This window comes from Pseudanabaena sp. lw0831 (assembly GCF_016584665.1).
Taxonomy (GTDB): Bacteria; Cyanobacteriota; Cyanobacteriia; order Pseudanabaenales; family Pseudanabaenaceae; genus Pseudanabaena.
On record NZ_BBJB01000073.1, the window covers coordinates 1 to 57,671 of the forward strand.

General features: G+C 42.3%; 48 protein-coding genes (1 of these 48 running past the window's edge). 32 read left to right on the forward strand and 16 right to left on the reverse strand.

The window, feature by feature from the left end; all coding sequences use genetic code 11:
- Positions 1-41 precede the first annotated feature (41 nt).
- Positions 42-215 carry a hypothetical protein gene (locus APA_RS15220; protein WP_201323115.1) on the reverse strand — a complete coding sequence of 58 codons (174 nt, stop codon included), beginning with the start codon at positions 213-215 and terminating at the stop codon, positions 42-44.
- Between the two features lie 313 nt (positions 216-528).
- Between APA_RS15220 and APA_RS15225 the strand changes: the two genes are divergently transcribed.
- Positions 529-1,482 (forward strand): NmrA family NAD(P)-binding protein, encoded by a 954-nt coding sequence (locus tag APA_RS15225; RefSeq protein WP_201323116.1) that lies wholly within the window; start codon positions 529-531, stop codon positions 1,480-1,482.
- Positions 1,483-1,515: 33 nt separating this feature from the next.
- Here the strand turns inward: APA_RS15225 and APA_RS15230 are convergent, their stop codons facing one another.
- Positions 1,516-1,698: a hypothetical protein gene (locus APA_RS15230; protein WP_201323117.1), complete on the reverse strand. Its 183-nt coding sequence runs from the start codon at positions 1,696-1,698 to the stop codon at positions 1,516-1,518.
- A 69-nt stretch (positions 1,699-1,767) separates the two neighbouring features.
- Between APA_RS15230 and APA_RS15235 the strand changes: the two genes are divergently transcribed.
- Positions 1,768-2,067 (forward strand): DUF6825 family protein, encoded by a 300-nt coding sequence (locus APA_RS15235; protein ID WP_201323118.1) that lies wholly within the window; start codon positions 1,768-1,770, stop codon positions 2,065-2,067.
- A gap of 73 nt (positions 2,068-2,140) precedes the next feature.
- On the opposite strand, the gene APA_RS15240 is transcribed toward APA_RS15235, so the two are convergent.
- Positions 2,141-3,679 (reverse strand): NupC/NupG family nucleoside CNT transporter, encoded by a 1,539-nt coding sequence (locus APA_RS15240; RefSeq protein ID WP_201323119.1) that lies wholly within the window; start codon positions 3,677-3,679, stop codon positions 2,141-2,143.
- A 160-nt stretch (positions 3,680-3,839) separates the two neighbouring features.
- On the opposite strand from APA_RS15240, the gene rpsT reads away from it, so the two are divergent.
- From rpsT to APA_RS15260, 4 genes are all read left to right on the forward strand, one after another.
- A complete protein-coding gene (rpsT, locus tag APA_RS15245; protein ID WP_201323120.1) occupies positions 3,840-4,133 on the forward strand; it encodes a 30S ribosomal protein S20 in 294 nt (97 codons plus the stop codon).
- 282 nt (positions 4,134-4,415) lie between these two features.
- Complete coding sequence (locus APA_RS15250; protein WP_201323121.1) at positions 4,416-4,649, forward strand: hypothetical protein; 234 nt, start codon at positions 4,416-4,418, stop codon at positions 4,647-4,649.
- 342 nt (positions 4,650-4,991) lie between these two features.
- Positions 4,992-6,530: a DEAD/DEAH box helicase gene (locus tag APA_RS15255; RefSeq protein ID WP_201323122.1), complete on the forward strand. Its 1,539-nt coding sequence runs from the start codon at positions 4,992-4,994 to the stop codon at positions 6,528-6,530.
- A 273-nt stretch (positions 6,531-6,803) separates the two neighbouring features.
- Positions 6,804-8,066: an MFS transporter gene (locus APA_RS15260; RefSeq protein ID WP_201323123.1), complete on the forward strand. Its 1,263-nt coding sequence runs from the start codon at positions 6,804-6,806 to the stop codon at positions 8,064-8,066.
- Positions 8,067-8,175: 109 nt separating this feature from the next.
- Here APA_RS15260 and fbp read toward each other — a convergent pair whose 3' ends face one another.
- Positions 8,176-9,204, reverse strand: a complete 1,029-nt coding sequence (gene fbp, locus APA_RS15265) for a class 1 fructose-bisphosphatase (RefSeq protein ID WP_201323124.1) — start codon at positions 9,202-9,204, stop codon at positions 8,176-8,178.
- Positions 9,205-9,357: 153 nt separating this feature from the next.
- Here fbp and APA_RS15270 point away from each other — a divergent pair, with 153 nt between their 5' ends.
- Complete coding sequence (locus APA_RS15270) at positions 9,358-10,440, forward strand: protein phosphatase 2C domain-containing protein (protein WP_201323125.1); 1,083 nt, start codon at positions 9,358-9,360, stop codon at positions 10,438-10,440.
- A 561-nt stretch (positions 10,441-11,001) separates the two neighbouring features.
- On the forward strand, positions 11,002-11,913 hold the full coding sequence (locus APA_RS15275; RefSeq protein WP_201323126.1) for a branched-chain amino acid ABC transporter permease: 912 nt from the start codon (positions 11,002-11,004) through the stop codon (positions 11,911-11,913).
- A gap of 36 nt (positions 11,914-11,949) precedes the next feature.
- On the opposite strand, the gene APA_RS15280 is transcribed toward APA_RS15275, so the two are convergent.
- From APA_RS15280 to APA_RS15295, 4 genes are all read right to left on the reverse strand, one after another.
- On the reverse strand, positions 11,950-12,150 hold the full coding sequence (locus APA_RS15280) for a response regulator (protein ID WP_201323127.1): 201 nt from the start codon (positions 12,148-12,150) through the stop codon (positions 11,950-11,952).
- Positions 12,151-12,193: 43 nt separating this feature from the next.
- On the reverse strand, positions 12,194-12,442 hold the full coding sequence (locus APA_RS15285) for a chemotaxis protein CheW (protein ID WP_268961957.1): 249 nt from the start codon (positions 12,440-12,442) through the stop codon (positions 12,194-12,196).
- 189 nt (positions 12,443-12,631) lie between these two features.
- Positions 12,632-16,003 carry a response regulator gene (locus APA_RS15290; RefSeq protein WP_201323129.1) on the reverse strand — a complete coding sequence of 1,124 codons (3,372 nt, stop codon included), beginning with the start codon at positions 16,001-16,003 and terminating at the stop codon, positions 12,632-12,634.
- Positions 16,004-16,065: 62 nt separating this feature from the next.
- Positions 16,066-19,419 (reverse strand): methyl-accepting chemotaxis protein, encoded by a 3,354-nt coding sequence (locus tag APA_RS15295; protein ID WP_201323130.1) that lies wholly within the window; start codon positions 19,417-19,419, stop codon positions 16,066-16,068.
- A 632-nt stretch (positions 19,420-20,051) separates the two neighbouring features.
- Here APA_RS15295 and APA_RS15300 point away from each other — a divergent pair.
- Positions 20,052-21,110 (forward strand): deoxyhypusine synthase, encoded by a 1,059-nt coding sequence (locus APA_RS15300; RefSeq protein WP_201323131.1) that lies wholly within the window; start codon positions 20,052-20,054, stop codon positions 21,108-21,110.
- Between the two features lie 121 nt (positions 21,111-21,231).
- Entirely contained in the window at positions 21,232-22,518 is a 1,287-nt protein-coding gene (gene sbcD / locus APA_RS15305) for an exonuclease subunit SbcD (protein ID WP_201323132.1), read from the forward strand.
- Here the strand turns inward: sbcD and APA_RS15310 are convergent.
- From APA_RS15310 to APA_RS15325, 4 genes are all read right to left on the reverse strand, one after another.
- Complete coding sequence (locus APA_RS15310) at positions 22,480-23,142, reverse strand: TatD family hydrolase (RefSeq protein ID WP_201323133.1); 663 nt, start codon at positions 23,140-23,142, stop codon at positions 22,480-22,482. The two genes, sbcD and APA_RS15310, sit on opposite strands and share 39 nt — an antisense overlap.
- 48 nt (positions 23,143-23,190) lie before the next feature.
- On the reverse strand, positions 23,191-24,252 hold the full coding sequence (gene lpxD / locus APA_RS15315; protein WP_201323134.1) for a UDP-3-O-(3-hydroxymyristoyl)glucosamine N-acyltransferase: 1,062 nt from the start codon (positions 24,250-24,252) through the stop codon (positions 23,191-23,193).
- Positions 24,253-24,342: 90 nt separating this feature from the next.
- Positions 24,343-24,726, reverse strand: coding sequence for a Txe/YoeB family addiction module toxin (locus APA_RS15320; RefSeq protein ID WP_201323135.1), 384 nt, complete (start codon positions 24,724-24,726; stop codon positions 24,343-24,345).
- On the reverse strand, positions 24,710-24,868 hold the full coding sequence (locus APA_RS15325) for a hypothetical protein (RefSeq protein ID WP_201323136.1): 159 nt from the start codon (positions 24,866-24,868) through the stop codon (positions 24,710-24,712). Before APA_RS15325 ends, APA_RS15320 begins: the two co-directional genes overlap by 17 nt.
- Positions 24,869-25,477: 609 nt before the next feature.
- Between APA_RS15325 and APA_RS15330 the strand changes: the two genes are divergently transcribed.
- The 10 genes from APA_RS15330 to APA_RS15375 all read left to right on the forward strand — a co-directional run bounded on the left by APA_RS15330 (position 25,478) and on the right by APA_RS15375 (position 37,188).
- Positions 25,478-27,166 carry an iron uptake porin gene (locus APA_RS15330; RefSeq protein WP_201323137.1) on the forward strand — a complete coding sequence of 563 codons (1,689 nt, stop codon included), beginning with the start codon at positions 25,478-25,480 and terminating at the stop codon, positions 27,164-27,166.
- Positions 27,167-27,289: 123 nt separating this feature from the next.
- Positions 27,290-28,414 carry a putative 2-aminoethylphosphonate ABC transporter substrate-binding protein gene (locus tag APA_RS15335; protein WP_201323138.1) on the forward strand — a complete coding sequence of 375 codons (1,125 nt, stop codon included), beginning with the start codon at positions 27,290-27,292 and terminating at the stop codon, positions 28,412-28,414.
- Positions 28,415-28,602: 188 nt separating this feature from the next.
- Complete coding sequence (locus tag APA_RS15340; RefSeq protein WP_374101364.1) at positions 28,603-29,697, forward strand: putative 2-aminoethylphosphonate ABC transporter ATP-binding protein; 1,095 nt, start codon at positions 28,603-28,605, stop codon at positions 29,695-29,697.
- A 98-nt stretch (positions 29,698-29,795) separates the two neighbouring features.
- Positions 29,796-31,568: a putative 2-aminoethylphosphonate ABC transporter permease subunit gene (locus APA_RS15345; RefSeq protein WP_201323140.1), complete on the forward strand. Its 1,773-nt coding sequence runs from the start codon at positions 29,796-29,798 to the stop codon at positions 31,566-31,568.
- 74 nt (positions 31,569-31,642) lie between these two features.
- Positions 31,643-32,368: an HAD family hydrolase gene (locus APA_RS15350; protein ID WP_201323141.1), complete on the forward strand. Its 726-nt coding sequence runs from the start codon at positions 31,643-31,645 to the stop codon at positions 32,366-32,368.
- A 6-nt stretch (positions 32,369-32,374) separates the two neighbouring features.
- Positions 32,375-33,508 (forward strand): TIGR03364 family FAD-dependent oxidoreductase, encoded by a 1,134-nt coding sequence (locus APA_RS15355; RefSeq protein ID WP_201323142.1) that lies wholly within the window; start codon positions 32,375-32,377, stop codon positions 33,506-33,508.
- A gap of 96 nt (positions 33,509-33,604) precedes the next feature.
- Complete coding sequence (locus tag APA_RS15360; protein WP_201323143.1) at positions 33,605-34,252, forward strand: ureidoglycolate lyase; 648 nt, start codon at positions 33,605-33,607, stop codon at positions 34,250-34,252.
- Position 34,253: 1 nt separating this feature from the next.
- Complete coding sequence (locus APA_RS15365; protein ID WP_201323144.1) at positions 34,254-34,808, forward strand: phosphonate degradation HD-domain oxygenase; 555 nt, start codon at positions 34,254-34,256, stop codon at positions 34,806-34,808.
- A gap of 34 nt (positions 34,809-34,842) precedes the next feature.
- Positions 34,843-35,283 (forward strand): NUDIX domain-containing protein, encoded by a 441-nt coding sequence (locus tag APA_RS15370; protein ID WP_201323145.1) that lies wholly within the window; start codon positions 34,843-34,845, stop codon positions 35,281-35,283.
- 243 nt (positions 35,284-35,526) lie between these two features.
- Complete coding sequence (locus tag APA_RS15375) at positions 35,527-37,188, forward strand: GMC oxidoreductase (protein ID WP_201323146.1); 1,662 nt, start codon at positions 35,527-35,529, stop codon at positions 37,186-37,188.
- Positions 37,189-37,234: 46 nt separating this feature from the next.
- Here APA_RS15375 and APA_RS15380 read toward each other — a convergent pair whose 3' ends face one another.
- Positions 37,235-38,551 (reverse strand): hypothetical protein, encoded by a 1,317-nt coding sequence (locus APA_RS15380; RefSeq protein WP_201323147.1) that lies wholly within the window; start codon positions 38,549-38,551, stop codon positions 37,235-37,237.
- A 644-nt stretch (positions 38,552-39,195) separates the two neighbouring features.
- On the opposite strand from APA_RS15380, the gene APA_RS15385 reads away from it, so the two are divergent.
- Positions 39,196-39,510 carry a DUF3082 domain-containing protein gene (locus APA_RS15385; RefSeq protein WP_201323148.1) on the forward strand — a complete coding sequence of 105 codons (315 nt, stop codon included), beginning with the start codon at positions 39,196-39,198 and terminating at the stop codon, positions 39,508-39,510.
- 143 nt (positions 39,511-39,653) lie between these two features.
- Here APA_RS15385 and APA_RS15390 read toward each other — a convergent pair whose 3' ends face one another.
- Both APA_RS15390 and APA_RS15395 read right to left on the reverse strand, forming a co-directional pair.
- Positions 39,654-41,645 carry an FAD-dependent oxidoreductase gene (locus tag APA_RS15390; RefSeq protein ID WP_201323149.1) on the reverse strand — a complete coding sequence of 664 codons (1,992 nt, stop codon included), beginning with the start codon at positions 41,643-41,645 and terminating at the stop codon, positions 39,654-39,656.
- A gap of 167 nt (positions 41,646-41,812) precedes the next feature.
- Entirely contained in the window at positions 41,813-42,064 is a 252-nt protein-coding gene (locus APA_RS15395; protein ID WP_201323150.1) for a plasmid stabilization protein, read from the reverse strand.
- A 303-nt stretch (positions 42,065-42,367) separates the two neighbouring features.
- Between APA_RS15395 and APA_RS15400 the strand changes: the two genes are divergently transcribed.
- From APA_RS15400 to APA_RS15430, 7 genes are all read left to right on the forward strand, one after another.
- Positions 42,368-44,500 (forward strand): class I SAM-dependent DNA methyltransferase, encoded by a 2,133-nt coding sequence (locus APA_RS15400; RefSeq protein WP_201323151.1) that lies wholly within the window; start codon positions 42,368-42,370, stop codon positions 44,498-44,500.
- Positions 44,497-45,792, forward strand: a complete 1,296-nt coding sequence (locus APA_RS15405) for a restriction endonuclease subunit S (protein WP_201323152.1) — start codon at positions 44,497-44,499, stop codon at positions 45,790-45,792. The genes APA_RS15400 and APA_RS15405 overlap by 4 nt, the downstream gene beginning before the upstream one ends.
- Positions 45,789-47,153 carry an AAA family ATPase gene (locus tag APA_RS15410; RefSeq protein ID WP_201323153.1) on the forward strand — a complete coding sequence of 455 codons (1,365 nt, stop codon included), beginning with the start codon at positions 45,789-45,791 and terminating at the stop codon, positions 47,151-47,153. Before APA_RS15405 ends, APA_RS15410 begins: the two co-directional genes overlap by 4 nt.
- On the forward strand, positions 47,140-47,826 hold the full coding sequence (locus APA_RS15415; protein WP_201323154.1) for an HNH endonuclease: 687 nt from the start codon (positions 47,140-47,142) through the stop codon (positions 47,824-47,826). Before APA_RS15410 ends, APA_RS15415 begins: the two co-directional genes overlap by 14 nt.
- Positions 47,827-48,073: 247 nt before the next feature.
- The gene (locus APA_RS15420) at positions 48,074-48,385 is read left to right on the forward strand and encodes a type II toxin-antitoxin system HigB family toxin (protein WP_201323155.1); all 312 of its coding nucleotides are present in this window, start codon (positions 48,074-48,076) and stop codon (positions 48,383-48,385) included.
- 32 nt (positions 48,386-48,417) lie between these two features.
- Positions 48,418-48,819, forward strand: coding sequence for a type II toxin-antitoxin system HigA family antitoxin (locus tag APA_RS15425; protein ID WP_201323156.1), 402 nt, complete (start codon positions 48,418-48,420; stop codon positions 48,817-48,819).
- A 12-nt stretch (positions 48,820-48,831) separates the two neighbouring features.
- Entirely contained in the window at positions 48,832-51,888 is a 3,057-nt protein-coding gene (locus APA_RS15430; RefSeq protein WP_201323157.1) for a type I restriction endonuclease subunit R, read from the forward strand.
- Positions 51,889-51,932: 44 nt separating this feature from the next.
- Here the strand turns inward: APA_RS15430 and pheT are convergent, their stop codons facing one another.
- Positions 51,933-54,344 carry a phenylalanine--tRNA ligase subunit beta gene (gene pheT, locus APA_RS15435; protein WP_201323158.1) on the reverse strand — a complete coding sequence of 804 codons (2,412 nt, stop codon included), beginning with the start codon at positions 54,342-54,344 and terminating at the stop codon, positions 51,933-51,935.
- Between the two features lie 89 nt (positions 54,345-54,433).
- Between pheT and APA_RS15440 the strand changes: the two genes are divergently transcribed.
- The 4 genes from APA_RS15440 to purM form a co-directional block, all read left to right on the forward strand.
- Complete coding sequence (locus tag APA_RS15440; RefSeq protein ID WP_201323159.1) at positions 54,434-55,123, forward strand: YggS family pyridoxal phosphate-dependent enzyme; 690 nt, start codon at positions 54,434-54,436, stop codon at positions 55,121-55,123.
- 781 nt (positions 55,124-55,904) lie between these two features.
- Positions 55,905-56,489 (forward strand): cell division protein SepF, encoded by a 585-nt coding sequence (locus APA_RS15445; RefSeq protein ID WP_201323160.1) that lies wholly within the window; start codon positions 55,905-55,907, stop codon positions 56,487-56,489.
- 22 nt (positions 56,490-56,511) lie between these two features.
- The gene (proC, locus tag APA_RS15450; RefSeq protein ID WP_201323161.1) at positions 56,512-57,309 is read left to right on the forward strand and encodes a pyrroline-5-carboxylate reductase; all 798 of its coding nucleotides are present in this window, start codon (positions 56,512-56,514) and stop codon (positions 57,307-57,309) included.
- Between the two features lie 66 nt (positions 57,310-57,375).
- On the forward strand, positions 57,376-57,671 hold the 5' end (the start) of the coding sequence (purM, locus tag APA_RS15455) for a phosphoribosylformylglycinamidine cyclo-ligase (protein WP_201323162.1). It continues 736 nt past the right edge of the window; the window shows 296 of its 1,032 coding nt (coding positions 1-296); it begins with the start codon at positions 57,376-57,378; its stop codon lies off the right edge, out of view.

The following is a 57,671-nucleotide window of genomic DNA, read 5'->3' on the forward strand; positions in this document are numbered from 1 at the left end:
CCCGCCACACCATTTTTTGGCTTTATTTAATTAGCAATCTGTTAGTTAAAAAACAAGCGATCAACAATCAAAGCCACGACCGTAGCAAAAGCAGTCACCCCGATCGCTACAAAAATATTTTGACCTTGGCTGACACTAAAACAAGCAACTGCTCCTGCTCCCAAACCTGCTGTAACTGCGGCAACTACAGGATCTTTAGTTGATTTATTATACATTTTTTAAAATACCGATTATTTAGATAAAAATTTTTGATGCTTAATGATTGCTAGCCTACAGTAGCCACTCAAATCCGTTGATAGTTCTCAATAATTCTTCTTGCTAGCCAGCATTTTCGTAATATTCAGTTACATAACAAATGCCGCGATCTTTCGTAACACAAAGTCGGCGCTAAGCGCCGACTTTGTCTTTTCGGTTAGGTTACTGTCTACAGATAGATATCGCGATCGCTAGTATCGCTTACCAAAAGTTGTCACCAAATATCTGTTAGATTTATATATGTTTACAAAGTCAATTTAATAAAAAAATTTTATGAGCTTACTGATCGTCGGTGCGACAGGTACATTAGGTCGTCAAATCACCCGTCACGCACTGGATCGGGGGCTGAAAGTTAAATGTTTTGTTCGTTATCCTAAAAAAGCAAACTTCCTCAGAGAATGGGGTGCAGATATAGTCGCAGGCAACCTGAACAATGTCCAAAGTTTAGATGACGCGCTAGAAGGGGTCACTGAAGTTATTGACGCAGCCACAACTCGCGCTACGGGATCGATGCGCATTAAAGATGTCGATTGGCTTGGTAAAGTTTCATTGATCCAAGCTGCCGAACGCGCTAAAGTTGAACGTTTCGTCTTTTTCTCGATTCTCAATGCTGAAAAATATCCTAATGTCCCACTGATGGACATCAAGCATTGCACCGAAAAATTTCTAGCATCCACCGATCTTAACTACACCATTCTCAAGCCCTGTGGATTTTTCCAAAACTTGATTGGGGAATATGCGATCCCCATCCTAGAAAATCAAACAATCTGGATCGGCGGCGAATCTTCACCGATCGCTTACATGAACACTCAAGACATCGCTAAGTTTGCCGTTCGCGCCTTAACTGTCAAAGAAACTGAGCGTCAATCCTTTGCGATCGCAGGGTCTAAAGCATGGCAGCCTAGCGAAATCATCAAGCTCTGTGAAAGAATGTCGGGACGTACCAGAAAAACTGCCAACATGCCCATCGGATTGCTACGATTTGCCCGTAAAGTTGCTCTTGGTTTTGAATTTGGCTGGAGCTTTGCCGAGCGAATGACCTACGCTGAAGTCCTCGCCAGTGGTATTCCTCTTGATGCAGACATGAAGGAAACCTACAAAATATTCGGTTTGGAAGAAGAAGATATGACTACTCTTGAATCCTATATGCAGGATTACTTTAGCCGCATCCTTAAGAAGTTGAAAGAGTTAGATTACAAAGAGCCAAAAATCAAAGCTCCTTTTTAGAATCCAGAGCTGTGTGTGTACCAGCAATTCTCATTATAAAAATAGGTTTTGCTGCAAGTCAGCCAAAGGCTGACTTGCAGCAAAACCTATTTTGGAGTTTTCAGCGCCTACGGCGCTGGAAACTCCAAAATAGGTTTCATAATGAGAATAGCTATGTGTGTGCTTTGTAAATCCTCTACTTTGAGACTTTGTTGCTATATTTGAAGTAGCAGACATAAAAACAGCTTACAAGCAACATTCGATTGACGAGTGGTAACAAACCAAATAAACCCAATAATTTAAATCATGAGTAAATCACCATTAGACGCTTTCTTTATTGGTAGAGCCACTGCTGAGGCTGTAATTGATCGCATTGAAGAAACGGTAACTGATGCCCTAAGTGCCTTAGGTAAATTTGATGCCGAACAACGCGAACAGATCCGTACTTTCGTCGAAGCAATCTTAGAAAAAGCCGAAAACCAAAAGGGAACTGTGACAACAGAAGATGGCGATATTGCTCCAGATGAGTTGCAAGAAACCATTGATAATCTTCGTGCCGAAATTGCTCAACTAAAGTCTGAATTACAGCAATATCGAGACCAATAAAAAAAGAGCGCTTGGCACTCTTTTCTGTGGATTCTTTATAATTAAAGCCCCGCGATGCGGGGCTTTGATATTTTTAACGAGCTGTAGGTAGAGAAGGTGATGCTTTAGGTGATGCAGTGGGCAAAGGACTAATATTATTTGGCGAAGTAGTTGGCGACGCACTTGGCGATGGCTTAACTTGCTCTGGTACAGCTTTTTTCTTTTCCCCCAAAATGCTAGGGTTTCCATTATCAAATACACCTGCAATGCAGGCAATCATTAAGGTTGCCAATGTACCAGCGAATAGAGCTTTCCAACCCAACTCCGAAATATCCTTACGCCGAGACGGAATTAATGCGATCGTGCCACCAACAAATATTCCGACCGATGCAAGGTGAGCAAAACCCGATAGGGCATAACTCACAATAATTACGGTGCGACTACTAAGCTCTCCTGCTAATGCGGCTCGTCCTAGTTCATTGTAAGGAGGAATAGCTGTTTCTAGTAGTCTTCTACCAATAATTACCGAAGCCTGCCAAGAATCATCGGCAGAAATACCTGTAAGCAGAGTTAGTGGATAAAACAGAAACCCCTGAATATTGGGTAAAGTAACAACCTTAAAAACGTCACCAACAGGGGAAGGTAAAGCAGCTAGCCAGCCAAACATCTGATTTAGTAAATACACCAAACCAACAATTAGAATCAAAACAGCAGCAATTGAGGCACTCATTTTTACGCCATCTAATGCACCTAAAATAGCTGCATCCATGGGGCTAACGCGCTTCATAACCTCACCACCCGCTGACTTTAATTCATCATCAGCATTATTGTCTGCAACTTGCTGCGCTAACTTGGATATACCTCCCATCGTCTCAGGCACAGTTGTTTCAGGTACTAATATCTTTGACAATACAAAACATGCAGGTATAGCCATAATCGAAGCCGACACCAAATGCCCCAAAATATTTGGAAAAACAGCCTCTAATGCACGAACATAAATAGCCAATACTGAAGAAGCCGCTGTACCAAAGCAACAAGCCAATATTGCACATAATTCACTACGGGTCATTGTTGGTAAATACGGCTTTACAACAATAGCAGCCTCAATTCCGACAAAAATATTCGCTGACCCACTCAGAGCTTCTGCTCCACTTAGCTTCATGGTGCGCTCAAACACCCAACCAAAAAAATCGACAATTACGCGAATAACTCCCAAATTTTCTAATAGAGCCATCAAGCCAGAAAAGAAAATAACCGCAGGAAAAGTACTTAATGCAAACATAGTTGTGACTCGGACGGCACATAGACTGCTAGTAATATTTCCTAAACCTCTAGGAAGGGTTGGACAGATACCGCTTTTAGGGGCAGCAGCCACCATAAATGAATTTCTGCCGAATATAAACTGCGCTCCTTCTTCTGCGGCATCAAAGGCAACATTAAGCAAATTGCTAAAAGCTTCTAGAGCAGACTTAGTTGGCTCAAACTGAAATACTAGAAATCCCAGCACTAGCTGCAAGCCAATACCCCAGATAATGACGCGCCAAGGGATGATTCGGCGATCTTCGGAGAAGATCCAAGCCACAAAGCACAAGCCAAAAATGCCAAAGAAAGAAACAAAATTTAGGTAGGTCATGGGCGTTTGAGGGTGAGATTCGTCAACATAGAGAGCCAAAGCAAAAAAGCAATCAGAAGGCTAATTAAAAAGTAAATTGGTTTTACGGTTGCAAAATCTAATCAAAATGTTATGATAATGAACGCTTCAAACCATGTCATTTAGCTAAAAGGAATCAACTGTGGCAAACATCAAGTCCGCCAAGAAGCGCATTCAGATCACTGAGCGTAACCGTCTGCATAATAAATCATATAAGTCAGCCGTCAAGACTTTAATGAAAAGCTATTTAGAAGCAGTTGATGCTTACAAGGCTAATCCTACTCCTGAAGCCCTAGCAGCAGTTAATGCTAAACAGTCTTTGGCTTATAGCAAAATTGATCGTGCTGTCAAACGTGGAGTTCTCCATAGCAACACTGGCGCTCGTCGCAAGTCTAATCTTGCTGTAGCCCTCAAAAAAGTTGCCGCAACTAATTAGCACTATTTAACTAGTTACAGAGGAGCGTTTTCCGAACGGTATTAACTAAGAGTATTTAGGTATCTCATAGCACTGCTGGTTTTGCTTGTCTTTGCTATAATTCGGTTCGGACAACAATCAATATAGGATTCGTTACTTTGGGGTTGCGGTCTTACGGTATTTTGTCGGAAGTCCGAAACAGTCGGGCAGGTTGCAGGATAATCGCTTTTCCCTACAGTTCTACGTCTGCGATCTTTGAGCTTTTCTCAACCTGTCCAGCTTATAGCTGCGAGTTACATCTAGATGTCTAATCCTGATAAAGATAGATTCTTGAACCCTATATCTAATTTTAGAGGCGAATTTTCGCCACAAAATTTAGCGTTTAATGCTAACCTGCAAGAGTTTACTAATCGTATTTCGATCATCTGTGCCTTAGAAACTGGTGGTAAGATTTCTTCAAATGAAGCTTATCAACAGATCAAGGAACTCTGGAACAAGTTGGATACATCCAGACAAAATCTTTTGGGCGACGACTAATTTATCTTAAGATTTTATCTTGGAAGGCTATCTCAGAGTAGACTATCAACTTTTTTCCCCCATACCATAGTCATAAATCTACTAAAAGATTGTTTACAATCTTTAACAAAGGTTTATACTAGAAATAATTAACTTCATTTTGCTGATTTCTCCCATTGCATGACTATCCAAAGCAATCTAATCTTTGGAAGCTGAGGTTTTCATCGAAAAACTCTTTTTAAACCGCTTAAAATTTAGGGCAGAGATGTCCTTCGGCTTTGTTAGTGATTGTTTATCCCGTGCGATTGGCAGAATAGGCGAACTGTTCTTAGAACAAATTTGCTGCAAATCTTAGGATCATCCATGCCCTCATCTTTTCTTTCTCTCGGTATTTCTGAAGCACGAGTTGCTAAGCTCGAATCCATCGGCTTTACAGAGCCTACTGCTATTCAAGAGCAGGCTATTCCTCAACTGCTCGCAGGAGCAGATGTACTAGGTCAAGCGCAGACTGGTACTGGTAAAACAGCAGCTTTTGCCCTGCCAATTTTGGAGCGGTTGGATCTTAATAGTGATTCATTGCAAGCACTAATTTTGACTCCAACTCGCGAATTGGCTATTCAAGTTGGTCAGGCTATTCGTAGTTTTAACACCAAGCCAGGTGCAAAAATCCTGACTGTGTATGGTGGATCTGACATCAGTCGCCAAATGATTCAATTGGAGCGCGGTGTTCATGTGGTTGTCGGTACTCCTGGCCGAGTAATCGATTTAATGGAGCGCGGCAAACTCAAATTAGAAAACCTTTCTTGGTTTGTTCTTGATGAAGCTGATGAAATGCTCAATATGGGTTTCATTCAAGATGTAGAGAGGATTTTGGTTACGACTCCTTCTACTAAGCAGAGTACTTTCTTCTCAGCTACCATGCCACCTGCAGTCAAACGCTTGGTGAAGAACTTCTTGAAATCACCTGTTACTGTCAAGGTTGAGAGTCAAGACTCTACGCCTACTCGCATTGACCAACAGATTTATCTAGTTCCCTATCACCTCACTAAAGAAGAAGCTCTGTTGCCTATTCTGGAATATGAAGCGCCAACCTCAGCACTCATCTTTGTGCGTACTAAGGATTCAGCTAGCCGATTGACTGAAGTTCTACAGTCTTGTGGGCATAGTGTCGATGAGTATCATGGCAACCTTTCCCAGTCTCAGCGCGAAGCTCTGTTACGTCGCTTCCGCAATCAACAAGTTCGTTGGGTTGTTGCAACTGACATTGCTGCGCGTGGTCTAGATATTGATGGGTTGACTCACGTATTTAACCTCGATATTCCTGATGATCCTGAGCGTTATGTTCATCGTATTGGTCGGACTGGTCGCGCTGGTAAGAAAGGTATTGCGATCACCTTGATTTCTGGAAAAGAGCGTTACAAGTTGCGTCAATTAGAGCAGCAAGTTGGTATGCCTCTTCCTCCTCAGCCATTGCCTAATGTCGCTCAAATTCAAGAGCGCCGCATTGGTCGCTTCACGGAACAAATCTTAGAAGCATTGACAGGTGAGCGTTTGGCTTCTTTCTTACCTTTGGTATCGCAATTGGTTGAGGATTATGACCCTCAAGCGATCGCTGCTGCGGCTTTGCAACTGGCTTATACCCAACTGCAATCTGATAAATCTGAACAAGCTGCATTGCAAGTGTTGGCTAAGCAACCTCACAACCCTGAGGGTGGTCGTGGTCGCGATCGCGATGGCGGCGGCGGTGGTTCTTACAGTGGTAGACCCATCAAGCGCGGTCAAGGCGGAAATGGGGCTCGCTCTGGTCGTGATGGCGGTGGTCGTGATGGTGGCGGATATGACTCGCGCCGTTCTTCTGCTGGACGCGATCGCGCACCTATTCCTGCTCCTGTTAAGTACTAATTTATCAACTCCATTTAAAGTGTCGCTTTGCAGCACTTTAAATGAGATATCTATATAGAAAAAACTTTAATTCTTAACGTTTTTTCTATATAGATGAAAGGGATTCACCCGATCGCTTGATATCTATAATCTGTAACTTAAAAGACAATCTTAAATAAGTAATCGCAGCCCAAGCCATTTGTAGAAGGTTCTTTAACAAAGAATTCTCTCAGACGGCTTGGGTTGTATATTTTATTGCTCATTCATTGGTCATTTATTGGTCATATTGGAGTCATGCAGTCCTTAACTACCTTCTCAAACCTTGATACGCACCTTCGCAAAAATCTGACTGCGGTTTTTTGGGCTGGTCTATTTTTCTGGTCGAGCATGGCATCACAGTTGCCGACCTTACCGCTTTATATCCGCAGTTTGACACAGTCATTTGATCAAATCGGGATCATCATGGGTTCTTTTGCGATTGGGTTGCTCGTATGTCGTTCCTACCTTGGCAAGCTTTCTGATCGCAAAGGTAGACGCTACACAATGAGAATTGGGTTGATCGTGGCGGCAATAGTTCCCTTATGCTATGCCTTATTACCATCTATCCCTTTATTGATATTATTTCGCGCAATTCATGGAATTAGTATTGCGGCGTTTGCGGTGAGCTATAGTGCCTTAGTCTCAGACCTTGCGCCAATTGAGCAACGTGGCGAAATAATTGGCTATATGAGCTTAGTAAATCCTTTGGGTTTGGCTTTTGGCCCTGCGATCGGTGGCTTGATGCAAGAGACTTGGGGATATCAACCTCTATTTATTACTGCCTCTTTGCTTGCGTTTGCGGGATTGTTGTTGACAACTCTAATTGAAGACGAAGGTAGTGAACGCGATCGCAAAATCGCCACAGCATCTATAGTAAAGCCAAAATTTTGGCAGACTTTCCTTAATCCTAGAGTGAGAATTCCTTCTACAGTTTTGTTGCTGGTTGGCTTATCCTTTGGGACACTCAGTGCTTTTATGCCAATTTTGATGCAGCAGAAGCATATTGCCCTGAATGCAGGTTTATTCTATATGGCCGCAGCTTTGTCTGGATTTATCATTCGCTTCCCTGTTGGAAGGCTAAGTGATGAGTGGGGTCGTGGTATCTTCATTTCGATTGGCATCTTCTTTTACGGATTATCGATGGCGATCATCTATTTTGCTAGCCATGATTATGAATTTTTACTATCAGGAATTGCGGAAGGAATCGGTTCAGGAATTGTGATTCCTGCGATCGTGGCATTGCTTGCCGATCGCACGGTTCCACAAGAGCGCGGCTATGTATTTGGCATGACATGGATCGGCTTTGATGTGGGGATCGCTGTTGCTGGACCAATTATGGGCAAGATGATTAGCTTTGTAGGCATCACCAATATCTTCGCGATCGCTACTGGGCTTTGCATTGTAGGACTGGTTGTTTTTGCTACGCAGTCTAACAAAACCGTACATGAGTCGTTTAGATTTGCGATCGGTAAGTCAAGCGATCGCTATGCGATCAAGTCAGCAACAGTTTCCTCTTAAAGATGAGAGGCGGCGCTTCGCGCCGCCTCTCATCTTTTTGGTTTTAAGAACTTTTTTGAAAGCTCTTGGTTCGGGTTTGAGCGTAAAGCGCTGTAAGAAAGCAATGTCCTTATGCCTTTAGAAAAGATTCTACTACTTTTACATTTTCAGAACTGCCGATAATTAACGGGGTGCGACTGTGTAATTTTTTGGGAACGACATCGAGAATCTCTTGAGTTCCAGTAGTTGCGCGACCACCTGCTTGCTCAATTAGAAAGGCTAAAGGAGCGGACTCATAAAGTAAGCGCAATTTCCCATCAGCATGACCAACTGTACCAGGATAAAGAAACACACCACCTTGAAAGAGAATACGATGAATGTCAGCTACTAACGCTCCAGAATAACGTGCTGTATTACCTTCTTGGCGATGAATATATCTTACATATTCACGCATTGCTTCTTCCCATTGCCAGAAGTTTCCTTCATTCACACTATAGATAGAACCTTTAGCAGGAATACGGATATTCTCTTGGAAGAGAATGAATTCACCAATACTAGGATCGAGGGTAAAAGCATGAACTCCATTACCTAGAGAATAAACCAGCATTGTGCTTGTGCCATAGAGAATATAACCTGCACCGATTTGTTTGCGACCTGACTGCAATAAATCTAGAGCTTCTCCAGACTCATCATCTCCTTCTTGTTGACGGATCGAGAAGATCGAACCGATCGCTAAATTTACGTCAATATTACTGGAGCCATCGATAGGATCATAGAGCAGCGTATATCGACCAATTGGGCAGTTTTCGGGAATGTAGTAAGGCTTCTCCATTTCTTCGGAGGCAAGTCGACAAACTAAGCCACTCTGTTCAAAGGCTCGGAGAAAAACACGATTGGCATAGCGATCCATGTTTTTGACCGCTTCGCCTTGGACATTTACTTCGCCTGTGCCCCCCAGTACATTTTCTACTAAACCTGCGCGGCTAAGATGGCGAGCGATCGTTTTGCCAGCTAAACCAATCCGTCCCATTAATGCACTCAGATCGTATGCCTCAGCCGAAAATGTCCCAAACGTTGATAAAACATGCTGAGAAAGCGTCATAAAGTCTCGTCCAAGGACGATCTCTTCAGCGGGATTGAGTCTGGTAGAATCAGTCATGGGTGCGATTACCTTAAAGTCTTCTTCTCTATTATTAGCCTAAATTTATAGCATTGTGCCAACGCAATAATTATTATGAGCATCTGTCCTAGTTGTAAAGCTGCAAATCCTGATAGCCACCAATTTTGTCAATTTTGCGGCGCTAAAATTGCTATGGATACACTTCTAAATATTCTTGGAGAAGAGGCTCTACAACCTTCTTCAGTTCCAACAAGACCATTAAATTTAGAGTCTGTATTAGAAACAATCAAAATTCAGGTAAAAGATTTAGCATCTTCTCAATTAGTGAGCGACATTGAGACATCACGGGATGGATCAGAGTCGGAGCCCCTACCACCAGAATTCAATTTAGAAGACTTTGCGGATGTTGAATCAGAAACATCGATGGTTGTATCTTCCACAGTGCAGTTACAGGATATAACCTATGCTGGCAAGACCGATGTGGGAATGCAGCGAGATCGCAATGAGGATGATTTTGTTGCGGTTTTTCAAACTCGCAGCATTAATGGCAAAAGCCAAATTAGCGATCGCAGCCGTCGCGGTTTATTTGTGTTGTGTGATGGTATGGGTGGGCATGATGGTGGCGAAGTTGCGAGTGCGATCGCGGTTAATTCTATTACCGATCAATTTCGTCCATTTTGGATCGACACCTTACCAGGAGAGAAGATGCTTAATGAGATTATCTGCAAGGCAAATCAAGTAATTTTCACCAAGAATGAAAATGAAAAGCGGAAATCTCTGGGTAGAATGGGAACAACTTTGGTCGTTTTAGGAATTCATGATCTGGATGTTGTAATTGCTCATGTCGGGGACAGTCGTATATATAAAGTTACTAATAGCCCTAATCTCGAATCAATATTAGAACCAAAATTAGAACAAATCACTCGCGATCATGAAGTTCTCAATCAATTACTAGATCTTGGTGTTGAGCCTGAAGTAGCGCAGTCTAGACCTGATGCTCATCAGCTTACTCAAGCGCTTGGGCCTAATCCTAGCGATCGCCTTGAGCCTTCGATTGAGTTTTTTGCGCTGACAGAGACAACTTTATTTCTGTTGTGTTCTGATGGCATGTGTGACAATGACGCGATCGACGATAATTGGCGATCTCATTTATTACCAATTTTAAATAAGGAGGTCGATCTGCAAACTGGTTTAGACAGACTCATTGAGTTAGGAAATAACGTCAATGGTCATGACAATCTCACTGCGATTTTGGTTATGTGTGAGATGGCATAGCTAAATAGGGCTTACTAGGAAAACAAGAAAGATTTGAAATTTGGGGTATTCAAGGAATAAAAAACTGATAAAGTGCAGGCATTTGTTATGTTTTGCGCGCAACTCTTTGTTCTTCCTTCTCTGAAACCGCACTTTAGCTTTAATTCTCTTTCTTGGCAATTTCCTAGTAGACAGGCAAAGAGTTTTTCTCTTCGTCTTTGCCTCTTACTTTCCGCTTAGTCTCTTTTTCAGCAAGCCCTAATTATCCATCCGTCTTTTTTAAGAGCACGGCGCAGGGGGAAATGCAAATCATCTCGTTTAGACATTATTGTTTTCTGTTCGGTAAAAGTTTATTCACATAACCTTTTTGCTTTTCAAATTCATCTATTGCAGCGCTTTGCGCTCAACTCCGAACCAATAAATTTTTTAAAAGTGTTGCTTAGCAATAATTTTAAAAAATTTATTGTGGTTCGTTTGATCGGAAATTGATGTGATTTCGCATTTTTACCTGATATCCCACCAAATGTACCCTTCAAAAAAACGATACTATGAATAGCAATCAAGTTCTATCAAATTTTCTTAATGCTGGAAATCTTACAATCAATCCTGCAATCAACTGTTGATGGGATTGCTGTTGGAAGTATTATTGCGCTTGCCGCAGTCGGTTTAACGCTTACCTATGGCATCTTGCGCCTTGCTAACTTTGCGCATGGTGACATTCTCACCTTAGGCGCATACCTTGCATTTCTTGCCAATACTACCCTCAAGCTCAATATTGTCGTATCGATCGCCTTTGGCAGTATTATCTCCATCGGCTTAGTCTTAATTTGCGAAAAAATCCTCTGGCAACCGTTACGCGCTAAAAAAGCCACCTCAACTACGATGATGATTGTCTCGATTGGTCTGGCGTTGGTAATTCGTAATGCGATCGTTCTGGTTTGGGGCGCAAAACCACAGAAATATGATTTGCCAACTTTTCCAGCGATCAAGATTTTCGACTTAGCAATCACTCAAAACAAAATGGTGGTTATCGTGGCAGCGATAGCGATCATCGCTGGGCTTTACTATTTATTGCAAAATACTAAAATTGGCAAAGCTATGCGTGCAGTTGCCGATAATCCCGAACTAGCGAAAGTCGCAGGAATCAACGTCAATGCTGTGATCATCTCAACATGGGTAATTGCTGGCGGCATGACTGCTTTTGGGGGCAGTATGTATGGCTTGATTACCAACTTACGCCCAAATATGGGCTGGTTCTTGATTTTGCCCATGTTTGCGGCAGTGATTCTGGGGGGGATTGGGAATCCCTATGGGGCGATCGCTGGTGCGCTAATTGTTGGTATTTCCCAAGAAGTTGCTACCACTTGTCCTGCGGCACTAGGAGAATTACAGAAATACTGCATTGGCACAGAATATAAACTGGGCGTGGGTTTGGTAATTATGATTTTGGTATTGCTCTTTAAACCGCAAGGTTTATTTAAAGGCACAATATGAACTTTTTATTGGCGCGTCTTCGCCGCGCCAATAAAATTAGTGGACTAATTGACCCAGACATTCGATCAATTCTCCGACCACAATTGGTTTGCTGAGATATCCACTAGCGCCGAGGCTGATGGCTTTCTGCCGATGCCGATCGCCTGTGCGCGAAGTCAACATCACCACGGGGATCGTATACCAGAGATCGTGGGTACGAATAGCTTGTAGCAGATTAAATCCATTAACTCTCGGCATTTATACATCAGAAATCACCATCGTAACTTTTCCTTGAATGCGATTAAGTGTTGCCATCTATCTTTGCTAAACCTGACAATAAAGCTCTAGAACGTTTAGGTAGTTTATCTGGGACAGGAAACAACTTCTGTGTGTCAAGGGTAATAATTTCTTCAAGCGCCATTACTACACAGGCGAGGCGGCGTATTCCTGCATCTGGCATCACAGCCCGCAAGGCGATCGTAATAATTGGTTTTGCCAAAGGCATCGATTGAATGCCAAAAAACTTCTCCAAGTGCAAAACCCATAGCAAACTTCCCCGTTAATTAACATGTTGATAAACCGTTTCTAGTAGTTGTTTTGGAGCAAAAGGCTTCGTCAAATAAGCATTCCCTCCTTGTCGTAAAGCCCAAAACTTATCAAATCCAGCATCAGCTTAGTTAAACAATAAAAATAGGGCTTGCTCCGCCCGCTGCGCGGGCGGAGCATTATGCATAGCTACTTACCACGAAATAACTTGGTGCAATTTTTCAACGAGTTCTTGTTCTCGATATGGTTTACAGAAATATGCCTTCGCCCCCAGATCTAAAGCTAACTTCCGATCATTTTCATTATTCTTTGCAGTGAGTACAATGATCGGTAAATTTTGCAGATCATTATCAACAAGGACACTCGATAAGAGCTTGAATCCATCCATCTGAGGCATCTCTAAATCGGTGATTACCACATCAACTTTTAGCTTTCTCTCTAAGCAGTTTTTGAGAAACGCGATCGCCTCTTTTCCATCCTGAACTTGCTCAGTCAAAAAACCAGACTTGGTGAGAGTCATCGCTAGATAGCGCCGCACATTAGCCGAAGACTCCACAATTAATACTCTAGGCTGCGATCGCCTTGCCTGAGATTTTACTAGCTCACTGGTAAATAGTCCTGAGCTTTCTAGATTTTCAGGTTCAGGGGATCGAACCAAGTCACGGGCTGAGTTACTATCTGTTGGTGCAGATGAGATAGAAAGAGAAAGTGCCGAATCTCCTGCACTAAAAAAGTCAGATAGACTACTCAGATTATCTAAATTTGAGTGGCTCTCCTCAGAGATCAAAACATGATCATCTGAGTGTAGGCTTTGGCTAACTAATTCAGCAGGATTGAGCAAAGCCACAGCCTGATTACTTCCCAAAACAACTGTACCGAGAAAAAATTGTGGAAGGAGAATGTTACCTTCAATCTGATGAAATGTGGCTTCCTGATCGTGCCAGCAACCATCAGTTTGCAAAGCAAATAGATCGTTCTCGTAATGGATGACTAAAAGCGAAGGTACGGCATGGGAAGGCTTCTGGCTTTCAGGTAAATTTGTTGATTGTAGAGATTGGTTCGATTGAAGAACTGATTGGCTCAAGCTATGGCGACAATTGAGCTTTAGCATAGAATTGAGGCGAACTATAGGCAGTACGCGATCGCGCCATAGTAAGGTCTCTTGCGCATTAGCATCAATAACTTGGGAATCGCAGGGAATTACTTCCAATATTATCTTGCTGGGAATGGCTAGGCACATTTGATTAATATCAATTAGCAGTACGCGAATTAAGGAGAGTACATTCGGCAAAACTAGGGTAAATTGGGTGCCTTTCCCTTTTTGTGACTGCACCGAAATATTGCCACCAAACTTTCGCAGATTCTTTTTTACATCACTTAATTTAGCTCCAGCATCCGAATTACTATGTACGGGATTGAAGTTTGGCTCAAAAATTAAATTGATTAATTGCTCATCACTCATATCCATTGTTGAAAAACCTGACATACCTGCGATCGCTGCCGATTGTTCAACCTGATGACGGATCTTTTCTATATCAATGCCGCAACCATCATCACAAACCTTAATGATCGTACTTTCATCGGTTTGAGTTGCTATAAACTCAATTTTGCCTTGCGGTGCTTTCCCATGTTGCTGGCGATCATGGGGAGATTCAATTCCATGTTTAAAAGCATTTCGTAGTAATAGCTCAAGTGGCTCAGCGATTATTTCAGAAATTAATCTCTCAACTTCTACTCCAGCGCCTTGGACAACTAACTCTACTTGTTTGCCATACTGTAGTGACAGATCGCGCAAAATACGCGGGAACCTTCTCACGAGACTAGAGATTGGATGTTTGAGAACTTGGCGTAGATTTTTCCTTAAATGATTAACATCCTGACTCATCGCGTAGGTTTGCTGTTCACTGAGCGCAAGTACATTCACAATCTGCTCAACTGCATTTTGCAATCCCGCGATCACAGTTTGGTTATGGTCAGATGAGTTAGTCTCTAATAACTGCAAATGGCTTTGAGCTTGTCCCGACAACGTTTTGATTTCACCTAAATAAATATCTAAACTTCCCTTACGCACTAATAATTCTTCTGACAAATCCCCCAACATTTCTAAATGATTTAAAGGAATGCGAATAGTCGCATCATTATCATTTCCCCTTGTATCAGGTTGAATGTCTACTGGACTGTTACTAATAGCACCCATATCTAAATCCAAATCAGGTTTTGCCTCTAGGGATAAGGACGCGAAGTCTGCATAGGAAATTTCTGTATCTCCAAAATTTATTAGCGATAAGTCATGCCAAGAAGAACTGACATCGTCAACATTATTCTGATAAATTGGAGATTCTTCTATAGCTGTGTCAATATCTGAAGCAGGAAAATCTTCTTTAAGCATTTCCGCTAGCATTGTGCTGCTGTCTGGATCTGACTGACTCTGACTTGTAGATTTATTGGGCTGGGAATAATGCTCAGAATCTAGACTAGATGTACTGTGATCTAATGACTCAAAAAAATTGTCAGGAGTCATATCCTCAGAAATACAATTATTAGACTCACTATTAGACAGATCAAAATCGGATAAGTCAAAAGCAGGTATCAGTTCCTCGTCATTTGATTTTGTCCAAGACTCCATTGCTGTAAATTTAGTCCAAACATCTTCAATGCCACCCATATCTTCAATAGCTACTTCGCGATCGTTCCACTTCACACTTTGAATTTCAGTTTTGTCATCATTGTCTAGTAGTGGCTCAGCGGATGTTGCTGAAAATATTTCTGCAAACAACGCTGGCATTGGCAATCTTTCTTCATTACTAATTCGATCAGACTCCTGTAGATCCCCAGTCAATTCGTCTAAATCACCTGTAAATGAATCTGTTAATAAACCAGGAAATAAAGTAGTCAATTCATCATAAGAATTATCTGATACTTCTTGAAACAGTTTGTTGGAATCCAAATCCTCCTCCCGATCTATCTGAATCATTAGAAAACCTTCTGAATTGTCTAATTTCTCTATTTGCGATACATAGGAGTCTGCCAAGTTTGTTGTCTCAAAATCTATGTCAAACAAATGTAAACCTTCTGATGTATCCTCTAAGTTAAAAGGTTCATTTGCGATATCATAAAATTCCAATTTCTTTTGGGATGCAATTTCATTTGTTCCAAATTGTAAATGTACGTTTATTTGGGCAAATAAGCTGTGCTGTAATTCTATCCAGTCTTTAGCTAAATCCATTCCCAAACAATATTCATTAATTACTTGACTGGACATATTGATTACTTCAATCAACAATTCTTTGGTAATCCAATCAATCTCGGCTTGGCGATCGCGCAATAGATTAATTGAAGATTCAAGGTTGTAAATTATTTCTGCAAAAGGAGAGTTAGGAATATAAAAATTGGCGTTAGTTGCCGCATTCTGAACTAACTGGATCATAGAAATTATGCTATCAAGTTGTTGGTGAAAACTTGGCAGACTTACATCTAGCTCTAAAATTTTATTTTTCAACTCATGCATCAAAGCTTGAGCTTCCTTAGAAAAGATTTTTTTGGTTTGTGGCTCTATTTCAATCATGGGGAAATCCATTATATATATCAAGTAAACTTCTATCTTGAAATTAGCAATACTTGGCTATTTTAGCGAGTTTTGAAATGAGTCAAGGATTGTTGAAGTTCTCCAGAATATCCTCTGGTTGCTTGAATTAATTTGGAAGCTTCTGAAGAAGAAGCAAGTGTTCTTTTAGCCATATGCGAAATATCATTCATCAAGTTTGCAACCCCTTCAGATGTTTGGGCTTGTGAAGTTGTTGCTTCGGAGATTGTCACCATTAATCCATCAATTTGTTGTGAGATTTGAGCAATTTGTTGTAGGCTATCCTTAGCCGCGATCGCTAAGGTATTGCTTTCTGAGAGTTGATTGCTGCCAGACTCAACAGCTGTCATCACTGCGTTAGTCTCGCTCTGAATATTTCTGAGTAGGCATTCTACTTCCTTCGTCGCCGTAACTGAACGCGCAGCTAGTTCTCCAACCTCTTCTGCAATCAACACAAATCCACTACTGACATTGCTTGACCGAGATGCTTCAAGCGTGGCATTGATCGCCAGAAAGTTAGTCTTAATCGCAATTTCATTAATTGAAGAAATAGCCTTAGCAATTTTTTGAGAGACAACCCCCAAATGTTTGACTCTCTTAGCAGTTGTCGTAACCGTATTTTGCAATTCCCCGACCTTGGACATCACCGCATCAATAGAGCGATCGCTATCAGACAGTTTTTCTACTACTAGTTGCGATGATTGCAACACTTGCTGGCTGTTATTAACAATTCGCGTTGCTGAGAGCTTAGACATCTGCATTGTGTTTAGCGATCGTGTCACTGTGTCTACCTGCCTTTGCGAAACACTTGTAAGATTAGCGATCGCCTGTTCGTTTTGCCCAAGGGAGAAATTAACTTGGTTTGCCGAAGATTTAACTTGACCGACAATATTTTGTAATCCCCGAATGACATCATCAAAAAATATAGCGACATTCGGTAAACTGCCGTCAACCGATTGAGTGGAAACCGTAAGATCCCCATCAGCTAAGGCTTGGACATCTTTAAGCATTTGCATCAAATGCTCCTGAAGTTTTTCCTTTTGGAGGCGATAGCTTTCAACTTCCGCATAGCGCTGGACTATCTCTGATCGCACTTTCTTACCTAGACGTAATACATTCTCATCAGACAAATCTGCATCTTGAGCTTCGCGTTTTTCTTCTCTAGCAAGTTTTGCTAAGACGTTAAATAGCTTCACTACTTGCAACTGCAGGTTTTGTTTTTCCTGCTCTTGCTTTTGCATCATCGTCTGGAATTGTTCAGACATTTTATTAATACTTAAGGAAATATCTGATAGCTCATCATTTCCATCTATACTCAAAGCTCCAAGACTAAGATTACTAGTTCCTTGTCTAATATCTCGTAGAGCGGCGCGAATATCTTTCAGCCTTGAGCTAAGTTTGCGAGATAGCGCATAGGCGATTGTCGCTACTAGCAATGGTGTAGCAGCAATGCCAATCCCTATCACCAACAGTAGACTTTGATTACCAGCGATCGCTTTAGTTTTATCTATTGTCGTTAATATATCCCAAGTCAACATGTCATATGTCTGCATATTCGGGACGGGGGCATAAGCAAGCAATAGTCCATTGCGATCGCTCTTGACCATATCTCCTAGACGAGATGATTGTGAAGTCCGCAAATCAGGAATTAATGCGAAATTTGTTGACGCATCTTCACCAACCTTGACAATCTGCGAGCTAGTAATATATTTGTTAGAGCTGTCAATCACATAAAAATCGCTATTCCCATTGGCATCTTTACTGGCTTTGGTTAAATCATTTTCTAATTTTTTTACAGGAATTTCAACCTGCAAAATCATGTTGACTTTTTGTGAAACAGAACTCTTGATTGACCTAGCTGCGTAAAGATATACCCCATCTTTCTCAACTACAGGGTTACTAAGCAAGACATTATCCACAGCACTGACTTTACTGAGGATATTAGGGTTAAGAATTTGTAAGGTTTTCGATTTACTTGACTGAGCGAGTAGCTCGCCATTTGTGCTAAACAGCGCAATGCTATTGTACTCAGGATAAGCTTGACCATAGAGATTCAACCGATTAGTCAACTGTTGCTTATATTGACGTTGCTGAGCAATAGGCAATGCGTTGAGAGGATTAGTTGCTTTGTCCGTTGATGGAGAGGCTGGGAGCTTTTGCAAGTTATTCTGTCCTATTTCGGTTGAGCCTAGTAATTTTTGCAACACTTCCACATCATTAATCTGCTGCTTTAAAAAATTTCTGGTCACGTTTGCTAAAGCGATCGCCTCCGATTGCTGTGCTTGTTTAGCCTTATTTAATAGCAACCCATCTCCCACTTGGTATGCTGCGATACCCAATGCAATCGCAGGAATAGTCGCTACCAAAGCCCCCCATAAAGTAATCTTTTGACTGACACTAGAGAATTTAAACATGTCCTCTAATGCGATCGCGGAAGCATCATTTCTCGCAGGAACATTGCCCTGAAAAGCGTCACGATCTTCACTAAGGTCACTGTTTTGAGTGTTTTCAGTGTTTTGAGAATCTATTCCCCAACCCAAAAATACAGATTCTACAGGTGGAAATTCAATTTTTTGTTTGTTATTTTGACTTGCTTCTTGGATATTGGCGATCGTATCGCTAAAAATTGATACAGGAGCCTTATCTGTTATATCTTCTAGATCTCCAATCATTATATTTCCCACATCTTCAACCATCAGAGTCTCATCATCTGCAAATGATGGTTCTTGGGCAAATGATGGTTCTTGGGCAGTAGTTATATCTTCCTGCTCCTGTACCTCTTGCTGGTTCTTAAATTTTGCTGCGATCGCAGGTGGCGGTGGTACTATTCCATTCCCGTTAACCCGAGCACTTACAGCAACTTTTGGCTTAATAGCTACATTAACAGAAGCTGGGTTAGCTAATATGGCAAGGTCGCCCATTGTCGAGTCGTCATGGTCAAGAATATAGGAAATACTCCTATTGCTAGATACGCTATTTATCTTTGAGCCAACATTTTGCGTAACCTCTGGCTGCAAGGCTCTATAGTTAGCTTCTTGAGCTTTATCTGCATCGCTAGCTTCTTTAACCTTTGGACTATCGAGTGATTCTATATCTTTCTGAAGAACCTTTCGAGGATTATTTTTCTGAGAAATATTAGCTAGCTTATTTTGGATCTGAGCAAGCGAAGTACTGGCAAGATCAAGCAAATCTGGATCGTCTGTAAGGGTCAACACTTGTTGATACTGTACCTTAGCATACTCAATTTTACCTGCCTTACGAAAGGTTGCGCCTAACCAAATATGCAGCTTGGGATTGCGAGGATCTTCATGCAACAATTCTGAGAACTGCTGCATCGCCTCTTCATACCGACCCTCTGCATAGGACTGTAGAGCCGCCTGATACTGCGCTGTCATCATGATCGCCCCTGTATGAAAATACGTCTTTGTTTCAAAGAGAAAGCTTAAGTCTCTACAAGCTTCCTTAATACATAATTAAACGAATTTACATGCAAATTCTCTAGCGCCATTTTGCTTGTATTTACCAAAAAAAGTGCTATCATAGACAAGGATGTATTGCACTCAGCTAAATAAAAATTGAAAAAACTGGTTTTATTGCTTGGATGTGATTGGCTCCTCAACCTGAAGTTGGATGAAAGACGCGAGTCTGACCCCACTCTTTCTTGGGATGATGCCTGTGAAGGACCTAGTATGTTCCGATCGACCTTCTAACTATCAGGGTTGTAACCACTGTTAACAACCTCGGTCGATCGCTTCTCATAGTGGAGAAGACTAAATATTTCCCGAAACTTAATAAGCCGTAGAAAAGACGCTTGGGGCGATAAGTTTTTTTACGTACAGATTTTAAAACTGTCAGTATCTATCTATGATCATATGATTGATTGGTTAGATAGTGACGTTTATGATCGTGCGCCGTAAAGAAAAGTTATTGTCATTAAGATGTTTAGTTTCGCTTGTTTTGTTATGGAATTTTGCTCGAATTTTTTCTCGCATACATTTACAACACATAGCATCTAGGACAAAACAGAATCATGAAACGCGAACTACTTAAACAGACTGTTGAACACATCGACATCAAAGCTTTTGATGTGGTCGGATTGGTTGATGCAATGGCTAACACCGCTTTTCAAGGTAGAAACCTTGGTCGTGCGGCCCATATCTATGACGATATGATCAAGGACAAAGATTGCGCAATCATCTTGTGTTTGGCAGGTTCTTTATTTAGTGCGGGACTTAAGGGAGTTGTCTACGATTTGATCGCCAACAACATGGTAGACATGATTGTCTCTACAGGCGCAAACATCGTTGATCAAGACTTCTTTGAAGCTCTCGGATTTCGTCACTATGTCGGCGATACATTTGCTGATGACACAGTACTCCGCGAAAATGCGATCGATCGCATCTATGACACCTACATTGACGAAGATGAACTGCGTATTTGCGACATGACGATCGCTAAAATCGCTAATTCACTTCCTCCTCGTCCCTATTCTTCCCGTGAGTTCATTTATGAAATGGGCGCATATCTTGACAAGAATGCTAAAAATCGTCACTCGGTTGTCTTGGCAGCTTACGAGCATCAAGTTCCCATCTTTGTTCCTGCTTTCAGCGACTGTTCCGCAGGTTTTGGCTTAGTTCATCATCAGTGGTTCTCTCCTGAAGAGCATGTCAGCATCGACTCTGTCCGCGATTTCCGCGAATTGACTCAGTGCAAATTGGCAAGCCCTCACACTGGTCTATTTATGATCGGTGGTGGTGTTCCTAAGAACTTTGCTCAAGACACTGTGGTTGCGGCTGAGTTGCTTGGATTTGAGGCTGCAATGCACAAGTATGCAGTGCAGATCACTGTTGCTGACGAACGCGATGGCGCTCTATCTGGTTCGACTTTGAAGGAAGCACATTCTTGGGGCAAGGTTGATATTGTCCAAGAACAAATGGTTTACTCCGAAGCAACCGTGGCATTGCCTCTAATCGCTGGTTATGTCTACGGCAAGAAGAACTGGTGCGATCGCGCTCCTCGTCAATTGGCTCAAGTATTCAACAAGCCATCTATTGCGTTCAGTAGTATTCCTACACCTGTAGGCGTATAGATTAGTCCTGCTTTCATCAAAAAATAAATGGGTGCGCAAAGCGCACCCATTTATTTTTTGATGAAAGATATATAATCACAGACAATATTAGCTCTGGGCTGTCATTTATGAGAGGAATCTGATGACTATTAAAGTTTTACACCTCTCCGATATTCATCTTGGTAGTACTACTCATGGAAAGGTTAATCCGCAAACAGGATTGAATACTCGCCTAGAGGACTTTGTGGCGGCCTTGACGATCTGTATAGATCGCGCAATTAACGAGCCAGCCGATATCGTTCTATTTGGTGGTGATGCTTTTCCTGATGCTACGCCGCCGCCACTAGTGCAACAGGCTTTTGCCAAGCAATTTCGCCGCCTTGCGGATGCTGGGATTCCTACGGTGTTATTAGTGGGAAATCATGACCAACATTCACAGGGAGTTGGTGGCGCGAGTCTGGCTATTTATCGCAGTCTTGCTGTGCCGAACTTCACCGTGGGCGACACGATCGCCACGCATCGGATTTCCACAAAGGCAGGGGATATTCAGATTATTACCTTGCCTTGGATTACGCGATCGACTTTGCTGACTAAAGCTGAGACAGAAGGCTTCTCGATGGCTGAGGTAAGCCAGTTTCTGATAGATCGCTTGCAGGTAGTGATCGAAGGCGAAATCCGCCAACTCGATCCACAATTGCCGACGATTATGCTGGCTCATGTGATGGTCGATACAGCTACCTATGGAGCAGAGAGGTTTCTAGCGGCTGGCAAAGGTTTTACGATTCCTCTATCGATGCTAACCCGTGAAGCCTTTGACTATGTGGCGCTCGGTCATGTGCATCGCCATCAGATCTTGGCGACGCAACCACTTGTGGTTTATCCAGGTAGTATTGAGCGCGTTGATTTTGGTGAAGAGAATGAAGCGAAGGGATATTGCTGGTTAGAAGTTGAGAAGGGGAATGTAAAGTTTGATTTCTGCCCAATTCCTACCCGTGTTTTTCGGACAATGGAAGTGGATGTAACCCAATCTGATGATCCACAAGCGAAGTTACTTAAGGCGATCGCAAAAGGGAAAATCGATCAGGCGATCGCAAGATTAATTTACAAAGTTAAAGCCGAGCAGTTAGCATTAATTGATGATCGCCTATTACATGAAGCAATGGCGATCGCCCATAACTATGCATTGATCCCTGAAGTTGTCAGTCAAAATCCTCGTAGTAGGATGCCAGAACTCAGCACTGCTGAGGCACTCGATCCGATGACTGCTCTCAAGACCTATCTCAGCACTCGCGAAGACCTTAAAAATCTTGAACCTGAAATGCTGGTTGCGGCGCAAGAATTACTCAGTGAGATTGGGTTAGGAATGGATGAACTTGATGCTGTTGATGATTCAGCTCAGTCTAGTCAATTGGTGATAAGTTTCAATTAGTTGAGTTTGCAGAGTTTCTAGAGAAACATGACGCAATGCGGCGGCACGATCATAAATTTGCTTGATGCTAATATCAGTGCGATCGTCTGTTTCCAAGAGAAATCTGCCATTTGGTATTGTAGTGATCGCTTGCAGAATAGGAGAGCGATCGCTTAAAATTGCGCCGCCAAAGGAGAAATAAAAATCATGCTTGAGCAGCTGTTGAAAGACTTCTTCTTTCTTATTGAAGCCATGAATAATCCAAGGAACCGTAGATTTAGTATCTTTCTTAAGAGCAATTAATTCTGAAAAAGCTCTGACACAATGAATTACAAGCGGTTTCTGTAATGATTCCGCAAGTTCTATATGTCTTTGAAAAATAGAAATTTGCGTTTCTAAAGACAAATCAATATTTCGATCTAATCCACATTCACCGATCGCTACAATCTGTGATAATTTCGCTAAATTCACAAGATTTGACCATGCAGCTTCCCATGTTTCTAATTGGATAAACCAAGGATGCAAACCAAGACTACAGATGTTCGGTAGTTCTTCTGCTTGCAATTCTGGCGTAACATGGAGGGTTTGCAAATTGATTAGATCTGGGGATTTGAGATCGTGATGTGTATGAAAATCAATAAACATATTCAGACCCACAAATTAGAGAGAGGCGCTTTGCGCCCCTCTCTAATTCTATTCAACAAGTTTTGCTTCTAGTTCCTCAATCCGCCTCTCTAACTTACGAACTGTACGCAGTAGATCGGGAAGTTGACGCTCGGCGATGACGATCCGCTTCCAATCTTTTTCGGGAACGACAGGATAGCCCATCATCGTAACACCTGCGAGAACATCGCTAGGAATACCCGACTTTGCACCAATGATTGCGCCATCGCCGATGTGAATGTGATTAGCTGCACCGACCTGCCCTGCCATGACAACATGATGACCAAGAGTGACACCACCCGCTAAGCCCACCTGTGAAGCGAGAACCGAGTGTGCTCCAACTTCGACTCCATGTCCGATCTGGACAAAGTTATCCAGTTTTGCGCCTTTGCGAATGACAGTAACCCCAACAGCAGGACGGTCAACAGCACAGGAGCAGCCCAGTTCGACATTATCTTCGATGATTACATGACCAATTTGAGGGACTTTGTACCATGTACCATTGGGCGATATCTCGAAGCCAAAGCCGTCGCCGCCTAAAACCGTGCTGGGATGGAACAGACAATTTGCGCCGATTTGAGTGCGATCGCTAATTACACAATTGGCATGAATGGTCGTATTTGCGCCAATCTCGACATCGTTATAAATGGTGACATGGGGATAAATCGTGACATTATCGCCAATTTTGACGCGATCGCTAATGACAACATAGGGTGCGATCGCGACATTTGTCCCTAGCTGCACGCCTTCACCCAAAATTGCGGTGGGATGAATACCTTGTGGCGGCGTGGGCGGTTGATAAAACTTTTCGAGAACCTTAGCAAATAGGATGCGGGGATGGGCGGTGCGGATACAGGGCAAAGGTGACGGAGTTTTGAGATCGAGGATGACAGCACTAGCTTGAGTATCCTTGAGACGAGCGACAAATTTTGACGAGGACACAAAGGTAATTTCTCCAGATTGCGCCTTATCGATCGCAGCGACTCCTATGATGATGGGATCGTCCCCATTGGATTCAAATCGACAATCGGGTAGGGTCGCGACAAACTCGGCGGCGAGTTCGGAGAGTTTGAAAGAAATTGGTTGTGTCATGGATCTGATGTCATATCAAGAATGCGCGATTACCATAATACTTAATTGTGCCAATTCTGTTCGTAATAAGTAGCTACTCATTTCTTGTATCTATATGCCTATTTCTTTAGTGGGAAGGGAGTAGGCAAAAGAAAAATTAAAACCCAAACATGTAAAGCGTGCGCGTTGCGGGAGCTTTACATGTTTGGGTTTTAATTTTTTGTTACGCTGAGGTACGTATTCATAATGTGACCAAACAGAAACAACTCTAATCGTTTTAGTTTGCTCATTAACTGAATAGACGCAACGGTGCTTGATATTAATACGGCTGGAAAGATATCCCTTTAGATTACCTGAGAGTTTTTCATAGAGAGGCTCGTATGGATTCTGCTTAATGATTTCTAGCAATGATTTAAGGTTGCTTTCATGATTGGCAACTTTTAGTTTTTTGGCATCCTTAACAACACTTCGACTAAACTCAATCTTCCAGTCCATTCAAGGCTCTCAGAAATTTATCCTCAAAAACCCAATCATCTGTTCGTTCGGCTTCTCTAATTGATTTTACTAAATTGGGGATAGATTGCAGATAAAGAGTTTCTTGGATGCCTTCCAGATCAGCTTTAGATAACTGTACCACTTTTTGATCGTTGATTGTTAAAGCGATCGCCTCAAATCTCAATCACAAAGCGATCGCTTCTAACATAACCATCAACATCAAAACAGCGATAACACCCTAATCTCAATCAAATATAGATAGATCTTTATTTAATCTGCTATTTACTAGTTGTTTGCAGTTGCGATATGCAAAGTATTATCCACTCGTTACATTATTTAGTAGTAGAAAAGCATCGAACTATTTCGATTGCGACGCGGTAAGGTTGGTTACTACCTAGTCAATTTGCGTGACAAGAAATATCACTGCTGTGGCTCTAACTGGCAAGACGTTCAAGAGAATTTACTAAATCTTGGTATTGGTAAACGCGAGGTAAAAAGATAACCTATGGCACTTCCAAAAAAGAAAGGGCATTAAGTTTGTTCTTGAGAATGAGATCTTGCCTTCATTGACAAATGCTAAGATAGGATGCATCATTACAATGCTTCTTTACTCACGAGGCTTCTTTACTTACGTGGCTTTCGGTTGCTTTTTAGGGTTGGACTACCAAAATATAAATCAAGCTTAATCCAAAGTTAAATCATGGATGCAAACTGAAAAGTATGATGATTTTCAGTGTGAGAAAAAGGCATCATGTTTTATTTTCAAAAGTTTTCGGTTCAACCATTTTTAGTTGCTTCAGTTCTGTTATTACCATTCGCCGCTGGAACCGCCAGTGCAAATGAAGTAATATCGATTTCAACCTCTCAAAATAGCGCGAAGGTACATAACACTTTACAAAAAATCGAGAAGGATACTCTAACTGAGTCTTCTATTCAAGAGCCAGAAAAAGCCTCCCAAAATGTTACTTCAGTATCGCAGCTCTCTGATATAAAACCAACAGACTGGGCATTTACATCATTGCAGTCCCTAGTGGAAAGATATGGATGTATTGCTGGATTTCCTGATCGTACTTACCGAGGAAAGCAAGCCTTATCGCGTTATGAATTTGCGGCTGGTTTAAATGCTTGTTTGGATAAGATCAACGAAATTATTTCTGCTGGTTTAGCAGATAAAGTCAGCAAGGAAGACCTTGCCACGCTAAAGAAACTTCAAGAAGAGTTTGCCGCAGAACTTGCAACACTAAGAGGTCGAGTTGACGCGCTTGATGCCAAAGTCACTAAGCTAGAAGCCCAACAGTTTTCCACCACTACTAAACTAAGTGGCACATTGATTTTTGCTCTTGCCGATACCTTTGGCGGCGTAGGAACAGGAACAGCGATTCAAAACCCTCAAAAAACCACCGATTCTACGAATCTGAACTTTTCATATCGCACAAGAATTAACTTTGATACGAGCTTTACTGGCAAAGATTTTCTTCGTATTCGTTTGCAAGCAGGCAATACGCCCAATATTGGGAGTGCTACAGGCACTAATATGGCTCGTTTGGCTTTTACTCAAGACACAGCAAACACTTTTGAGATGGAGAAGCTATTTTACAGGTTCCCAATTGGGAGTAATTTCTCCGCCTATGTAGCAGCCAACAATCTTGATCCAGATGATGTCGCTGACACTTTAAATCCATATTTTGACAGTAGTGATAGAGGTGCGCTATCAAGATTTGGGCGTTACGATCCGCTAACATTCCGTGGGCCATCAGGTATTGGCATTGGGTTTAATTACAAAATCGATCCACAATTTTCTATAGCTGCTAGTTACTTTGGTAAGTCTGCTAGTAGTGCAGGTGGCGCTAATGTCCCGACAGGACAGAATGGTTTATTCAACGGTGCATACATCGCAAACTTGCAGTTTGTTTTTGCTCCTGCGAAAAACTTTAAAATCGGAGCGATGTATGCTCGTAGCTTTGAGCCAGCTAAAGATGTCAACCTATCTTCAAGCACGGGTAGTAACTTCGGAAATCAACCGTTTGGAGCCTCTGATACCTCAGCCGATCGCTATGGTGCTCAGTTTGAATGGTTGGTTACAAAAGGATTCAACTTTGGTGGTTGGGTTGGTTTTGCCAATGCCCGACAAGAGTCAGGAACAAATGTTGGCAGAACTGCTAACTTGTTTAACTGGAGCGTTAACCTAGCATTCCCCGATCTCTTTGCTGAAGGCAATAGAGGTGGAATCATTTTTGGAATGCCCCCAAAAGTCACTTCAAATAGTGACCCCACAAGAGTTGATCCAGACACTGCATATCTTCTTGAACTCCAATATTCTTTTCGCGTCAGCAAGAATATATCAGTTACTCCTGGTGTAATTGCTATCTTCAATCCCAACCACAATGCATTGAACCCTACAACTTGGGTGGCAACGATTAGAACACTATTCACTTTCTAGAAGGTAGTCCTAAATAGGTAAGGATGGTCGGCGCTTCGCGCCGACCATCCTTACCTAACTTCTAAAATTGATTGGGAGATTTTGAAGTGAATATTTTTACTGTTTTATAAGGAGTAATTAATTATGTTTATCAATAAAAAGTGGCTTCGCTTTTCCTTAAGTCTACTGTCAGCTTTTCTTCTAACCGTATTTGTAACAGCCTGCGTCCAGACACAGACTCCCGAAAACAAAGCTCAAACAAATACTAGCGCTAACACAGCTAAGTCAACCGAAGCGGCTAAACCTACTACTGGCGGTATTACGATTTATACTGCTCTCGAAGACGATCAATTATCAGAATATTTGCCTTTATTCCAGAAGCAATATCCTGACATCAAGGTTAACAAGGTTCGCGACTCTACTGGCGTAGTTACTGCCAAACTTCTTGCTGAGAAAGACAACCCTAATGCCGATGTAGTTTGGGGGCTTGCTGCCTCAAGTTTACTTGTTGCCGATAAGCAAGGGATGTTAGAACCTTATGCACCAAAAGGACTCGATGCAGTTCAGCCTCAATTTAGAGATAGTCAAAACCCACCCCATTGGGTTGGAATTGATGCATGGGAATCGGCTTTTTGTGTTAATACCGTAGAAGCTGGCAAAAAGAACTTGCCAATTCCTCAATCTTGGGCTGATCTAATTAAACCTGAGTACAAAGGTCAGATTGTAATGTCCAATCCTGCATCTTCGGGAACTGGTTTTCTCTCTGTATCCGCTATCTTGCAAATGATGGGAGATGCTGAGGGTTGGAAGTACTTAGATGCCCTACATGAGAACATCGCTCAATATGTCCATTCTGGTTCTAAACCTTGCAAACTTGCTGGCTCTGGAGAATATGCGATCGGTATTTCCTTTGGATATCGTGCTGTAAAGCAAAAAAATGCTGGTGAACCGATCCAGCCAGTTTTCCCTAAGGAAGGGTCTGGCTGGGATGTTGAGGCTAATGCGTTGGTTAAGAAAGCTAATATTAATCCTGCCGCTAAGACTTTCTTGGATTGGGCAATTTCTCCAGAAATTTCCAAAAAGTATGCCAAGAACTTCCCCTTAACTGCCGTTAAGACCGATGTTCCAATTCCTGCTGGCTTCCCTGAAGACCCTGTTAAGCAGCTATTTCCTAAGAATGATTTGAAATGGGCAGCTGCTAATCGCGACACTATTTTAGCGGAATGGACTAAGCGTTACGATTCCAAGTCTGAAGCTAAGAAGAAGTAAATAAAATTTCGAGAAAGATTGTAAAGCAATCTTTCTCGAAAACAATCATTTAAAAACTGCTAAAGCACCCGAAAATCATGACAAATCCTCCAGATGGGACAGACGAGATCGCAAATCCAGCTAGCTCACAGGTTGAATTTGTTGACGTTCAGCAAAACCAAGAGCAAAATGCTTCTTTTGCTTCCTCAATGCATCAAATAGATCTAGGGCAGCCATATCTCCAAATTGAGAAAATCCATAAGTCATTTGGACAATTTATTGCTCTTAATGATATTAATCTCAATGTTTATGCTGGAGAATTTGTCTGTTTATTGGGTCCTAGTGGTTGCGGAAAAACAACATTATTAAGAATCATCGCTGGTTTAGAACAGCAAACCACTGGACGTGTAATTCAGGGAGGTAAGGATGTTTCTCATTTACCACCTGCAAAACGAGACTTTGGAATAGTCTTTCAATCATATGCATTATTTCCTAATCTTACGGCTTCGCAAAATATCGCCTATGGATTGCAGAATACACCTATGCCTAAGGGGCAGATCGAGCAACGTGTAAAGGAATTACTTGAGACAGTTGGCTTAGAAGGTTTTGGGAAGAAATATCCCGCGCAAATGTCTGGAGGACAGCAACAGAGGATTGCCCTAGCGAGAGCTTTAGCACTATCTCCGAGCTTGTTACTTTTAGACGAACCATTATCAGCATTGGATGCAAAAGTCAGAGGTCGTCTGCGTGTTGAAATCACTCAATTGCAAAAGCGTTTGGGTGTAACGACTGTTATGGTAACTCACGATCAAGAGGAAGCCTTGACGATGGCAGATCGCGTTGTGGTTATGGATAAAGGTGTAATCGCTCAAGTTGGAACGCCTCGTGTAGTTTACCAAAATCCCAAGACTCCTTTTGTCGCAAACTTCATTGGTTCCACAAACCTTTTGACTGGCGAAGTTATTTCTTCTACTCAGGTTCGATGTGGCAATATTTTGCTGGATGCAAATATTGGAGAATTAGAAGTAAATAGCCAGATTGAGATTGCAATTCGTCCTGAATCAATTCAGTTATTAGATAGTGGCAATCAAAATGAGGATTTAGTTAACGTGGTAACTGCTGATATCGAAGGTATAGAATTTCTTGGCTCTGTGTACCACATTACATTGCGTCCAGATGGTAATTCTAAAGCAGCTATAACGATTGAGGTGTCGATTCATCAGGCAAGACAGATCGATTTAAGTTTAGGAACAACATTAAAAATCCAAATCCCTACCGAGCATTTGCAAATTTTCCCTAAATAATCAATGGGTTAGGATATGTGGCTCAAAGCGCCGCCTATCCTAACTGTAAAGTTTACCTGCCATCATTAGCACTTTCTCATTTTTAAGTAAGCCGTCCTATGACATTAGCACCAGCAAAAAAACGCATCTTTCCATTTCAGCCTCAAGCCCAAGTTCAGCAAACCCTTACTAAAGAAGATTGGATCTTGAGGGGTTTGATCATTTTAAGTACATTATGGCTGTTGGTTGGAGTTTTACTTCCGCTATATCCAATGTTAATCCGCAGCTTTCAGGATACGGATGGACAATGGATCGGGCTAGATAATTACATTCGCTATTTTCAAACTCCAGCGCTTTCGGTTTCGATATTTAACACCTTTTATATCGCGATCGCTAGTGCAACGATCTCAGTCGTTTTAGGTTTTATATATGCCTATGCTCTAACTCGAACTGCGATGTTTGGCAAGCCTTTCTTTCGCATTGTTGGTCTACTACCTTTGTTTATCCCACCTCTTGCTCATAGCATTGGATTAGTTTATCTGTTTGGGAATAAGGGCTTAATAACTACTGGCTTTTTTTCGCTAATTGCAGGATTTGATATTAACCTCTATGGTTCTAATGGCATCATTATTGGTGAGGTGCTGTATTGTTTTCCACAAGCTGTGATTTTGCTAATGACAGCTTTAAATATTACTGATGCCAGACTTTATGAAGCAGCATCAGCTCTGCGTACTCCCGCTCATCGAGTATTTTTTACGGTGACTTTACCGAGCGTGAAGTATGGATTAATGAGTGCAATTTTTGTTTGTTTTACGCTAGCTTTTACTGACTTTGGTGTACCTAAAGTAGTTGGCGGTGGATTTAACGTTCTTGCGACTGATATTTATAAGCAGGTAATTGGTCAGCAGAACTTCTCGATGGGTGCAACAATTGGCGTATTTTTACTGCTTCCAACTGCGATCGCTTATATTCTTGATCGCATTTTCCAAAGTCGCCAAACCGCTTTAGTAAGCAGTCGATCTGTTCCTTTTCAACCCAGCCCTAATCGAAAATTAGACTGGCTAATGTTTGCTTTTTGTAGCTTTATTGTTAGTTTTATTCTGTTAGTATTTGGCACAATTATTCTTGCCTCTCTGGTTAAAGTATGGCCCTATAATTTCACTCTCACCACTAAGCATTACGACTTTAATACAGTTGGTGGCGGCGGACTAGATGCCTATTGGAATAGTATTCAGGTTTCTCTTTATACTGCTTTTTTTGGAACGATCGCGGTATTTTTGGGAGCGTACCTAGTCGAGAAAGGTAAAGGATTTAAACTGATGAGATCGTTTAACTATTTCTTATCGACAATTCCCCTAGCCTTACCTGGTCTAGTACTAGGACTATCGTATGTCTTTTTCTTTAACAAGCCATTATGGAATATTCCATATACAAATCTGGCGTTAGTAAATCCTTTTAACGGACTTTATGGAACGATCGCTCTGTTAGTCATCTGTAATATCATCCACTTTTATACTGTTGGCTTCTTAACAGCAAGCACGGCACTCAAGCAAATCGATCCAGAATTTGAGTCAGTCTCTGCTTCTATGGGCGTGCCATTTTACAAAACTTTTTGGCAGGTGACGATTCCTTTAACTATTCCTGCAATCTTAGAATTAGGCAGTTACTTTTTTGTCAATTCGATGGTGACTATTTCCGCAATTATCTTCTTATATCCCCCAAATGCACCTCTAGCTGCCGTGGCGATCGTCAATATGGATGACGCGGGTGATGTTGCTCCCGCAGCGGCGATGTCTACGGCTCTAGTTTTGACAAGTATTGCGGTGAGGATTCTCTATTGGTTGTTAACAAAAGGTTTATCAAAAAGCACACAGACTTGGCTAAAACGATAAAAGAGTTTCGCGTAAAGCGCAAAACCATATCTTTCAATATCGCAAATAATAGAAATTAAGAAAAGTTGAAAATCATGACTGCAATAAAATTAGTCGTTTTTGATATGGCTGGTACGACCGTCAAAGACGATCGCGAAGTTGAAGAATGTTTCATGCAAGCAGCCGCAAAGACTGGGCTAGAAGCTCAGCCCGACAGAGTGATTGCGATGATGGGGATTTCTAAAAAGCTGGTTTTTCAAACTCTCTGGGCGGAACAGATAGACAAAGATGATCCCAGCTATACGTCAAAAGTAGAAGCTTCCTTTGTCGAGTTTAAACAAATTTTAGAAGCCCACTATCGTACTCAACCAGTTGAGCCGACTGAGGGATGTTTAGAGTTGTTTGGCTGGCTGCGATCGCATCAAATTAAAGTTGCCTTGACCACTGGCTTTTATCGCGAAGTAACAAATATTATTCTCAGTCGCCTCGGTTGGGATCAAGGACTGAATGCTAATTATGTCGGCTCTGATGACTCGTTGATTCAAGCCTCGATCACTCCATCTGAGATCTATAACCAAGAAGGTCGTCCAGCCCCATATATGATTCAAAAGGCAATGTATCATTTGGGAATCACCAGCCCGCAACAAGTGATTTGTATTGGCGATACTCCTTCCGATCTTTTGGCTGGCTGCAATGCAAATTGTCTTTATACTTTTGGAGTCACCAATGGGACTCATACTCATGAGCAATTAGCCATTTATCCCAACGATGGCTTAGTTGTATCCTTGACAGAATTCCAAAATAAATTATCCAGTTTATAAACAAAAATGAGTCAGATAAATCATACAGAAGTTGCGATCGTAGGTGCAGGCATTGTTGGACTTGCCCATGCTCTGGCTGCTGTCAAACGCGGTTACAAAGTAACAGTTTTTGAACGAAATCTTGCGGCTGTTGGGGCTTCTATCCGTAATTTTGGGATGGTTTGGCCAATAGGTCAACCAACTGGAAAATTACGCGATCGCGCAATCAGGTCTAGGGAGATCTGGATTGAAATCGCTGAGAAAGCAGAACTATATCACGATCCCAGTGGTTCATTATTACTTGCCTATCGCCAAGACGAACTTGACGTTCTTGAAGAATTTATGGCTTTTAATAAAAACAATAGTGAGATCGCCTTGTTGAATGCAGACGAAGTCGCAAAAAAAAGCAATGCTGCGGTGACGGAAAGTTTGCTAGGTGCGCTCTGGAGTAGAACAGAAATGACTGTAGACCCCAGAGAAGCAATTCAGAAACTACCAACTTTTTTGGCAAATAACTATCCGATTAAATTTCAATTTGGAAAGACAGTAAACGCGATTTCGTATCCAAATCTACAGGTAGGCAATGAATCTTGGACTGCCGATCGCATTTTTGTTTGTAGTGGTGCTGATATAGAGACGCTCTATCCTGATGTTTATGCAGAAAGCAACATAACTAAGGTCAAATTACAAATGATGAGAACTAAACCTCAGCCAGAAAAATGGCGGTTAGGTCCTTCTCTCTGTGCGGGGCTGACCTTAACTCACTATGGCTCCTTTAATAACTGTCAATCTCTTGATGCCTTGAAGCGAAGAGTCGAAATAGAAACTCCGCATTTCCTTGAGTGGGGAATACATGTTATGGCTTCTCAAAATGGCTTGGGAGAATTGATCCTCGGTGATTCCCACGAATATGGATTAAATCCTGAACCCTTTGATCGCGCAGAAATCAACGACTACGTTCTCGATTACTTACAAAAATTTGCTAAGTTTCCGTCGATAGCGATCGCGGAAACATGGCATGGAGTTTATGCAAAGCTCCCAGGCAAGACTGAGTTTATCGCAGAGCCAGAACCTAACGTCATCTTGGTTAACGCCCTCAGTGGTGCTGGTATGACCCTCTCTTTTGGCTTAGCTGAAGAGAATATATCAGCTTTTATATAAGAAGTGATGATGCGCTTAGCGGAGCATAGCGCATCATCACTTCTTTATGACTACCCAAGAGTTTAGTCCCCTATTTCGCAGTTTATAGCGATCGTCATGACCATAGATTATCTCAACCCTAATATTCCTTCGGGACTTAAGCGTGTTGTGATGCCCATTATCGAGGCATCAGATTTTGCTTTAAAAGGATATGGGTATTTGGTGAACGATCCTATTAAAGTTCAGATTGAAATTGTGCGTTGGCAATCTCAAGGCTGGAGATCTGTTGATCTTGATAGTGGAGATCAAGCTGGAACTACAGAAGGTGTATTTTTAAGTGAATGGAAAGGCGAAATCCTGTTTGGACATAATGAAGCCGTTGATGGTCATTATATTTTGGCTTATGCGGTTGAGCCATGTTTTGCGAATCGCGATCGCAATCACACACCACAAAGAATGTTCCTGTGGCACGCCAACTATCATCCTGATGGCGGTCAACTATTCTTTCCCTTAGAAAACAAGCCATTCTTCATTCCTTTAGCATTGCCTGGAGATGATGTTAAACCTGAAGATTTTATTTGCTTTCGGTTTGATGGAAATTGTGGAATTTATATTCACCCTAATGTATGGCACGAAGGCGTGTTTCCGATCGCTGGCAAACAACGTTTTTTTGACAAGCAAGGAGCAGTTCATGCTCGCGTTTCCGTCGATTTTGTACGGGAATTTGGTTGTTTGCTTGAGGCTCAATTTAATTTGGAGAAATAGAATGAAAGTAAGTCTTTCCGAGATCCTAGATATATTAGCAACTCGCGGACATGCACAATATGGCGGTGAGCCAATCAGTCAGTTGGAGCACAGTCTGCAATGCGCTACTCTTGCCCAAAAGCATTCCGCTAATGCGGAACTTATTACTGCTTGTTTGCTCCATGATTTAGGTCATTTAATTCATGAATTTGGCGAAGATCCTACGGAACAAGCGATCGACGATCGCCACGAGCATGAAGGGGCAAAACTGCTGCAAATGTTGTTTTCTGAGGCTGTCACCCAGCCGATCTCATTACATGTAGAGGCAAAGCAATACCTTTGTGTTGTAGATCCTGCCTATTACGAGAATTTATCTGCCAATTCTAAAAGCAGTTTGCTTTTGCAAGGAGGAGCTTACTCTAAGGAGGACGCCTCGATTTTTATAGCAAAACCTTACGCAAAAGATGCTGTAAAACTAAGAATCTGGGATGATCTCGCAAAGGTGGAAAGATTGAGAACTCCAGATTTAAATAGTTTTAGAACTATTGTTGAAAGCTGTCTTTTGGATATAGGATAGGCAAAGCAAAAATCTGACTACGTGGCTCGGCATGATGCAACAGACAAGATTGAGAGTAACGGTCAATGGATTTTTTGTGGATTCAGATGAAGTTTTATTAATCCACCAAATGACATTGCCAGAGATAGACTGTTGGGATTTACCTGGAGGTGGACTTGAACCATCTGAACCTATTCTAGAGGGGCTACGGCGAGAAATCCAAGAAGAGACAGGAATAATTAACTTTGAGATCGATCAATTATTAGCGGCAACGGATAGTTTTTTCCCTGATCCAATTATGGAAGATCGATTACTCCACAATGTTAATATTATTTATCAATGCTCTGTCAATAGAGCTTCTTGCGTTTTGAGTAGCTCCGATCCAGAAATAGGGGCAAAGGGCATCCAATGGATACCAATCAATACAATCACTCCTGAAATTTGTTCGGTACGCTGTTGGCAAGCTCTCAAAGTGTTTATTACTAAAACTAAATGATGTTAGGTGGAACGTATAGCTATAGCCACTTATGTTAGAACAATAACAAACCCCATTTATAGAGTTGCGGCGCGAAGCGCAGCAACTCTATAAATGGGGTTTATGTCTTAACTCACTTGGCTATATCAAGCAAACGGTAATCCGCGAAACCTTTGAAATTCTGGGGGCATTTTCAGGCAAGATATTAAATTGCTGTAGTTGCCAAGCAAATATCTAAAAGCTTAAGGTTTGTCAAGTAATAAGATGAGTACCCATCCCTCTTCAGAAATTTATGATGCGATCGTGGTTGGTTCTGGAGCCAATGGCGGCGTTGCGGCCAAAGAATTGAGCGAACGTGGGCTCAAAGTCCTTGTCTTAGAAGCAGGTCGCACTCCCGATGCCAAGGCAGATCTAGGGCATCAAGTCAGGGATATGGCAAAGCGCTTTTACAATCTTGCTATTTCTAAACGGCAATCATACCAATCAATGCACCCTGGGTACTGGAAAGCCAACCCAGACTTGTTTATTGATGAAAAAGATAATCCCTACACCACACCACCAGATCAACCCTTTTTCTGGATTCGCGGTCGTCAGGTGGGAGGCAAAAGCTTAACGTGGGGCGGAATCACACTGCGGCTATCGGATTATGAATTTAAAGCGGCAAGTCGTGATGGGCATGAACAAGACTGGCCGATCGCACATGCCGATCTCGCGCCTTACTACGGTAAATTGGAAAGATTTTTTCAGGTGCATGGCAGTCAAGAAGGTTTAGCCCAACTTCCCGACGGTGAATATCAAGCGACACTGCCCCTTACTCCTGCTGAAATGCATTTAAAGCAAGTTGTAGAAGCAAATTGGTCAGACCGTTGCCTAATCCCTTCACGGGGTTTCGGTCTGCACCGTCCCACTCCAGAGCAGCCATGGCCCTTGTATTCCAGCCTCGGATCGTCGCTCAAAGCCGCGATCGCAACTGGCAATGTCACTTTGCGATCGGATGCTGTGGTCAGTCATGTCATATTTGATCCAGATACGCGCAAAGCTCGTGGTGTGGCATATCGCGATCGCAATAGTAAAACCACCCATGAAGTTTTCGGTCGAACAGTTGTTCTCTGTGCTTCCACGATTGAGTCAGTGAGGATTCTCTTACATTCCACTGAGCAATACCAACCTGCTGGATTGACCAATCCATCAGGAATGCTCGGTCACTATTTGATGGATCATGTATCCACCTCAACCTTCTTTTTCTTACCCAATATTAAACAACCAAAAACTTTTGATCTTTCGGGATGTGATAGCTTTTTTATTCCTTGTTTTTGCAACTTAGCATCACAGCAAGAGAAGTTTTTGCGTGGTTATGGAATCTGGGGTGGAGTACAACGTTTTGATTTACCAAGTATTGTCCGCAAAGTGGGATCGGGTTCTATTGGTTTTCTAATTGCCCATGGCGAAGTTTTACCTCGCTATAGTAATCAAATTCAATTAAGCAATGAAGTAGTTGATGCATGGGGAATTCCTGTTCCACATATAGAATGTGCATGGTCAGAGAACGAGCATCTGATGCTAGATCATATGCACAGACAAATTGATGAAATCATCAAACTTGCAGGCGGCAAGAATATGAATTTAACCGATATGTTCCATGTGCCTATATTCTCGGAATTCGTCAGTCGGATGGAGGAAACAATGGCATTTTCTTCTCCCCCAGGCTATTATATCCATGAAGTTGGCGGCGCAAGAATGGGAACCTCGCCCACAAATTCAGTGGTGAATGCTCATAATCAGTTATGGGAAGCTCCTAATCTCTTTGTCACCGATGGAGCTTGTTGGGCTTCTTCTGGTTGGCAAAGTCCCACTTTGACGGAGATGGCGATCACTGCTCGGGCAAGTGAATTTATTGCCGAAGGAATATGTAAAGGTATTTTTTAAAAAGCGCGAGTCAGTGCAAAGTGCCGACTCACGCTTTTTGGATTTATTATCGAGCCTGCGAAAATATTCGATATTTTCTGGTGTCAAAAGTAGAAATGCGTGAATCTGATTGAACGTCATTTTCCTGTGGATTTGACAACTCATATGAATCATATGGATTCATTCTCACAATGTTGTAGCGAGTTTCGCCAGCATAAATGGCAAGGGCGATATTAAGCATATCGATAAACGCAATTACCGATTTACACTTGGATTCACTATATTGACTGTAGTACTTAATTATGGAAGCTACACTTAGTTCTAGATACGGGCGAATAGATTCATTAAGTAATAAAATCTTTAGAAGCAATACGACTAAATTAATCGGGTTTGTATGATGCAGTAAAATATTAAATAACTCTGTTGTTTGCCCGCGATCGCTGATCGTAATTTCGCCAATTAAATACTTAGTGGTTTTTAAAATCAGGGATATATTAACAGGAGAATCATCATGGTTTGATTTAAATTCCAATAAGCCATCTTGTAGTTTAGTTTGTACTGTTTCAGATATTTCGGCATCAGTAACTGAGAAATCAAGATATTTAAGCAAACTAACTTTGAATTCTTGATAAGATAAGTCCTTAACATTCTCAAGAAAATTAACAGCTAACTTTTGACAGTTCAGCACACTCTTTTTCGTGAGCATAAGTGTAACAAGGTTAATTACGTTATTGCTTAAGCTCGTAGGGTTTTTTTGATAATTTTGCAGAGCCGATTGTGTGCCAACACGCGCAGTATACATTGCCAGATCAAACTTAAACTTATCCTTCATCTTTTGAGCTAATAAATTCGCAGCTTGTCTTTGTTCTAGAGGACTTGTAGGATTAGTATACTGATAAGCTAACAAGTAAGAGGCAAAGCGATCTCCCCATTTTTGATCGTTGTTGCTATGACCTTCCAGATGCAGCGTAAATAGTTGTAAGGATTGAAAATCTTCACTCTGGATAAACGTCTGCAACCAAATTCTAATCGTTCTTAATTTAATAGATTTCGGTTTTTTGTGAATTGAAGGATGATTAAAAATATCAATCAATGATTGAATACTTACTCGATTATTACTAACCGTCCAATTGTTGATGAGAATATAACAGCAACGTCTTAGCGTATAAAAAAACTCTTTTTCATTATATGCAGTCAAGATTTGATCAAGCGCTTGAGTGATTTCGGGATTATGACTCTCGCTAAAATTTATGAATAAATTCTTAAAATCAGCTAATACTTCCTCTGGGGATTTACGGCGCACAATTTCTAAAAAGAATTCATAAATTCTTTGTTGCGCTTGTTCGATTCCTTGAGAGTAAATACGATCTGCTGTCCAGAACATAATAATTTCATTCTTTAAAGTATTAACTAAACAATACCTAAAGCTTATAAGTAACTCGGCATAATTAAAAACCCAGAGTCAGAATCTTTCCCGACTGCTGTGCGGGCGGCAACGATTCTGGGGTTTTATATTTAATTGTGCCTAGCTACTTAATTTCTTGCTGACAAAGCTTAGGAAAGTATTTGTTATAGATATTATTCACTTTTTTAATTATTTAAAAGCGATTCTTAGTATAGTTTTGTTATCAAAAAGATATATGGAAGTTATGTAAATGTTATATGCAACATTTGCTTAAGCTCAAGAGCCATAATGCTGTACCCAAAAAGAGAAAAGGCGGCGCTTCGCGCCACCTTTTCTCTTTTTGATGTTGTCATATAAATTTCGTTGTCTCACCGCACAAACATTTGTGCAATGATAAAAGTACACAGAAAAAAGCCCACTGTTTCCAGTGGGACTAGCATTTTTGTGTTGAGTGCGGATATCTTAAATCATTTTGTGGTCAAAGATATTAAGTTTTTTGCCTGCTTAAGTGATTTTTTTGCGATCGCAAGTCGCAATATACATTAAGGAGAGGTAACGGCAATTATTGCCGTTACCTCTCCTCATCTAGTTACAAAATCTAGTTACAAATTTGCAAACCAGATATGACTGAAGAAGCCCCATCTAAATCTGTACAAGAAACTGCTCCCTCTCCTTTTAAGAATCTTACAGGAGTAGCCATTTCCGCGACTCTCGCCACTGGACTTTACTCATTTACCAATATGATGGCGCACAAGCTAGCTTTAGCACCTTTACAGACGACAAATACTCTTGCTAATCGGCTTGCCACGCTAGTTCGTACGTTATTGTTAGCGATTGGTACTGGCGCAACTATGATTTTTGCCGTGATTGCTATTGGTTTGGTATTGCTAACGGTTAAGCAAGTGTTTACGACTATTTCCAGCAAATCGCAAACATAAGTAGCTACGCAAAATTAAATATAAAAACCAAAAATCTGTACCGTCCGCTTCGCGGACGGTACAGATTTTTGGTTTTTTTAGCAGTTTTCAAATGAGTAAGATACAAATAGCTTTTAATTAAAGCGCAAAGCGCTATAGTTATGCTAATTTACCCATTCCACTAACATGCCTTGCGCTTTCAGAAGCGCTTGAAGATCACCAATCCTACCGCGATCAAGAATTGCCTGCGGAGTTAGAGATGGATCGTCTTGTAAGACAATCCAAGCAGCGGCAGCTCCTGCAGCAGCTCCTGCCGACCATTCTCCCACATGAATGCGAGTTGCCCCATTGACAATGTGACTAACTGCGATCGCCTTACCTCCCATCAGCAAATTATCAATGCGCTGAGGAATTAAACTCTCAAATGGCAGAATAATTGGGCGGACTTTATCTTCATTGGCAGGAGCAGAGCTTGGCGCTTTCGATGGTTCCCAATTGCGATAGCGACAACCATGCATATCGATCGCATAGTGAGTCAACCCAATCGAAGTAGCATTAAAGCTGCGTCCACCTTCCATATCATTACGAATATCTTGCTCGCGCATGAGAAATTCCGATTGACCATAAGCCGATCTCCCCAAAATGCGCCGACCTTCACGAATATATGGATACATACTTAACCCAGACTCGGTGGGCATCGGGCTATCAGATCCTGACATTAGCCGTAAGGGAAACTCTGTGGATACGTACTTTTCCATTATCCATTCGGCAAATAACAATGCGTGATTTTCCCCATCCTTAAGAGCGGTGGTATTCAACCCCCCTAGCCAGTTTTGTTGCTGTCCAGAATCTCGAATTTGTTTATCAGTCAAGATTAAAGGTGGATTCATCAGCCCCCAATCATTACCTCGATTCCAGTTAATGACGGTCATATCGCCTTTAGCAGGAATTGCCTTAAATGGGTCATCACGCTTCATGCTGACAATACGGCGATAGTTGAATACGCTGTTGCCTTCAAACATGGGGAATCTACCCAAGTCATAATCTTTACGATGCTCTTCGCGGGAATATCCTGGCTGCACTTTACGAAGTTCTTTAAGCGATCGCCCTTCATCATCGGCAATTTTCAGAACAAAGGGAAACGTGAATGCTTGCGTGCATTCTGGATTGTCTGCCACAGCATGAACTTCACCTGTTGTGGCAAAACCTTCAGCACCTAAACGGTGGGGAAGATTTGCCCAAGCGATCAGTTCGGCAGTATCAGTGGAGTCAATCACGATCATTTGCTTACCTGCGGGAGCTTGTAAACGAATAGGCTTCTTGTTAAAAGTTTCGTCAGAGTTCCAATTAAACCAGCTTTTGATTTCGCGAGATAGGCGACCTTGCGGTAAATAATTGGGATCGCGAGGTATACGATTTACGGCATGAATGGCGGTAATGCGATCGCCTTTTTCATTAAAACTCGCTCCCTTAAAAGCAATCTGTGTGCCCCATCGACTTTTCGGCGCTGAGCGCTGGGACTCACGCAAAAACTCTTCAGCCGCGAGTTCTCCCGAATAGGGCGTAAAGCAAAGATTGCCCACCCAGCAACTATTGGTATCCGCAACCACGGCTCCTGGCTTTAAGTAAGAGTATTTATCTGGTAAGGCTGGCTGGCTGGCAATAATATTTTTAAAATGCGTCCAACTGAGGGGAAATTGTTGACGATAGCGCATCAATAATGATTCGTCGATCGCACTAACGCCCTGTGAACTCACCTGTCCACCGAGCATCGGCGTAAGCTCGATTAAGCAAGTTGTTGCCCCAGTTTTCATCGAGTGATACGCTGCGGCTACTCCTCCCAATGAACCACCAACAACGGTCACATCACATTCCCACACTTCGGAATCCGCAGGTGGCTGCGGATTCAAGATCGGATACCCATTATTATCAAATAGTTTGATTGGCGAGTTGGGATCTTGGGCGATCGGCTCGATTGATTTTGGTTTACTACTAATTTGCCAAGTTCTTGCGGCTGCACCACTAACTACGATACCTAAGAACAGCATCACTAAGATATGCCGCAATTTAGGGCGAAAAGATGGCTTTTGTTTTAGATTTTCAGTCTCTTCAACGCGATCGTTAAAATCTTTTGGCTTTTTTTCTTGCTTGCTCATGACTCACTGACACTAATAAAAATTTGCTTGTCGTAAAACAAGCAGCTACTCTCACATCACACAGTCTTAAGATTAGCTTAAAGAGTTAATAATTTGTCATACTTTAGTGTAAGTAAATTTGCTGATCAAGATAGTTCGCGCTTTACAGAGCTTTCATCAATTTTCCTCTAGAGAAACCATAGTATTAAGTCGCGATCGCGAATCGGTTCTTTCTCAATTGGGGACAAATCAAATCCACCTATATCTGCAAAGCGCTGATGGATAGAATATCCAAGATTTTTTGGAGCATCTTCTTGGGCAAGAACATTTTTGAGAATCACCTGCACTTCTTCTTCCATGGAACGCCCTAACCGCGCCGCCCTAATCCGCAGTTTTGCCTTGAGCGCATCATCTAAATTCTGAATCGTAATGCTAGCCATCTTTGCAATCAATTAATGATGTCAATGATAACATTTCGCGATCGCTCTAAAAATATGTCATGAGGGCGATTCGCTTTAACTATGACTGCAAAATTTTTCGCAAGCTGTCAGCGATCGCCTAAACATTTGAGTGCTAAATAGGTAAGAATGGGCGGCGCTTCGCGCCGCCCATTCTTACCTATTTAAATCCTTACCTTTTTAGCACTACCGCCTAACCAATGTATTGATCAAAGAGAGGCACAGAATGTGGCAATGAGTTAAAGTAGAGCCTTGATCGCCTAAAGATATTAGCCCCCAGCCCGTATGAGTTCAGCCAGTTTTCAGTCACTATCAAACTTTATCTGGTCTGTTGCTGACCTGTTGCGAGGTCCTTATCGTCCACCACAATATGAGCGGGTGATGTTGCCGATGACGGTGTTGCGGCGCTTTGATTCGGTGCTGGAGGCGAGTAAACCCCAAGTGCTGAAGAAATATGCTCAACTTCAGGCTAGTGGCAAAATTACCAATGTGGACTCAACCCTGAACTTTATTGCTAAGGATAAAAATGGCGAATCCTTGGGTTTTCATAACCATAGTCCCCTTGATTTCCAGATTTTGAAAGGAGATCCTGATAATGTGGGGCGGCATTTGCAGGATTACATTAATGGCTTTTCGGAGAATATTCGCAAGATATTCGATCGCTTTGAGTTTGACAAAGAGATCGAGAAAATGGAGGAGTCAAATCGGCTCTATTTAGTGGTGGCTAAGTTTGCGGAGATGGATTTGCATCCCGATCGCGTGGACAATATCACGATGGGGCTGGTGTTTGAGGATTTGATTCGGCGGTTTAATGAGGCGGCAAATGAGACGGCGGGGGATCACTTTACGCCCCGTGAGGTGATTCAGCTTATGGTGAATCTGTTGATGGAGCCTGATGGCGATATTTTGACGGGTGGTAGCCCGATTGTGACGGTGTGCGATCCTGCCTGTGGCACGGGTGGGATGTTGGCGGAGGCGCAAAATTGGATCTTGGCGCATAACCAAAAGGCGATCTTGAAGGTGTTCGGGCAGGATTACAATCCGCGATCGTTTGCGGTGGCGGCTTCGGATTTGTTGATTAAGGGGCATAAGGATAGTCGAATTGAGTTTGGTAATACGCTGACTGCGCCGCCGTTTGCGGAAATTGAGGGTTTCGATTATTTGTTGGCTAATCCGCCGTTTGGGGTGGACTGGAAAGCGGAACAGAAGGAGATTAGTCGTTGGAAGGATTTCAATGGTTACGGTGGGAAGTTACCACGGGTAAATGATGGGGCGTTGTTGTTTTTGATTTATATGCTGTCGAAGCGGCAGGAGTATTTGCCCTCGGAGGATCTGCAACAAAATAAGCGGGGTTCGCGAATTGCGATCGTGTTTAATGGTTCGCCGTTGTTTACGGGTGGTGCGGGTTCGGGAGAGAGTGATATTCGCCGTTGGATTATCGAAAATGATTGGCTTGAGGCGATCGTGGCTTTGCCTGAGCAGATGTTTTATAACACTGGTATCGGTACGTTCATTTGGGTGGTGACGAACCGCAAGACTGAACAACGCCAAGGCAAAATCCAATTGATCGATAGTCGGGACAGATGGCAACCGATGAAGCGCAGTTTGGGGGATAAGCGCCGTTATTTGGATAGTGCGACTATTGAGACGCTAACCCGCGAGCATGGGGAGTTTGGGGAGAGCGAGACTTCTAAGATTTTCGATAATGCGGATTTTGGCTATCGCAGGATTACGGTGGAGCGTCCGTTGCGGTTGCGTTTTCAAATTACGGATGAGGCGAAGGAGGTTTTCTTGAATGCTTTTCCTGAGCTTTACGATCCGATTATTGAGATGGAACAGGAATTGGGAGATGAGCTTTATTTGGATTGGAATGAGGTTTGGATAAAGGTGCAGCGTGTTTTTAAGGATTGTGAGGTGGGTTGGACTGCTGGGGCTAAGGGTGCTAAGCAAAAGCAGTTTTTCCGTAGTTGTTTTACGGTTGTCGATCCTGATGCTGCGCCAGTGATTGCGACGACGGGCGCGAAGGGGCTTGTCACTGTGGCGGATTTCCCTAATTATGCTCAGTCAGAGTTAGATCACGTGTTTGGTGTGTTTGCAAATCCAACAGAAAAGAAAGCTAAGCCTGTCACTTATGAACCCAATCCGAGTTTGCGGGATAATGAGAATGTGCCATTAAAGGAAGATATTGTGCCGTTCTTTTTGCGAGAGGTGCGCCCCTATGTGAGTGATGCTTGGCTTAATACTGATCGCAAGTTGTGGGATGAGCTTGACGGTGCGATCGGGAAGGTTGGCTATGAGATTAATTTTAATCGAGAGTTTTTTAAGTATCAGGCTCCAAGGGATTTGAAGGTTATTGATGCTGAGTTGGCAGAAGTTGAAAACCGAATTATGCAGATGCTAAAAGAGGTGACAGAATGAGTTTCTCTCTTAAAACAAGACAGTTGAGATATCTTGGATGGACAAGTGATATTCCACAGCATTGGAATTTACTGAAACTAAAATTTATTTCTTCTTTGAATATGGGGCAATCTGCTGATTCCTCTGATTATAACTACACTGGTATAGGAATACCTTTCCTGCAAGGGAAAGCAGAATTTGGGGCTAGTCATCCCCAACCATGTTTATATTCTGAGAGTGCAAAGAAGTTTGCATTGAAAGATGATATTCTTCTTTCGGTTAGAGCGCCTGTTGGAGAGTTAAACTTTGCTGATCAAAAATATGGTATTGGTCGCGGTCTTTGCTCAATTACTCCAATAGAAGAAAAATGTAATAAAGATTTCATTCGGTACTTTTTAGAATTAGCTAAAATCGAGCTGCTTTCGGTTTCAACTGGGAGTACATATGATGCTGTAACTATTTCTCAGGTCGCAAATGTATTGTGTATTGTGCCGCCAATTCATGAACAGATAATAATTGCAGACTTTTTAGATCGCGAAACCATACAAATAGACAACCTCATCGCCGCCAAAGAGCAAATGCTCACCCTGCTAGAAGAAAAACGCGAAGCCCTAATTAGCCACGCCGTTACTCGCGGACTTGATCCTAATGTTGCTTTTAAGCGATCGGGACTAGACTGGCTAGGAGATATTCCACAACATTGGAATATTGAAAGAGCAAAAAACCTATTTTCAGTTCGAGATGAAAGATCGGACAGTGGTGATGAAGAATTACTTTCTGTTTCTCATATCACGGGTGTTACATCCCGTGCCGATAAACAAGTGAATATGTTCAAAGCTGAAGACATGACAGGCTATAAACGCTGTACAAAAGGAGATTTTGTTACAAATACGCTATGGGGATGGATGGGTGCAATGGGAGTAAGCCCCCTTGATGGTATCGTCAGTCCTGATTATCATGTTTACATTTTTAAAGGCGATCTGTTACCTGAATTTATGGAGTTACTTTGTCGCTCTAAACCTTTCATTGCTGAAGTTGTACGCTGGTCTAAAGGCGTTTGGTCGTCACGTTTACGCATCTACCCAGAGAATTTCTTTGAAATCCGATTTCCAGTCCCGCCCAAGTCAGAACAGCTAGAGCTTATTGATAAAGTTGCTAAAGAAGACGAGAAGAACAAAGAGTTAAAAAATGCTCTTACTGATTCGATCGCTCTTCTCAAAGAACGCCGCTCAGCCTTAATCACCGCCGCCGTCACAGGACAAATCAACATACAAGAAATGAGCAAACACTCACAAAACGAGGTATCTCAATGAAAATTAATCGGATAGAGATCAAAAACTTCAAAAAATTTGCCGACTATGCCCTTGATTTGCACCCACAATTTACCCTGCTAGTGGGTGATAACGGTACAGGCAAAACCTCAATTCTCGATGCCTTAGCGATCGCCGCAGGAGTTTGGCTCGTAAGATCCCCCGATACTACCCTCAACAATAGCCGCCGTAACATCCTGCGCTCAGAAATCCGCCTAGAAGCGATCGTCACCGATACAATCACCCAATTTGTAGAACGCAGACCAACACAAATTAATACGATCGGCACAATTAATAATCAGCCTGTCCAATGGCTCAGACAAATTAAACCTAACGGCTCCCGCACATCCAACTTTGAAGCTGAAAAAGCTCTAAAAATTATTTCCACCTTATTTCAACAGGTTGAAGCAGGAGAGAAAATCTGGTTGCCGATTATCGCCTACTACGGCGCAGGTCGAGTTTGGATAGCCTCCAACCAACGTGATCCAAAAGCTACAACTGTCAGTAGTCCCACCCGTCGTTGGGATGCCTTCTATGGCTGTTTTGAAGAACGCATCAGAATCGCTGATCTACATACTTGGTTTCAAAAAGAAGCGATCGCCTCTGTCAAGCGACAGGGAAAAATGCGATCGGGATACAAGGTCGTAAAGTTCGCGATCTTGCGCTGTATTCCTAATGCTAATGATCTTTGGTTTGATAGCGATCGCGGTGAAATTGTGATCGCTATCGATGGTCAGCCCCAACCCTTTAGCAACCTTAGTGCTGGACAAAAAATGATGGTGGGTCTAATTGCTGACATTGCCATCAAAATCGTTACTCAAAATGCTGCTTTCCTAACTGAAGAAATAGATACAGACAATCAAGCATTACCGCAACTCTTGCAGCAAACATCTGGGCTAGTCTTGATTGATGAAATTGATGTGCATCTACATCCCAAATGGCAACGTCAAGTCGTCAATGATCTCAAAACCACTTTTCCCGCGATCCAGTTTGTTTGCTCTACCCATTCACCATTTATTATCCAATCAATCGAGCAAGGTGAGCTAAGAATTCTCGATCTTGGACTTGAGGACACTCGTTTTTTGGAATATGCCAATCAATCTATTGAGGACATTGCCGAAGATATTCAATCAGTCGAAGTACCTCAACAAAGCTTAAAAGCCCATGAACTTGCCAAAGCCACAGAAGAATATATTGATCTGCTTCAAAACCCAGAAACTGTAGAATCTGAGGAACTTTTAGAAGCAGAAATAGATTACCGCCTTGCCGCTGCACCTTTTTCCAACAATCCTGGGTTAAGCGCTTTTCTCAAACTAGAAGCAATGGCAAAGAAACAGGAGAGGCGCAACCATGAGACCCGTTGAACGTGGCACAGCACCTCGAACTTACTCTGAATATAAGTATGCTATTGGAGATCTAGAGGAAAGATTAGGAACCTATTGCAGCTACTGTGAACGCAGACTACCTGCAAGCCTAGCAGTTGAGCATGTCGTACCGAAAGATTTGCACCCAGAGTTAAAAACAGAATGGACTAATTTTTTATTGGGTTGCGCTAACTGCAATTCTGTCAAAGGAGACCAATCCGTAGAAGTCGATAACTTTCTCTGGAGCGATCGCGATAATACTTTTCTGGCTTTTGCTTATTCCAAAGGTGGATTTGTTCAATTAGCAGACAATCTGAATGAAGTACAGAAAAATAAAGCACAAGCATTATTAGATTTAGTTGGATTGCAACGTCATAAAGCATCAGGCGGGAATAGACCAGCACCAAGGGATAAGCGTTGGCAAGATCGTGAATTGGCATGGGCTTCAGCAGAGAGTTGTAGAAATAATTTTGAAATCTTAGAGCAAACAAATGAAGTTAGAGAACTTGTCTTAGAAGTTGCCAAATACTGTGGATTTTTTTCGGTATGGATGAATGTATTCAAAGATTACCCAGATGTAAAAAGAGAATTAATCAAAATATTTACAGGTACTGCAACATCATGTTTTGACGCAGATGGAAAACCGATAAACCGTCCAAATTCAATCATTTAAAAAAATATTCTAAAAATATTCTTATGGCAACTAAATCTACATCTGAACAAGCCTTTGAAAATGCGATCGCCGATATTTTATTAGCATCTGGATATCAGCGTCACCAATCAAAAAACTAAAATACCAATGGTGCTTATTTTAGTTTTTAGCGAAAAACTAAAATAAGGTCTTTCCTTATTCTAGATTTTGCTAAATTTTGACATCATCACCCTTGTAATCAGCTTCGCAATTTGCTAAGATTTCATATATGCACATCATCACGCGATCGCGCCTTATTGAATTTTGGGAAAAGCATCCAGACTCAAAAACGAGTTTACTCCTTTGGCATAAAATCGCTATTAATGCCAAATGGCAAAACTTTATCGAAGTGCGTGAAGTTTTTGCCTCAGCCGATCAAGTAAAAAATCTGACAGTCTTTAATATCGGAGGCAATAAATACCGTTTAATCGCATTCATCGCATTCATTGATTATAAGTACCAAAAGATTTTTATTCGTAATATTCTCACCCATGCCGAATACGATAGAAACGATTGGAAAAAAGATGACTGGTACGAATGAAACAATTAGCTATCAACAAAAACCTAAAAATCATGATTACAGCCGAACCTAATAATTACATCCAACTCTTACAAAGATTTCCACCACGACCAATCAAATCAGAAAAAGACTTACTTGCAGTCCAAGAGATGATCGATCGCATAGTCGATGCTGACGAAATAACACTAGAACAACAAGACTACATAAATATTCTGGGAATGCTGATTTATGAATATGAAGAAAAGTATGTATCTATCCCCGATTTAAGCGGTGTTGACTTACTCAAGGCACTAATCCATGAGTTTGACCTTCAACAAAAAGACCTAGTTCCTATTTTCAAAACAGAATCCATTGTGTCAGCAATTCTCAATAAAAAGCGTAAGTTCACAGTAGAACACATCGAAAAACTAGCTAACTTTTTTCACCTCTCCCCTTCAGTATTTTTCAAGGGATAATCATAGATTGCCATGAATAGAACATCTGAACAAGACTTTGAAAATGCGATCGCCGATGTTTTATTAGCATCTGGATATCAGCGTCATCAATCAAAAGAATTCGATCGTGAAAATGCGATTTTTCGAGATGTTGCGCTCAAATTTATCCAAACAACGCAAACAAAAGAATGGGATAAATTAGCCGCCTTGCATGGTGACAAAACAGGCGATCGCGTTATCACCGCCCTTTGTAAATGGATGGATACCAACGGCTCACTCAGTACCCTAAGACATGGCTTCAAATGTTATGGCAAAACTCTCCGAATCGCCTTTTTCAAACCAGCACACGGACTCAACCCAGAACTAGAAGCCCGTTACGCCGCCAACATTTTAGGATTCACCCGACAACTTTACTTCAGTCCCAAAAATCAACAATCTCTCGATGTTACTCTCAGTATTAACGGCGTACCATTAATCACCGTAGAACTCAAAAATCCTCTCAGTAATCAAACCGTAGCCGATGCGATCGCTCAATATCGTAGCGATCGCGATCCACGCGAAAAAATATTTGATTTCAAAAAGCGCACCTTAGTTCATTTTGCTGTCGATACCGAAGAAGTCCACATGACTACTCGACTAGCAGGAACTTCTAGCTATTTTTTGCCATTTAACCAAGGCAGAGACGGCGGCACAGGCAACCCAGCCGATCCACAAGGTCGCAACTACCGCACCGCCTACCTGTGGGAAGAAGTCCTCCAACCCGATAGCTTGCTAGATCTGCTCTCCCGTTTTCTCCACCTCCAAGAAGAAGAAAAACTCACCGATGAAGGCAAAAAGGTCAAAAAAGAAACCATGATCTTTCCCCGCTATCATCAACTAAAAGCCGTGCGCGATCTCGTTAACGCCGCCGCTACCGAAGGCACAGGACACAACTATCTCATCGAACATTCCGCAGGTAGTGGTAAAAGTAACACCATTGGTTGGTTAGCCCATCGCCTCTCATCGCTCCATGATGCCCACGATAAGCGCGTCTTCGATAGCGTCATTGTCGTCACTGATAGATTAGTTCTCGATCAACAATTACAAAACACAATCTATCAATTCGATCACCGCCAAGGTGTAGTCCAGAAAATCGAAGAAGATTCGCGCCAACTAGCTGAGGCACTAGAAAATGCCGTTCCCATTATCATCACCACTCTTCAGAAATTCCCATTTGTCGCACAACAACTAGCCAAACTATCTGAAGCGCGAGGTGAATCAACTAAAAGCCGATTACCAACGCGCAAATGTGCCGTCATTATTGATGAAGCGCACAGTTCCCAATCTGGTGAAACCGCGACCAAACTGAAAGAGGTACTCGGCGGTGAAGAGCTGCACCAGAAAGCCCAAGAACTTGCCGCAGAAGAAGGAGAATCAAACTTAGAAGCCTTGTATCGCAGCATGGTCAAGCGCGGCAATCAGCCCAATATTAGCTTTTTTGCCTTCACCGCCACTCCCAAACATAAAACCATGAAAATCTTTGGGCGTGATGGCGAACCCTTTAGTAAATACTCCATGCGTCAGGCGATCGAAGAGGGCTTTATTCTTGATGTCCTCCAGAACTACATCACCTACAAGACCTACTATCGACTACTAAAAGCCTGTGAAGATGACCCAAATGTTGAGAGCAAAAAAGCCGCCAAAGCCCTAAGTCGTTACATGCGTCTTCATCCCCATAATATTTCTCAAAAAACGGAAATTATGGTGGAGCATTTTCAAAATTACAGCCGCCATAAAATTGGTGGTCGGGCTAAAGCTATGGTAGTTACAGGCTCACGTTTAGAAGCAGTTCGCTATAAACAAGCCTTCGATAAATTAATCAAAGAAAAAGGCTATAACATCAAAAGCTTAGTTGCCTTTTCTGGAACCGTAGTTGATGACAAAATCCCTGAAAAGACCTATACCGAGCCAGAAATGAATGGCGGTATTCGAGAGAAAGATTTACCCGAAGAATTTGCCACTAGAGACTATCAAGTGTTGCTGGTTGCTGATAAATATCAAACTGGCTTCGATCAACCTTTGCTACACACAATGTATGTGGATAAGAAACTTGGAGGCATACAGGCAGTCCAAACCCTATCTAGACTCAATCGTACCCATCCTCTCAAAAAAGAAACTTTTATTCTCGATTTTGTCAACGATCCTGAAGAAATTCAAAAAGCCTTCAAAGTTTATTTTGACGGGGCAACTATGGGCGAAGAAGTCGATCCCGATCGCTTATATCAAATTCAAAATGAGCTAAATGAGGCGGCAATTTATTTAGACCCAGAGGTTGACCAGTTTTGTGAAATATTTTTTGCTCCCAAACAACGTCAAAGCCAAGCCGATCACAAAATCATGAATGCCTCGATCGACAAAGCTGTTAGTCGGTTTCAGGATTGGCTCAAAAATCAAGAGGACGAAGCTGAATTGTGGCGCGGTAAAGTACAGGCTTTCTGCAACCTTTACGCATTCCTGAGTCAAGTAATTCCCTATCAAGACAGTGACTTAGAAAAGCTATACACCTATCTCAAGCATTTAGCCCTAAAACTACCAAAAAGAACATCAAGTTCAGGCTATCAGTTTGACGATGAAGTTCAACTCGCCTACTATCGCCTCCAAAAGATTAGCGAAGGCTCCATCAGCCTCCATGAAGGCTATGCATCAAAACTTGATGGGCCAAAAGAAGTTGGCAGTGGCAAGGTTAGAGAAAGTGATGTTCCTCTCTCCCGTCTTATCGATCTAATTAATGAAAGATTTGGAGAAGATCTAAATGAAGCCGATCAGTTATTTTTTGACCAGATTACTGAAGTTGCCGCCCAAGTCGAGGCGATCGCCCAAGCCGCCCAAGCTAATCCCATCGATAAATTTCAACTTGTTTTTAGCCAAGTACTAGAGTCACTCTTTATCGAGCGTATGGAATTAAATGAAGATCTTTTTGCTCGTTACATGAATGACCCTGAGTTTAAAGAATTAGTATCTCAATGGTTAGGACAACAAGTTTATTCGCGAATCCCTAAAACTATGTCTTATCGACCACAGACAAAATCAAAGAGCAAGGGCAATTCATAAATTGCCCTTGCTCTTTAATTTAAGCCAATCGTTTTAACAAAAAACTAACTTCTCAATGTTGCTTGAAACTTCTCTTCGAGTAAATCGCGGACTTTCTGATGAACGGGATTAATTTCAGCATCAGTTAAGGTGCGATCGCTAGCTCGATAAATTAGTCTAAATGCTAGACTGCGAAAACCTTCAGGAACGCCTTTACCGATGTATTGATCGAAGAGAGTTACAGAATCTAGCAACTCGCCGCCCACATGGGTAATCGATCGCTGAATATCGGCAACCGTGAACCTCAATGGTGCAAAGAAGGCAATATCGCGATCGCTGCTGGGATAAGTGGAGAAAGGATGGAAAGTAGGAATTGACTTTTGCATCATGGCATCAAGCAATGTGTAGAAATCTAGCTCGAAGGCATAAATTTCATCGTGCAGTTCTTTTTCAGCGCGTAGCTGAGGATGTAACTGACCGAATGTGCCGAGGCGTTCACCTGAAATCCATAGCGATGCAGTGCGCCCAGGGTGCAATCTTGTATCCTTTTGATCGGGTTGATACTCGACCGTGACGCAAAGATTATGGAAGACAGAATCTAGCAAGCCTTTGGCTTCATAGAAGTTCATGGGCTTGGACTCATGTTGCCAAGTGCCAACGGTCAGGTCGCCACCGAAAACACCTGCAATGCGATCGGTTTCATCACTGCCAGCTTCATCGAGCCAGAACACGCGACCGATTTCAAATCCATTGAGGATTCCATTACCTTGGTTGATATTAAAAGCACATGACTCAATCAAATTAGTGAGTAAATCACCACGCAAAGCTCCATATTCGATCGCTACAGGATTATTGATTTTCACCTGATGTGATTCAGCAGGGCTGCATAGGGACATATGCATTACTTCATTCAAGCCCACAGCACGGAATGCTGCCCGAATCATCCGCCCTCCTTCTTGATCGGCGGAAAGGAAACCAAACTCAGTTCGTGCAGGTAATGTTTCCACAAATTTATCGTAGCCATAGATCCGCGCAATTTCTTCCACTAAGTCGATTTCGCGCTCAATGTCGGCATAACGATAGGGAGGCACGGTCACTTTCCATGTGGCATAGCTACCCTCTTCGATCGGTTGCTTTACTAGCTCAAAGGACAGCACTTTGAGAGTTTGTTCGACTTCAGCTTCAGAGAGTAAAGCTAATGTGTCATCATCTTCGCGATCGACTTCTCCAAGGACTTGCCACACCTTAGTCAAGCGCAAATCAATCACACGAACTTCCTTGGAACGAGCATCGACGATGCTCTGCTCAACGACTTCACCCCCAGCCATCTCCATAATCATCTGCACCGCTTTTGCCGAGGCAGATTCGATCGCAGCTTGATTAACTCCTCGTTCATAGCGAGCCGATGCCTCGGTGCGTAGTCCTTGAGCGCGAGCCGATCGCCTTGTGGTGACTTGCGTGAATAGAGCTGCTTCTAAAACAATATTTATAGTTTTTTCAGAAACTTCAGTTTCTGCACCACCCATCACGCCTGCGATCGCGATCAGTTTGTCACCTGATGTAATCAACAAATTTTGACTAGTAAGACTGCGATCGGCATAGTCAAGAGTTTTGATCTTTTCACCAGACTTTGCAAAGCGCACACCAATCTTGATACCGTCAGCCAAAGTATCCGCATCAAAGGCATGGAGAGGCTGTCCCCATTCCAGCAAAATGTAGTTGGTAATATCGACGATATTGTTAATAGAGCGCATTCCCGCCGCTTCAACGCGGCGTTTTAACCATTCGGGCGAAGGTGCAACTTTTACGCCTTTAATCAATGTCCCAATGTAGGCAGGGCAAGATTTAGAATCTTCTACCGTTACCCAATTTGCGGCTTTTGGCTGAAAATCTGTAGTTGCTATGGGTAATCGCACTTCTTTGCCAAGTAGCGCTGCTACTTCACGGGCGATCCCCACCATACTCAGGGCATCGGCACGGTTAGCTGTTGAAGTCACATCAAGGATCGCGTCATCAAGTCCGAGCAATGGACGCACATCTGACCCAACGGTCACGCCTTCAGGAAATTCATGGATGCCACTTGATTCTTTAGCTAGCCCAATTTCTGCAAGTGAACAAATCATCCCCTCAGATCGCTCGCCACGCAACTTAGTCGGGCGCAATTTCAGATCAACTGTTGGCAAATAAGTGCCAATCGTAGCTACTGGTACAAACAAACCCTGTCTAGCATTCGCCGCGCCACAGACGATTTGTAAAGGCTCAGGTGCACCTATGTCTACTTTACATACCTGCAATTTATCGGCATTAGGGTGACGCTCAGCCGTAAGGATATGTCCAACCACAACTCCCTCAGCCCATGTCCTGCGATCCTCTATTGACTCGACTTCAAAGCCTGCCATAGTCAGTTTTTCATCTAGCTCTTGCGGCGAGAGATCGCAGTCTACAAGTTCACGGAGCCAATTCAGAGAGATACGCATTGGGAAATTCTGGAGAAAAGAGTATTAAGAAATATTCAGGCTATAGTAGTTTAGCAAAATCCGCACTCCAAACTTGACAACTGCATTTCATGTCTGAAGTCAATCCTGATTCGCTAAGTCAAATAATCTCCGATCGCCTAAATCAAATTCGCGCCAAAATTCCGCCGCAGGTAAAACTCGTTGCTGTCAGCAAATATACGACTACTGAGGCGATACGTGCTGCCTATGCCGCAGATGTGCGCGACTTTGCGGAATCGCGGGTACAGGATGCAAAAATTAAGCAAGAAGAATTAGCGGATTTAACCGATATCACTTGGCACATGATTGGTTCTTTGCAAAGTAATAAGGCTAGAGCCGCGATCGCCCAATTTGACTGGATACATTCTATTGATCGTTTTAGTCTCGCGGAGCAATGCGATCGCCTAATCATCGAACTTGGTAAATCGCCTAAGCTTTTATTACAGGTTAAGCTTGCCGAAGACCCTCACAAATCGGGTTGGTCAGAATCAGAACTCTTAGCTGATTTACCAAGGCTAGAAAAATTACAAAATCTCAATATCGTGGGACTAATGACAATCTTGCCACTTGGCTTAGACGAGTCTCAAGCCTATGAAGTATTTCATCGAGCGGCAAACTTAGCCGAGAAGCTGCGATCGCTCGGTTGGAATAATATTCAGGAGCTATCAATGGGGATGTCGGCGGACTATGCGATCGCGGTCAAAGCAGGTGCTTCGATCATTCGTGTTGGCAGCCAGATTTTTGCACCAAATAATCGGTGAGACTTGCTGTGCCAGTCTCACCGATTATTTGTTTTTTATTGCTTGCCAGATATGCACAAACCTGCTATAAGTTTAGCGTTCTAAGCCAAACAGTTTTTCCTCATTTACGTTGAGGGTTTTACCAATCCTGACAATGAACATTTGAGTTTTCTGATGGCTGAACAATAAATCGCCGCAGTTTTTGTATCCTAGAATACTTTAATTGCAGGTAAAAATAATGGTATTCCAAAGTCAGAAATCATCCAAGAGATTGCCAATCATTTTGATGTTATGGCTCTTAATCTTTTGCGATGACTAATACAAAAAGTTTTAGGAATGACTATATCTAACTAAGTTTTTATAGTGATATCACATTGTCCAATTATCATCATTTAGACTCACATAGACGCTCTTAGCAAGAACAAATTGATTTTGCTAAGTCCTTACTAGAATGCAAGTTTATCTGATTATTAAGAACATGTTAAATATCAATAAAGACTTCTTCACAGATAACTAGTTTGCTTAAGTGGTTAAGTCCTAAGTGCTACTGGACTTTATAAACTAAAAGTCGTATTTAGTCATATTAAAAAAACTTAACAGGCATATCTAGCTTTTTTTCCTGTTATCGGTTACAGTCTGCGGATAAACATATTGTCAATACTGTTTTAGACAGTTGTGATAATTCTATCAGTCTAGACAAAGTATTTTTTTCTTGATGAGATTGCATACCTCATCCTGTCTAGAAATACATGTTTCGGTTTCCAAGCCAAAACTGAGGAGCAAACACTAGGAGTTAATTACGATGGGAATTTTTACTAAGCTCAAGGATTTTGTTGGTCTGTCTGAAGCTCAAGAGTACGAATATGAGTACGATGAAGCTTCTGGGCGTGAATACCAAGACATTTATCAAGAAGACAATGGCGCGATCGCACCAGAACCTGAAGAGCCTCAAGCTCGCCGCACCCGTGAACGTCCCACCGCTTTAAGAGCAACTTCTGAAAACATGAGCAATGTAATTGGTATGCCTGGCGCTGCAAATGGCTTGTCCCAAGTAATGGTGATGGAGCCTCGTAGCTTTGAAGAAATGCCTCAAGCAATCCAAGCATTGCGCGAACGCAAATCGGTTGTACTGAACTTGACAATGATGGACCCCGATCAAGCTCAACGTGCAGTTGACTTTGTTGCTGGTGGTACTTACGCCCTTGATGGTCATCAAGAACGCATTGGCGACAGCATCTTCCTGTTTGCACCTTCCTGTGTTCAAGTTTCATCACAATCTTCAGTATTGAACGAAGCGCCAATGACTCAGCCTCGCGTAGTACGTCCTACCGCAGCACCTGCTCCAGCATGGGCATCTGAAGCTCCCGTTAGCCGTTTCGCTCAATAATATCTAGGTTATTGGTGAATCATTGAAAGCTCAACTCAGTATTATCGGTGGCGGTGTAATGGGTGAGGCAATTTTGTCTCGCCTTGTCGCTAGTAATATTTACCTGCCATCCGATGTCTGCGTCAGTGACCCGATGCCAGAGCGTCGTGCGCTCTTAGAAAAAAAGTATGGCGTGCAAGTTACGCCAAATAATTTAGTGGCTGCCGATGCAGAGATTATGCTGCTAGCGGTTAAGCCGCAATCGCTAAATGCGGCGGCAATAGGACTCGCAAATGCTCCTGCACCTTGTATTGTGTCAATTTTAGCTGGTGTAACTTTGGCTCAGTTAGAGGGAATGTTTCCTTCTAAGTCAATTATCCGAGCCATGCCAAATACACCAGCGCAGGTAGGTGCGGGGGTAACCGCGATCTCAGCTAATGCATTAGTAACTACAGCGCAGCTAGATGCTGTGCGAAAAATTTTTGGAGCGGTCGGTACGGTTGTTGAAGTTGCCGAGTCGCTAATGAATGCCGTGACAGGTTTGTCTGGTTCTGGTCCCGCTTACGTTGCGCTCATGATCGAATCAATGGCAGATGGTGGTGTGGCGGCGGGATTGCCGAGGGCGATCGCGATGCAGCTTGCCACCCAAACAGTTTTAGGGACAGCACAATTATTAAGTGAAACTAAGCTACATCCTGCTCAGCTAAAGGATCAAGTCACTAGTCCCGCAGGTACAACCATTGCTGCGATCGCTCAGTTAGAAAAAGCAGGCTTGCGTTCCGCTATGATAGAAGCCGTGCTTGCTGCAACCCGTCGCGCTGAGGAATTGGGCAAGCAATAAGTTTTTTTAGCTTTGGGCTTTGCCCGAAGCTAAACTTGTAATTGAGCAGATTGGGAGTTAGAGGTTTTGGATTATCGTCAAGCGGGTGTAGACATCGAAGCAGGTCGTACCTTCGTTGAAAAAATTCGCGATTCTGTGGCAAGAACCCATCGTCTAGGCGTACTAGGCGATCTTGGTGGTTTTGGGGGCTGTTTTGAATTGCCCACAGGTTATCGGCAACCCGTTCTCGTCTCAGGTACAGACGGTGTTGGCACAAAGCTAAAAATTGCTCAGGCAGCCAATAAACACGACACGATCGGCATCGATCTCGTGGCGATGTGCGTGAATGATGTGCTGACCTCTGGCGCAGAGCCTTTATTTTT

Bases quoted from the DNA above. Each gene is read 5' to 3' on its own strand.
- APA_RS15220 (WP_201323115.1), bottom strand. From the start codon at position 215: ATGTATAATAAATCAACTAAAGATCCTGTAGTTGCCGCAGTTACAGCA.
- APA_RS15225 (WP_201323116.1), top strand. From the start codon at position 529: ATGAGCTTACTGATCGTCGGTGCGACAGGTACATTAGGTCGTCAAATC.
- APA_RS15230 (WP_201323117.1), bottom strand. From the start codon at position 1,698: ATGTCTGCTACTTCAAATATAGCAACAAAGTCTCAAAGTAGAGGATTT.
- APA_RS15235 (WP_201323118.1), top strand. From the start codon at position 1,768: ATGAGTAAATCACCATTAGACGCTTTCTTTATTGGTAGAGCCACTGCT.
- APA_RS15240 (WP_201323119.1), bottom strand. From the start codon at position 3,679: ATGACCTACCTAAATTTTGTTTCTTTCTTTGGCATTTTTGGCTTGTGC.
- APA_RS15250 (WP_201323121.1), top strand. From the start codon at position 4,416: ATGTCTAATCCTGATAAAGATAGATTCTTGAACCCTATATCTAATTTT.
- APA_RS15255 (WP_201323122.1), top strand. From the start codon at position 4,992: ATGCCCTCATCTTTTCTTTCTCTCGGTATTTCTGAAGCACGAGTTGCT.
- APA_RS15260 (WP_201323123.1), top strand. From the start codon at position 6,804: ATGCAGTCCTTAACTACCTTCTCAAACCTTGATACGCACCTTCGCAAA.
- fbp (WP_201323124.1), bottom strand. From the start codon at position 9,204: ATGACTGATTCTACCAGACTCAATCCCGCTGAAGAGATCGTCCTTGGA.
- APA_RS15270 (WP_201323125.1), top strand. From the start codon at position 9,358: ATGGATACACTTCTAAATATTCTTGGAGAAGAGGCTCTACAACCTTCT.
- APA_RS15275 (WP_201323126.1), top strand. From the start codon at position 11,002: ATGCTGGAAATCTTACAATCAATCCTGCAATCAACTGTTGATGGGATT.
- APA_RS15280 (WP_201323127.1), bottom strand. From the start codon at position 12,150: ATGCCGAGAGTTAATGGATTTAATCTGCTACAAGCTATTCGTACCCAC.
- APA_RS15290 (WP_201323129.1), bottom strand. From the start codon at position 16,003: ATGATTGAAATAGAGCCACAAACCAAAAAAATCTTTTCTAAGGAAGCT.
- APA_RS15295 (WP_201323130.1), bottom strand. From the start codon at position 19,419: ATGATGACAGCGCAGTATCAGGCGGCTCTACAGTCCTATGCAGAGGGT.
- APA_RS15300 (WP_201323131.1), top strand. From the start codon at position 20,052: ATGAAACGCGAACTACTTAAACAGACTGTTGAACACATCGACATCAAA.
- sbcD (WP_201323132.1), top strand. From the start codon at position 21,232: ATGACTATTAAAGTTTTACACCTCTCCGATATTCATCTTGGTAGTACT.
- APA_RS15310 (WP_201323133.1), bottom strand. From the start codon at position 23,142: ATGTTTATTGATTTTCATACACATCACGATCTCAAATCCCCAGATCTA.
- lpxD (WP_201323134.1), bottom strand. From the start codon at position 24,252: ATGACACAACCAATTTCTTTCAAACTCTCCGAACTCGCCGCCGAGTTT.
- APA_RS15320 (WP_201323135.1), bottom strand. From the start codon at position 24,726: ATGGACTGGAAGATTGAGTTTAGTCGAAGTGTTGTTAAGGATGCCAAA.
- APA_RS15330 (WP_201323137.1), top strand. From the start codon at position 25,478: ATGTTTTATTTTCAAAAGTTTTCGGTTCAACCATTTTTAGTTGCTTCA.
- APA_RS15335 (WP_201323138.1), top strand. From the start codon at position 27,290: ATGTTTATCAATAAAAAGTGGCTTCGCTTTTCCTTAAGTCTACTGTCA.
- APA_RS15340 (WP_374101364.1), top strand. From the start codon at position 28,603: ATGCATCAAATAGATCTAGGGCAGCCATATCTCCAAATTGAGAAAATC.
- APA_RS15345 (WP_201323140.1), top strand. From the start codon at position 29,796: ATGACATTAGCACCAGCAAAAAAACGCATCTTTCCATTTCAGCCTCAA.
- APA_RS15350 (WP_201323141.1), top strand. From the start codon at position 31,643: ATGACTGCAATAAAATTAGTCGTTTTTGATATGGCTGGTACGACCGTC.
- APA_RS15355 (WP_201323142.1), top strand. From the start codon at position 32,375: ATGAGTCAGATAAATCATACAGAAGTTGCGATCGTAGGTGCAGGCATT.
- APA_RS15360 (WP_201323143.1), top strand. From the start codon at position 33,605: ATGACCATAGATTATCTCAACCCTAATATTCCTTCGGGACTTAAGCGT.
- APA_RS15365 (WP_201323144.1), top strand. From the start codon at position 34,254: ATGAAAGTAAGTCTTTCCGAGATCCTAGATATATTAGCAACTCGCGGA.
- APA_RS15370 (WP_201323145.1), top strand. From the start codon at position 34,843: ATGCAACAGACAAGATTGAGAGTAACGGTCAATGGATTTTTTGTGGAT.
- APA_RS15375 (WP_201323146.1), top strand. From the start codon at position 35,527: ATGAGTACCCATCCCTCTTCAGAAATTTATGATGCGATCGTGGTTGGT.
- APA_RS15380 (WP_201323147.1), bottom strand. From the start codon at position 38,551: ATGTTCTGGACAGCAGATCGTATTTACTCTCAAGGAATCGAACAAGCG.
- APA_RS15385 (WP_201323148.1), top strand. From the start codon at position 39,196: ATGACTGAAGAAGCCCCATCTAAATCTGTACAAGAAACTGCTCCCTCT.
- APA_RS15390 (WP_201323149.1), bottom strand. From the start codon at position 41,645: ATGAGCAAGCAAGAAAAAAAGCCAAAAGATTTTAACGATCGCGTTGAA.
- APA_RS15395 (WP_201323150.1), bottom strand. From the start codon at position 42,064: ATGGCTAGCATTACGATTCAGAATTTAGATGATGCGCTCAAGGCAAAA.
- APA_RS15400 (WP_201323151.1), top strand. From the start codon at position 42,368: ATGAGTTCAGCCAGTTTTCAGTCACTATCAAACTTTATCTGGTCTGTT.
- APA_RS15405 (WP_201323152.1), top strand. From the start codon at position 44,497: ATGAGTTTCTCTCTTAAAACAAGACAGTTGAGATATCTTGGATGGACA.
- APA_RS15410 (WP_201323153.1), top strand. From the start codon at position 45,789: ATGAAAATTAATCGGATAGAGATCAAAAACTTCAAAAAATTTGCCGAC.
- APA_RS15415 (WP_201323154.1), top strand. From the start codon at position 47,140: ATGAGACCCGTTGAACGTGGCACAGCACCTCGAACTTACTCTGAATAT.
- APA_RS15420 (WP_201323155.1), top strand. From the start codon at position 48,074: ATGCACATCATCACGCGATCGCGCCTTATTGAATTTTGGGAAAAGCAT.
- APA_RS15425 (WP_201323156.1), top strand. From the start codon at position 48,418: ATGATTACAGCCGAACCTAATAATTACATCCAACTCTTACAAAGATTT.
- APA_RS15430 (WP_201323157.1), top strand. From the start codon at position 48,832: ATGAATAGAACATCTGAACAAGACTTTGAAAATGCGATCGCCGATGTT.
- pheT (WP_201323158.1), bottom strand. From the start codon at position 54,344: ATGCGTATCTCTCTGAATTGGCTCCGTGAACTTGTAGACTGCGATCTC.
- APA_RS15440 (WP_201323159.1), top strand. From the start codon at position 54,434: ATGTCTGAAGTCAATCCTGATTCGCTAAGTCAAATAATCTCCGATCGC.
- APA_RS15445 (WP_201323160.1), top strand. From the start codon at position 55,905: ATGGGAATTTTTACTAAGCTCAAGGATTTTGTTGGTCTGTCTGAAGCT.